At 29.4% G+C, this 57,671-nt stretch carries 55 protein-coding genes and 1 pseudogene (1 of these 56 running past the window's edge); 29 read left to right on the top strand and 27 right to left on the bottom strand.

Annotation, left to right across the window (positions count from 1 at the left end):
- From JEY78_RS13750 to clpB, 6 genes are all read right to left on the bottom strand, one after another.
- A protein-coding gene (locus JEY78_RS13750) for a Maf-like protein (RefSeq protein ID WP_291852539.1) crosses the window boundary here: on the bottom strand, positions 1-113 show its 5' end (the start). It extends 469 nt beyond the left edge of the window; the window shows 113 of its 582 coding nt (coding positions 1-113); the start codon lies at positions 111-113; its stop codon lies off the left edge, out of view.
- Positions 114-115: 2 nt separating this feature from the next.
- Positions 116-1,024: a geranylgeranylglycerol-phosphate geranylgeranyltransferase gene (locus JEY78_RS13745; RefSeq protein WP_291852535.1), complete on the bottom strand. Its 909-nt coding sequence runs from the start codon at positions 1,022-1,024 to the stop codon at positions 116-118.
- A gap of 5 nt (positions 1,025-1,029) precedes the next feature.
- Positions 1,030-1,488, bottom strand: coding sequence for an SsrA-binding protein SmpB (gene smpB / locus JEY78_RS13740; RefSeq protein WP_291852533.1), 459 nt, complete (start codon positions 1,486-1,488; stop codon positions 1,030-1,032).
- Between the two features lie 80 nt (positions 1,489-1,568).
- Positions 1,569-2,072, bottom strand: a complete 504-nt coding sequence (locus tag JEY78_RS13735; protein WP_291852529.1) for a histidine phosphatase family protein — start codon at positions 2,070-2,072, stop codon at positions 1,569-1,571.
- Between the two features lie 155 nt (positions 2,073-2,227).
- Positions 2,228-2,656: an Hsp20/alpha crystallin family protein gene (locus JEY78_RS13730; RefSeq protein ID WP_291852526.1), complete on the bottom strand. Its 429-nt coding sequence runs from the start codon at positions 2,654-2,656 to the stop codon at positions 2,228-2,230.
- A gap of 192 nt (positions 2,657-2,848) precedes the next feature.
- Entirely contained in the window at positions 2,849-5,437 is a 2,589-nt protein-coding gene (clpB, locus tag JEY78_RS13725; RefSeq protein WP_291852523.1) for an ATP-dependent chaperone ClpB, read from the bottom strand.
- Between the two features lie 132 nt (positions 5,438-5,569).
- On the opposite strand from clpB, the gene ytxJ reads away from it, so the two are divergent.
- On the top strand, positions 5,570-5,908 hold the full coding sequence (gene ytxJ, locus JEY78_RS13720; RefSeq protein WP_291852520.1) for a bacillithiol system redox-active protein YtxJ: 339 nt from the start codon (positions 5,570-5,572) through the stop codon (positions 5,906-5,908).
- A 151-nt stretch (positions 5,909-6,059) separates the two neighbouring features.
- Here the strand turns inward: ytxJ and JEY78_RS13715 are convergent, their stop codons facing one another.
- Together JEY78_RS13715 and fahA are read right to left on the bottom strand one after the other, a co-directional pair.
- Positions 6,060-7,250, bottom strand: a complete 1,191-nt coding sequence (locus JEY78_RS13715; RefSeq protein ID WP_291852517.1) for a hypothetical protein — start codon at positions 7,248-7,250, stop codon at positions 6,060-6,062.
- Between the two features lie 102 nt (positions 7,251-7,352).
- Positions 7,353-8,648 carry a fumarylacetoacetase gene (fahA, locus tag JEY78_RS13710; protein ID WP_291852514.1) on the bottom strand — a complete coding sequence of 432 codons (1,296 nt, stop codon included), beginning with the start codon at positions 8,646-8,648 and terminating at the stop codon, positions 7,353-7,355.
- A 120-nt stretch (positions 8,649-8,768) separates the two neighbouring features.
- On the opposite strand from fahA, the gene glyA reads away from it, so the two are divergent.
- Positions 8,769-10,043: a serine hydroxymethyltransferase gene (gene glyA, locus JEY78_RS13705; RefSeq protein WP_291852512.1), complete on the top strand. Its 1,275-nt coding sequence runs from the start codon at positions 8,769-8,771 to the stop codon at positions 10,041-10,043.
- Positions 10,044-10,204: 161 nt separating this feature from the next.
- Positions 10,205-10,915 carry a peroxiredoxin gene (locus tag JEY78_RS13700; RefSeq protein ID WP_291852509.1) on the top strand — a complete coding sequence of 237 codons (711 nt, stop codon included), beginning with the start codon at positions 10,205-10,207 and terminating at the stop codon, positions 10,913-10,915.
- A 38-nt stretch (positions 10,916-10,953) separates the two neighbouring features.
- On the opposite strand, the gene rmuC is transcribed toward JEY78_RS13700, so the two are convergent.
- Positions 10,954-12,276, bottom strand: a complete 1,323-nt coding sequence (rmuC, locus tag JEY78_RS13695) for a DNA recombination protein RmuC (protein ID WP_291852504.1) — start codon at positions 12,274-12,276, stop codon at positions 10,954-10,956.
- 91 nt (positions 12,277-12,367) lie between these two features.
- On the opposite strand from rmuC, the gene JEY78_RS13690 reads away from it, so the two are divergent.
- A complete protein-coding gene (locus JEY78_RS13690; protein WP_291852498.1) occupies positions 12,368-12,913 on the top strand; it encodes a 1-acyl-sn-glycerol-3-phosphate acyltransferase in 546 nt (181 codons plus the stop codon).
- A 49-nt stretch (positions 12,914-12,962) separates the two neighbouring features.
- Here JEY78_RS13690 and gcvT read toward each other — a convergent pair whose 3' ends face one another.
- Positions 12,963-14,045, bottom strand: a complete 1,083-nt coding sequence (gcvT, locus tag JEY78_RS13685) for a glycine cleavage system aminomethyltransferase GcvT (RefSeq protein WP_291852495.1) — start codon at positions 14,043-14,045, stop codon at positions 12,963-12,965.
- Positions 14,046-14,205: 160 nt separating this feature from the next.
- Between gcvT and JEY78_RS13680 the strand changes: the two genes are divergently transcribed.
- Complete coding sequence (locus JEY78_RS13680; RefSeq protein ID WP_291852492.1) at positions 14,206-15,660, top strand: aminopeptidase P N-terminal domain-containing protein; 1,455 nt, start codon at positions 14,206-14,208, stop codon at positions 15,658-15,660.
- Between the two features lie 4 nt (positions 15,661-15,664).
- Here the strand turns inward: JEY78_RS13680 and JEY78_RS13675 are convergent, their stop codons facing one another.
- The 9 genes from JEY78_RS13675 to JEY78_RS13635 form a co-directional block, all read right to left on the bottom strand.
- Positions 15,665-16,795: an aminotransferase class I/II-fold pyridoxal phosphate-dependent enzyme gene (locus JEY78_RS13675; RefSeq protein WP_291852489.1), complete on the bottom strand. Its 1,131-nt coding sequence runs from the start codon at positions 16,793-16,795 to the stop codon at positions 15,665-15,667.
- Positions 16,796-17,293 (bottom strand): DUF6265 family protein, encoded by a 498-nt coding sequence (locus JEY78_RS13670; protein ID WP_291852485.1) that lies wholly within the window; start codon positions 17,291-17,293, stop codon positions 16,796-16,798. It abuts the gene before it with no gap.
- A gap of 51 nt (positions 17,294-17,344) precedes the next feature.
- Complete coding sequence (gene thrC, locus JEY78_RS13665) at positions 17,345-18,640, bottom strand: threonine synthase (protein ID WP_291852482.1); 1,296 nt, start codon at positions 18,638-18,640, stop codon at positions 17,345-17,347.
- 109 nt (positions 18,641-18,749) lie between these two features.
- Positions 18,750-19,670, bottom strand: a complete 921-nt coding sequence (locus JEY78_RS13660) for a homoserine kinase (protein WP_291852479.1) — start codon at positions 19,668-19,670, stop codon at positions 18,750-18,752.
- A gap of 3 nt (positions 19,671-19,673) precedes the next feature.
- On the bottom strand, positions 19,674-22,118 hold the full coding sequence (gene thrA / locus JEY78_RS13655) for a bifunctional aspartate kinase/homoserine dehydrogenase I (RefSeq protein WP_291852477.1): 2,445 nt from the start codon (positions 22,116-22,118) through the stop codon (positions 19,674-19,676).
- A gap of 403 nt (positions 22,119-22,521) precedes the next feature.
- Entirely contained in the window at positions 22,522-23,730 is a 1,209-nt protein-coding gene (lysA, locus tag JEY78_RS13650; protein ID WP_291852474.1) for a diaminopimelate decarboxylase, read from the bottom strand.
- 222 nt (positions 23,731-23,952) lie between these two features.
- Positions 23,953-25,185 (bottom strand): peptidase T, encoded by a 1,233-nt coding sequence (gene pepT, locus JEY78_RS13645; RefSeq protein ID WP_291852471.1) that lies wholly within the window; start codon positions 25,183-25,185, stop codon positions 23,953-23,955.
- 63 nt (positions 25,186-25,248) lie between these two features.
- Complete coding sequence (locus JEY78_RS13640; RefSeq protein WP_291852468.1) at positions 25,249-25,806, bottom strand: hypothetical protein; 558 nt, start codon at positions 25,804-25,806, stop codon at positions 25,249-25,251.
- A gap of 12 nt (positions 25,807-25,818) precedes the next feature.
- On the bottom strand, positions 25,819-26,856 hold the full coding sequence (locus JEY78_RS13635) for an oxidoreductase (RefSeq protein WP_291852465.1): 1,038 nt from the start codon (positions 26,854-26,856) through the stop codon (positions 25,819-25,821).
- A 150-nt stretch (positions 26,857-27,006) separates the two neighbouring features.
- Between JEY78_RS13635 and JEY78_RS13630 the strand changes: the two genes are divergently transcribed.
- Complete coding sequence (locus JEY78_RS13630) at positions 27,007-28,125, top strand: DEAD/DEAH box helicase (protein ID WP_291852461.1); 1,119 nt, start codon at positions 27,007-27,009, stop codon at positions 28,123-28,125.
- Here the strand turns inward: JEY78_RS13630 and JEY78_RS13625 are convergent.
- Positions 28,122-29,768 carry a cellulase family glycosylhydrolase gene (locus tag JEY78_RS13625; RefSeq protein ID WP_291852458.1) on the bottom strand — a complete coding sequence of 549 codons (1,647 nt, stop codon included), beginning with the start codon at positions 29,766-29,768 and terminating at the stop codon, positions 28,122-28,124. The two genes, JEY78_RS13630 and JEY78_RS13625, sit on opposite strands and share 4 nt — an antisense overlap.
- Before the next feature lie 135 nt (positions 29,769-29,903).
- Between JEY78_RS13625 and JEY78_RS13620 the strand changes: the two genes are divergently transcribed.
- The 4 genes from JEY78_RS13620 (at position 29,904) to JEY78_RS13605 (ending at position 34,760) form a co-directional block, all read left to right on the top strand.
- Positions 29,904-31,457, top strand: coding sequence for a DEAD/DEAH box helicase (locus tag JEY78_RS13620; protein WP_291852457.1), 1,554 nt, complete (start codon positions 29,904-29,906; stop codon positions 31,455-31,457).
- Between the two features lie 100 nt (positions 31,458-31,557).
- Complete coding sequence (locus tag JEY78_RS13615; RefSeq protein ID WP_291852455.1) at positions 31,558-32,862, top strand: nitrate/nitrite transporter; 1,305 nt, start codon at positions 31,558-31,560, stop codon at positions 32,860-32,862.
- A 136-nt stretch (positions 32,863-32,998) separates the two neighbouring features.
- A complete protein-coding gene (locus JEY78_RS13610) occupies positions 32,999-34,534 on the top strand; it encodes an SDR family oxidoreductase (RefSeq protein WP_291852453.1) in 1,536 nt (511 codons plus the stop codon).
- A gap of 10 nt (positions 34,535-34,544) precedes the next feature.
- Positions 34,545-34,760 (top strand): VF530 family protein, encoded by a 216-nt coding sequence (locus tag JEY78_RS13605; RefSeq protein ID WP_291852451.1) that lies wholly within the window; start codon positions 34,545-34,547, stop codon positions 34,758-34,760.
- An 83-nt stretch (positions 34,761-34,843) separates the two neighbouring features.
- Here JEY78_RS13605 and JEY78_RS13600 read toward each other — a convergent pair whose 3' ends face one another.
- Positions 34,844-35,941: an ATP-dependent 6-phosphofructokinase gene (locus tag JEY78_RS13600; protein ID WP_291852448.1), complete on the bottom strand. Its 1,098-nt coding sequence runs from the start codon at positions 35,939-35,941 to the stop codon at positions 34,844-34,846.
- A 41-nt stretch (positions 35,942-35,982) separates the two neighbouring features.
- The gene (locus JEY78_RS13595) at positions 35,983-37,050 is read right to left on the bottom strand and encodes an ATP-dependent 6-phosphofructokinase (RefSeq protein WP_291852445.1); all 1,068 of its coding nucleotides are present in this window, start codon (positions 37,048-37,050) and stop codon (positions 35,983-35,985) included.
- A gap of 249 nt (positions 37,051-37,299) precedes the next feature.
- Between JEY78_RS13595 and JEY78_RS13590 the strand changes: the two genes are divergently transcribed.
- The 9 genes from JEY78_RS13590 to JEY78_RS13550 all read left to right on the top strand — a co-directional run bounded on the left by JEY78_RS13590 (position 37,300) and on the right by JEY78_RS13550 (position 43,564).
- Entirely contained in the window at positions 37,300-38,187 is an 888-nt protein-coding gene (locus JEY78_RS13590; protein ID WP_291852442.1) for a carbon-nitrogen hydrolase, read from the top strand.
- A gap of 2 nt (positions 38,188-38,189) precedes the next feature.
- Positions 38,190-39,230: an agmatine/peptidylarginine deiminase gene (locus JEY78_RS13585; RefSeq protein ID WP_291852439.1), complete on the top strand. Its 1,041-nt coding sequence runs from the start codon at positions 38,190-38,192 to the stop codon at positions 39,228-39,230.
- Between the two features lie 127 nt (positions 39,231-39,357).
- Positions 39,358-39,753, top strand: coding sequence for a hypothetical protein (locus tag JEY78_RS13580; RefSeq protein ID WP_291852437.1), 396 nt, complete (start codon positions 39,358-39,360; stop codon positions 39,751-39,753).
- Between the two features lie 42 nt (positions 39,754-39,795).
- Positions 39,796-40,152 carry a hypothetical protein gene (locus JEY78_RS13575; protein WP_291852434.1) on the top strand — a complete coding sequence of 119 codons (357 nt, stop codon included), beginning with the start codon at positions 39,796-39,798 and terminating at the stop codon, positions 40,150-40,152.
- The gene (locus JEY78_RS13570; protein ID WP_291852431.1) at positions 40,145-40,363 is read left to right on the top strand and encodes a hypothetical protein; all 219 of its coding nucleotides are present in this window, start codon (positions 40,145-40,147) and stop codon (positions 40,361-40,363) included. The genes JEY78_RS13575 and JEY78_RS13570 overlap by 8 nt, the downstream gene beginning before the upstream one ends.
- A 44-nt stretch (positions 40,364-40,407) precedes the next feature.
- A complete protein-coding gene (locus tag JEY78_RS13565) occupies positions 40,408-40,893 on the top strand; it encodes a hypothetical protein (RefSeq protein WP_291852429.1) in 486 nt (161 codons plus the stop codon).
- A 25-nt stretch (positions 40,894-40,918) separates the two neighbouring features.
- Positions 40,919-41,563 (top strand): DUF1003 domain-containing protein, encoded by a 645-nt coding sequence (locus JEY78_RS13560; RefSeq protein WP_291852426.1) that lies wholly within the window; start codon positions 40,919-40,921, stop codon positions 41,561-41,563.
- Between the two features lie 2 nt (positions 41,564-41,565).
- On the top strand, positions 41,566-42,327 hold the full coding sequence (locus JEY78_RS13555) for a patatin-like phospholipase family protein (protein WP_291852423.1): 762 nt from the start codon (positions 41,566-41,568) through the stop codon (positions 42,325-42,327).
- Between the two features lie 91 nt (positions 42,328-42,418).
- Positions 42,419-43,564 carry an MFS transporter gene (locus JEY78_RS13550; protein ID WP_291852420.1) on the top strand — a complete coding sequence of 382 codons (1,146 nt, stop codon included), beginning with the start codon at positions 42,419-42,421 and terminating at the stop codon, positions 43,562-43,564.
- Between the two features lie 80 nt (positions 43,565-43,644).
- On the opposite strand, the gene JEY78_RS13545 is transcribed toward JEY78_RS13550, so the two are convergent.
- The gene (locus JEY78_RS13545; RefSeq protein WP_291852417.1) at positions 43,645-44,208 is read right to left on the bottom strand and encodes an acetate uptake transporter; all 564 of its coding nucleotides are present in this window, start codon (positions 44,206-44,208) and stop codon (positions 43,645-43,647) included.
- A 235-nt stretch (positions 44,209-44,443) separates the two neighbouring features.
- Here JEY78_RS13545 and JEY78_RS13540 point away from each other — a divergent pair, with 235 nt between their 5' ends.
- Positions 44,444-45,985, top strand: coding sequence for an SDR family oxidoreductase (locus JEY78_RS13540; protein ID WP_291852414.1), 1,542 nt, complete (start codon positions 44,444-44,446; stop codon positions 45,983-45,985).
- Between the two features lie 286 nt (positions 45,986-46,271).
- Here JEY78_RS13540 and JEY78_RS13535 read toward each other — a convergent pair whose 3' ends face one another.
- The 3 genes and pseudogenes from JEY78_RS13535 to JEY78_RS13525 form a co-directional block, all read right to left on the bottom strand.
- Complete coding sequence (locus tag JEY78_RS13535) at positions 46,272-46,904, bottom strand: flavin reductase (RefSeq protein ID WP_291852411.1); 633 nt, start codon at positions 46,902-46,904, stop codon at positions 46,272-46,274.
- A pseudogene (locus JEY78_RS13530) lies at positions 46,901-47,789 on the bottom strand (AarF/UbiB family protein). The gene JEY78_RS13535 and the pseudogene JEY78_RS13530 overlap by 4 nt, the downstream one beginning before the upstream one ends.
- A 9-nt stretch (positions 47,790-47,798) precedes the next feature.
- Entirely contained in the window at positions 47,799-48,458 is a 660-nt protein-coding gene (locus JEY78_RS13525; RefSeq protein ID WP_291852408.1) for a TetR family transcriptional regulator C-terminal domain-containing protein, read from the bottom strand.
- Positions 48,459-48,646: 188 nt separating this feature from the next.
- Here JEY78_RS13525 and JEY78_RS13520 point away from each other — a divergent pair, with 188 nt between their 5' ends.
- From JEY78_RS13520 to JEY78_RS13495, 6 genes are all read left to right on the top strand, one after another.
- Positions 48,647-49,063, top strand: coding sequence for a 6-carboxytetrahydropterin synthase (locus JEY78_RS13520; protein WP_291852405.1), 417 nt, complete (start codon positions 48,647-48,649; stop codon positions 49,061-49,063).
- 59 nt (positions 49,064-49,122) lie between these two features.
- Positions 49,123-49,584, top strand: coding sequence for a TspO/MBR family protein (locus JEY78_RS13515; protein WP_291852401.1), 462 nt, complete (start codon positions 49,123-49,125; stop codon positions 49,582-49,584).
- Positions 49,585-49,697: 113 nt separating this feature from the next.
- On the top strand, positions 49,698-50,963 hold the full coding sequence (locus JEY78_RS13510) for a DUF2130 domain-containing protein (protein WP_291852399.1): 1,266 nt from the start codon (positions 49,698-49,700) through the stop codon (positions 50,961-50,963).
- A gap of 256 nt (positions 50,964-51,219) precedes the next feature.
- Positions 51,220-52,563 (top strand): DEAD/DEAH box helicase, encoded by a 1,344-nt coding sequence (locus JEY78_RS13505; RefSeq protein WP_291852396.1) that lies wholly within the window; start codon positions 51,220-51,222, stop codon positions 52,561-52,563.
- 1 nt (position 52,564) lies between these two features.
- Positions 52,565-53,878: a DEAD/DEAH box helicase gene (locus JEY78_RS13500; RefSeq protein WP_291852393.1), complete on the top strand. Its 1,314-nt coding sequence runs from the start codon at positions 52,565-52,567 to the stop codon at positions 53,876-53,878.
- A gap of 125 nt (positions 53,879-54,003) precedes the next feature.
- Positions 54,004-54,195, top strand: coding sequence for a cold-shock protein (locus JEY78_RS13495; RefSeq protein ID WP_111707708.1), 192 nt, complete (start codon positions 54,004-54,006; stop codon positions 54,193-54,195).
- A 91-nt stretch (positions 54,196-54,286) separates the two neighbouring features.
- Here the strand turns inward: JEY78_RS13495 and JEY78_RS13490 are convergent, their stop codons facing one another.
- On the bottom strand, positions 54,287-54,541 hold the full coding sequence (locus tag JEY78_RS13490) for a hypothetical protein (protein WP_291852387.1): 255 nt from the start codon (positions 54,539-54,541) through the stop codon (positions 54,287-54,289).
- 108 nt (positions 54,542-54,649) lie between these two features.
- Between JEY78_RS13490 and JEY78_RS13485 the strand changes: the two genes are divergently transcribed.
- From JEY78_RS13485 to JEY78_RS13475, 3 genes are read left to right on the top strand one after another with little or no spacing between them, the layout of a single operon-like run.
- Entirely contained in the window at positions 54,650-56,638 is a 1,989-nt protein-coding gene (locus JEY78_RS13485) for a hypothetical protein (protein WP_291852385.1), read from the top strand.
- 27 nt (positions 56,639-56,665) lie between these two features.
- A complete protein-coding gene (locus JEY78_RS13480; RefSeq protein WP_291852382.1) occupies positions 56,666-57,232 on the top strand; it encodes a hypothetical protein in 567 nt (188 codons plus the stop codon).
- Between the two features lie 4 nt (positions 57,233-57,236).
- The gene (locus JEY78_RS13475; RefSeq protein WP_291852379.1) at positions 57,237-57,617 is read left to right on the top strand and encodes a caspase family protein; all 381 of its coding nucleotides are present in this window, start codon (positions 57,237-57,239) and stop codon (positions 57,615-57,617) included.
- The last annotated feature ends 54 nt before the right edge of the window (positions 57,618-57,671 follow it).

The raw sequence follows: 57,671 nt of genomic DNA, 5'->3' as shown, positions 1-57,671 counted from the left end.
ACAGATTTGACATCAATTGAAAAAGGAATTTGTAATTCTTTAAATAATTCTTGTCTGCGAGGTGAAGCAGAAGCAAGAATTATGGTGTTATTTTTAAATTTTTCTGCAAGCATATTTATTTTGTAAAATATAGAATTATAAAAATATTGATTCCAAAAAACATCACTAATTTTAATAAAGAACTTATTTTATGAAGCTTTTTTTTGGATTTAATTTTGGTTATTTTTAATGTAATATAAAACATTGGAATTATTATAAAAGCGATAGTATACAAAGAAATAATTTTATATTCAGACGCGAAAATGGTACTAAAAAACACTAATAAGAGCAGTGAAAAAGCACAAAGTATTGTAATTATACTCTTTGTTCTTCTTCTACCAATTAAAATTGGTAATGTGTTCATTTTCAATTTATAATCGCCATCTATATCTTCTATGTCTTTAATTAATTCTCTAATTAAATTAATACAAAAAGCAAAAAATGCTATTATTAAAATAGTGGTAATTACAAAATTGTAATTTGGATTATATTCAGTCATATTTAAATCAAATATTACTAAAATAAGTACATTAGTTGCAACCAAAACTGCAACAATAAAATTGCCAATTAGTGGAAGTGATTTTAATTTTTTAGAATAATAATAGAGTAGTAGGGCAGTTCCAATAAATATAAAAGAAAGATATGGTTTTTGAATTTTTAAACTAATAAGTATTCCTAAACCAATGCCAAATGTGTTTAAATATAAATACCATTTTCGGGCATTTTCTTCAGTAAAAACTGTGGTAATAAATACCTTGCTTGGTTTATTAATTTTATCAGTTTCAACATCTAAAATATCATTTATAATGTAGCCTGCTACTGTAATGCATAAAATAGCCAGCAAAAATATTGAAAAATAAAAGTGGTTTAGGTTTGTAGCAATTGAAAAATTAGGAAAAAATAAATATTTAATTACAGTTTGTATATATACAATAAGCAGTAGGTTTTTCCATCTTATTAAATTTAAAAAAGCGGATAACTGCATTCTATTTAATTAAAATTCTTTTTTATTCTATCTAAATTTATTTTACTCTCACGAGTTTTAATATTTTCACGTTTATCGTAATTCTTTTTACCTCTACAAAGTGCAATTTCTAATTTAGCCCAACCTTTTTCGGTTAAAAATAAACGCAATGGAACTATTGTTAAACCAATATTTTGAACTTCTTTATAAAGTTTTTTTAATTCGTTTTTATTTAATAAAAGTTTCCGTTCGCTTTTTGGGCTGTGGTTAAAAGCATGTCCGTACAAATATTCTTCTATATACATATTTATGGCAAATAATTCCCCCTTTTCATTAAATTCACAGAAACTTTCAGTAATTCGTGCTTTACTTTCACGAATAGATTTAATTTCAGTTCCAGTTAATTGAATGCCTGCTATATATTTATCTAAAATCTCGTATTCAAAACGAGCTTTTTTATTTTTTATGTTGATATTCTTTTGCATACAGTTGCAAATGTACTACAATTTATAAAATTATTAGTATCTCTGGTTAGGTATAAACAATTTGTTTTGTACAATAATTATTAATTTTGAAATGGTATTTTTAGTAATATATTATTTGATTCTTGGTTTGAAATTGTAACAATATATAGGTTAGAATAATTTGATTCTGAGATATCTAAATATTTTTTTTTGTTGATAATTTTATTAACATACCCAGGAATTGTATTGCTATGCCCAACAATTAAAACTGTTTTGCCTTTTGTTTTTTCAAGAAAATCTTTAGATAAACCATTTTTAGGATCATATAATTGAATTTTTAAACCTTTTCTTTTAGCGTTAGGTGCTGCAGTTGCAACAGTTCTTTTAAAATTAGTTGAAAAAACCATATCAAACTTAACGTGGTCAAATACTTCACTCCAAAATATTGCTCTCTTTTTACCTTTTTTTGTTAATTCAGGATTTTGAACAGAAGCTTTCAACACTTTATCAGCATGACGAATAAAATAATAAGTAGTAGGTTTTTTTTCTTGAGAATACAAAGAAATTGAACTAAGAAGTATAATTAAAATTAGCAGTTTTTTCATTTCAAGTAAATTTTAGAATATGAAAGTAAAGCATTTTTTTATTTTTTAAATATATTTTTTAATTAAATGTACAATTGATCTATTTTTGAGAAGAATAAAAAAGCGCAGTTAAATTTAACTGCGCTTTTTTCAAATTTTATAGCTGAAAAATAAAATTAGTGAACTTCAATAAGTTTTAAAGGTTTAGGCTTTGCAATTTCTAATTTTGGAATTGTAATTTGCAACTCACCATTAATGTAGTTAGCCTCAATTTTTTCACTATCTACAACATTTTTAGGTAATGTAAAACTTCTTTTGAAGGATTGATAACTATATTCTTTTCTAGTATAATTTTCATTTTCATCATTATTTTCAACTTCTTTTTCAGATTGAATAGTTAAAATATTGTTATCAAGATTTATATTAAAATCTTTTTTATCCATTCCAGGAACTGCAACTTTTACTAAAAACTGATCATCATCTTCCTTAATGTTTACAGCTGGTAAAGTTGTATTTGTTCTTGAAAAATTAGTACTAGACCAATCTCTAAAGAAATCATCGAATATTGTTGGTATTACAGGAATACCTGATGTTTTTACTAACATAATTTTATAATTTTAAGGTTAAACAATAATTTTAATTTTAAACAAATAATTACAAAATAAATGCCAATTTAAAATTAAATGTCAATCTAACATAATAACTGAAAAAATGACATTATGCAACTGACAACCAGCTGTATAAATAAAAAAAACCGACAGCTTTACGTGTCGGTTTTATCAAAAAAATTAATTAAATTATTTATTTCTAAACACAATTTTTTCATCAAAAGCATCTAGTAAAATATGACTGGTTGCTGTTACTCTTCCTGAAAGAATTTCTTTTGATAATTCATTTAAAACTTCTTTTTGGATCACTCTTTTTACAGGACGAGCACCAAATTGTGGGTCGTATCCTTTTATAGCTAAAGCATCCACTAAATCTTCTGTATATTCAATATGAATATCTTGTGCTTTCAGCATTTTAATTAAACCATTTAACTGTAGTTTTACAATTTGCTTAATTTCTTTTTCATTTAATGGTGTAAACATTACAATTTCATCAATTCTATTTAAAAATTCTGGACGAATGGTTTGTCTTAATAATGCAACTACTTCTAATTTTGTGCTTTCTGTAATTGCATCTCTATTTTTCATGTCCATTTTTTCAAAACGCTCTTGAATAATTTGAGAACCCATATTTGAGGTCATAATTATAATAGTATTTCGGAAATCTGCCAATCTTCCTTTGTTATCTGTCAATCTACCTTCATCTAACACTTGTAATAATATATTAAAAGTATCTGGATGTGCTTTTTCAATTTCATCTAATAAAATAACAGAATAAGGCTTTCTTCTAACAGCTTCGGTTAATTGTCCGCCTTCATCGTAACCTACGTATCCAGGAGGCGCACCAACTAATCTGCTAACAGAGTGACGCTCTTGATATTCACTCATATCAATTCGTGTCAACGAATTTTCATCATCAAATAAATATTCTGCCAGAGCTTTCGCTAATTCTGTTTTACCAACTCCAGTTGTGCCTAAAAATAAAAATGTACCAATAGGTTTTTTTGAATCTTGTAAACCTGCTCTTGATCGTCTTACGGCATCAGCAACAGCTGCTATTCCTTCTTCTTGACCAACAATTCTGTTGTGTAATTCATCTTCTAATAACAGTAGTTTTTCTCGTTCACTTTGCAGCATTTTACTTACTGGAATACCTGTCCATTTTGCAACAACTTCTGCAATATCATCTCTAGTAACTTCTTCTTTTATAAGCGCTGTGCTTTGATTTTCGTTTGATTCTATTTGAAGAATATCTAGTTTTTCTTGTTCTTCTTTTATTTTACCGTATCTAATTTCAGCAACTTTTCCATAATCACCTTCGCGTTCAGCACGTTCAGCCTCTAACTTAAAGTTTTCAATTGCTTCTTTACTAGCCTGAATATTGTCTACCAGTTCTTTTTCACTGACCCATTTGGCATTAATTTCGTTTCTTTTTTCTTTTAGATTAGCCAATTCTTCTTTTAAGCTAGCTGATTTTTTCTCATCATTTTCTCGTTTTATTGCTTCAATTTCAATTTCAATTTGCATAATTCTACGATCCAAAACATCTAATTCTTCAGGTTTTGAATTAATTTCCATACGTAATTTAGCAGCTGCTTCATCCATTAAATCTATGGCTTTATCAGGTAAAAATCTATTAGAAATATAGCGTTGTGACAATTCTACTGCTGCAATAATGGCATCATCTTTAATTTGTACTTTATGATGATTTTCATACTTTTCTTTAATACCACGCAAAATAGAAATAGCACTTTCTGTATCTGGTTCATTTACCATTACTTTTTGAAATCTACGTTCTAGTGCTTTATCTTTTTCAAAATATTTTTGATATTCATCTAATGTTGTTGCACCAATGGCTCTCAATTCACCTCTTGCCAATGCGGGTTTTAAAATATTAGCCGCATCCATTGCGCCTTGTCCACCGCCAGCACCAACTAAAGTATGAATTTCATCAATAAAAAGTACAATTTCACCTTCAGCAGAAGTTACTTCTTTTATAACAGATTTTAAACGTTCTTCAAACTCCCCTTTATATTTTGCACCTGCAATAAGCGCTCCCATATCTAAAGAATAAATTTGTTTACCCTTTAAGTTTTCTGGAATATCGCCTTTTACAATTCTATGTGCTAACCCTTCTGCAATGGCAGTTTTACCTGTTCCAGGTTCACCAACTAACATCGGATTGTTTTTAGTTCTTCTAGATAAAATTTGAAGAATTCTTCTAATTTCTTCATCTCTACCTATTACAGGATCTAATTTTCCTTCTTTTGCTAATTGGTTTAAATTTTTAGCATATTTATTTAGTGAATTATAAGTTTCTTCAGCGCTTTGTGATGTAACATTAATTCCTTTTCGTAACTCATCAATAGCTATTTTTAAATTATTTTCAGTAACTCCTTGATCTTTTAAAATTTGAGATGTAGTATCTTTTGTGTTTAGAAGAGCTAATAATAAATGCTCAATAGATACAAATTCATCCTTCATTTTTGAAGCTTCATCGGTTGCAGTATTCAACATTTTTGAAGCATTTCTTGATAATGAAATATCTCCTCCAGATACTTTAGCGTAACTTTCTAAAGTTTTATCTATTAATGTTTTAAGTAATTCAATATTAATTCCTAATTTTTTAAAAATAAAATGAATTACATTTTCGTCAACTTCAAAAATTCCTTTTAAAATGTGTGAATTTTCTATTTGTTGGTGTCCGTAACTTTCTGCAAGTTGTTGTGCTTTTTGAATAGCCTCTTGCGATTTTATTGTAAATTTATTAAAGTTCATAACGTATTCTTTTTTTGTTTCTATATTTGTAATGTCAAAAAATATTCCACATTGCATAAATGCTTGAAATAAGCCATTTTGTCTTGTATTTTAGGAGTTTACAGACATTTTGACTTTAAAAAATGAACTATTATGAATTGGGTAAACCTAACAAATAACAAACAATTAGAAGCAATAAAAGCAACTGTTGAAAATGAATCTATAGCTATTTTTAAACATAGCACACGTTGTGGAATTAGTAGAATGGTTTTGAAAAATTTTGAGCGTGAATTTGATATACCCGAATCTGAAATAACTATGTATTATTTAGATTTGCTGAATTTTAGAGAAATATCAAATAATATTGCGGTCGATTTTAATGTAATGCATCAATCTCCACAATTGTTGTTATTAAAAAATGGTAAAGTAATTTATAGTTCTACTCACGGAGATATTTCTGTTGAGAGTTTAAAAATTCAGTTGAAGAAATAAAAAAACTGTTTAAAAAGAAATTAAAAACGTCATTCTGAATTTATTTCTGAATCCCAACATATTGATTGTCAATTATTATGAGAACCTGAATCAAGTTCAGGTTGACGAAATTTTACTTTTTAAACAGCCTTCTTTTTAAACGAATGTACGTTTAATGATATATTTTATTTTGACTTACAATACTTTTAATTTTATTTTTTAAGTCTTCGCTTGTATCATAAATCATTTGCTCATTACTTGGGAATGGCACAAATTTATACGTTAATAAATTTAAATATTCTTGCTCCAGCGCATTTTTATCTCCAGAATAGGTAGCGTACCTATGGTCAAAAATAAATTCACTTGCTAAAGGAAAACTTTTTACTAACTGATTGGTAATTAAATCTATATATTTGATTTGCCCAACTACTTGTACCGATTTAAACTGCGTAATTTCATCAACTTTACAAACAATGGTTTTGTATTTGTCTACTTTAATAGCTTTTCCTAAACTATCTTTTACAGTAGTACCATTTTTATCAATTAAATATTTCCAGCCATCAACAACTTGTTTTTCTTTAACAACCTGTTTTTCTTTAATTTGTTCTGGTGAAATATTGATTTCTCTAAAATTAATTTCAATTTCAAAATCGTAGATAGTTTTTGGCTGTTTGTAATTATGATAAACAGTCCATAAATCGTTTAATTTATAGGTGTCAAAATTTAATAAATCTTCTTCTAAACGGATTGGAATTACTTTGTCCGATTTATTTTGAAGACTCACATACACAAAATTAGTTCCTTTAAAATGCGCTTCTTCTATTAGATTACGAACATCTTTAAAATTCGGATTTATTTTATCTAAGTAATTTAAATCATCAAAAGCACTTCTAAAATCTTCTTTGTTTGATGATACTTTTAATAAATTTTTAGCATTTCCATATAAATAGTCAGATAGTTTTGTTTTGGTTGCTAAAATATCATTAGTATAATCTGAAAACGAAAATTTAGCATTCTTACCTTTATTGTGAATAGGCAAAGGAAGTAATGGTTTAATTAATTCTTGCCTGTTTTTTAAATTTAAATACTTGTTGTAAATAATTTCTAAATTTGAAGGATTACCATCCTTTTTTAAAAAAGTGATGTTTTCAATATCCTTAGCAGTTGCTTTTTCAAAAGCTTCTTCAAGCATTACCACATAATCTTGATTGCCTTTTTTAGTTTTATTTTCTCTTAGTTCTTTAACAGCTATTTGTATAGCTTGGTCGTAATTACCAAAGTTAATTGCTTCTTGTGTTTTTTTAATACTTGAGCAACTTGAAATGGTAATAATTAGTGCTAATAGGAGTTGTTTTTTTACCATAAATATGTTTTAAATAGGAGAATACAATTACAATGCCAAATGTAAATAAAAAAGCTCTTTTTAATTTGTAAAAAGAGCTTTTTGTAATTATTTTTTTTGAATTTAAATTGGAAATTTATATTTTACAGGTGGTAATAATTTTCCAGAGCAATTACCAAAACCAATTCTAACATTATCTTTTGCGCAATAGCCTTTTAAAGTAACAGTATCTCCATCATTAAAAAATGTTCTATTACTTCCATCTTTTAATTTTATTGGTTCTTTACCTCCCCAAGTTAATTCTAACATAGATCCTAAACTAGTTTTGTCTGGACCAGAAATTGTTCCACTACCCATTAAATCTCCAGCTCTTACATTACAACCATTCACCGTATGATGTGCTAATTGTTGAGACATAGACCAATACATGTATTTAAAATTGGTTTCGGTTAATAAATTAGCTTCACCTTTTTCAGTCTCTAAGAATGCTTGTAATTTTATATCGTAGCTAGCATCTTTTCTTTTTTGTTGTAAATAGAGAAGTGGTTTAAAATCTTTTTTAGGACCCTCGCATCTAAAAGGTTCTAAAGCATCCATAGTTACAATCCAAGGAGACATTGTTGAAGCAAAGTTTTTACCCATAAATGGACCTAATGGCACGTATTCCCATTTTTGAATATCACGCGCACTCCAATCGTTAAAAAGCACCATTCCAAAAATGTATTCACTTGCTTCATCCACAGGAACTGGTTCACCTAAGTTATTTACATCGGTTGTAATAAAAGCAGTTTCTAACTCCATATCAACTCTTTGTGAAGGTCCAAAAATTGGATTTTCTTCACCTTGCGGTAATGTTTGTCCGTAAGGTCTTCTTATAGAAGTTCCAGAAACTACAATAGAAGATGCTCTACCATGGTAACCAACTGGAACGTGTAACCAGTTTGGCATTAAAGCGTTTTCTTTTCCTCTAAACATTAAGCCAACATTTGTTGCATGTTCTTTGCTAGAGTAAAAATCGGTGTAATCACCAACATTTATTGGTAATAACATTTCTACGTCATTTATATTAAATATGATAACTTCTTTATGTTTGGCGTTGTCTCGTAAAGCAGGGTTTTTGGCATCAAATACTTCTGCAATTCTATTTCTAACCAATCTCCAAGTTTTTCTTCCGTCTGAAATAAAATCATTTAACGAATCTTGCATAAACATATCATCAGTTAAAGGAATACCTTTAAAATAACCTAATTGGTGAAAAGCCCCTAAGTCTATTACATATTCACCTATTCTTGTACCTATTGTTATAATATCATCTTTTGTTAAAAATACACCAAAAGGAATATTTTGAATTGGGAAATCATCACCTTCACTTACTGGTAGCCACGATTTTCTAGTTGGATTATTTGCTGAAATTTGCATAATTATGAACTATTTAAATAGTTATTTATATATTCTTACCAAATATAGAAGTTTCTTGTTAAATGCAAAATGAAATTAGTATTTTTGCCATTATTTTAACTTTTATAAAATTAAACAACAATGCAACGTGATCAAATTATCTTCGATTTAATTCAAGACGAAAAAGAAAGACAAATAAATGGATTGGAATTAATTGCTTCAGAAAACTTTGTAAGTGAACAAGTTATGGAAGCGATGGGTTCTGTTTTAACAAATAAATATGCTGAAGGTTATCCTAATAAACGTTATTATGGTGGTTGTGAAGTTGTAGATGTTGTTGAGCAAATTGCCATTGATAGAGCTAAAGAATTATTTGGTGCTGAATATGTAAATGTTCAACCTCACTCAGGATCTCAAGCAAACGCAGCGGTCTATCAAGCAGTTTTAAATCCTGGAGATAAAATTTTAGGATTTGATTTATCGCACGGTGGGCATTTAACGCACGGTTCTCCAGTTAACTTTTCAGGTAAATTATACAAAACTTCTTTTTATGGGGTAGATAAAGAAACAGGAGTTTTAAATTATGATAAAATTCAGGAAACTGCTAATATTGAAAAACCAAAATTAATAATAGCAGGTGCTTCAGCGTATTCTAGAGATATAGACTTTAAAAGATTTAGAGCTATTGCAGACTCAGTAGGAGCGTTATTATTAGCTGATATTTCTCATCCAGCAGGTTTAATTGCCAAAGGTATTTTAAATGATCCAATTCCTCATTGTCATTTTGTAACTACTACAACTCACAAAACTTTACGTGGACCACGTGGTGGAATTATAATGATTGGAAAAGATTTTGGCAATCCATTTGGGTTAAAATTAAAAAATGGAAATCTTAAAAAAATGTCAAGTTTAATTGATTCTGCTGTTTTTCCAGGAAATCAAGGTGGACCATTAGAGCACGTTATTGCAGCTAAAGCTGTTGCTTTTGGTGAAGCATTAACAGATAATTTTTTACATTATCAAATTCAAGTTAAGAAAAATGCAGCTGCAATGGCAGAAGCATTGGTAGGTAAAGGTTACCAAATTATTTCAGGAGGAACTGATAATCACTGTATGTTAATTGACTTAAGGAATAAAAATTTAAGCGGAAAAGATGCTGAAAATGCCTTAGTAAAAGCAGAAATTACTGTAAATAAAAATATGGTACCTTTTGATGACAAATCTCCATTTGTAACTTCAGGAATTAGAGTTGGAACTGCTGCAGTTACAACTAGAGGTTTAAAAGAAGCCGATATGGTTGCTGTTGTTGAATTAATTGATGAAGTAATTCAGAATTTTGAAAATGATGAAGTTTTAGAGGCAGTTGCTGAAAAAGTAAATGAAATGATGTCTCACAGACCATTATTTAAATTTTAATTCTTTAAAAAAAACATAAAAAAATCCTGCTTTTAGCGGGATTTTTTTTAACCTAGTTTTAACTAATGTAAGTGATTTTAGTTACAATCTTTAAATGTGTTTTGAGTAATTTTAATTGTTAATGTATGGTCTATACATTATTAAATTATAAACTTATTAAAATGGAAACACAACAAGAAATTACATCAATGCCACGAATAGGAGATAAGGCTCCTGAATTTAAAGCAGTTACTACACAAGGAAATATTCATTTCCCAAATGATTATAAAGGAGATTGGGTTATATTATTTAGTCATCCAGCAGATTTTACTCCGGTTTGTACGTCAGAATTTATGACGTTTGCAACTATGGAAGATAAATTTTTAAAAGCTAATTGCAAATTGGTTGGTTTATCTATTGATGGTTTGTATAGTCATATTGCCTGGTTGCGTTCTATAAAAGATAAAATTGAATATAAGGGAATGAAAAACGTTGAAGTTAAATTTCCTTTAATTGAAGATATTACAATGAATGTAGCTAATAAATATGGTATGGTGCAACCAAATGAGGCTGCAACACAAGCTGTAAGAGCTGTATTTTTTATTGATCCGAAAGGAATTATAAGAGCAATTATTTACTATCCTTTAAGTTTAGGTCGAAATTTTGATGAAATTTATAGAGTTGTTGTTGCATTGCAAGCTGCAGATGCTTTTGGTGTTGCAACTCCAGCGGATTGGAGACCTGGTGATGATGTAATTATTGGCCCTGCCGGTTCTTGCGGAGCTGCCGAAAATAGAATGCAAGGTAAAGAAGATATGGATTGTAAAGATTGGTATTTCTGTACCAAAAAAATGGATAAAGAATTAGTTTTAAGCAAAATACTTAAGAAGTAATCTATTAAAAGCCCACTTTTTAAGTGGGCTTTTATGTTTTAGTCATCATCTTCTTCAGCACGTTCTAGTAATTTATCGTTAAAGTTTTTCGTTCCTTTGGCGCCCAATTTTCTAATGCTTTCAACTTTTCTAATTAAATTGCCAGTACCTGTAAGTTTTTTCATTGTACCATCATAAGAACCTTGCACCGTCTTTAATTGGTTTCCCACTTTAATTAAATCATCAGTTAAGTTCACAAACTGATCATACAATCTGCCAGCTTGTAATGCAATTTCAATAGCGTTTCGTTGTTGTTTTTCATTATTCCACATACTATCAATGGTGCGTAAAGTTGCCAAAAGAGTAGTAGGAGTCACAATTACAATATTCTTTTCAAAAGCCTTGTTATATAATTGATTGTCGTTATTTAAAGCCACAGCAAACGCCGGTTCAATTGGTATAAAAAGCAACACAAAATCTGGAGAATCTATTTTGTAAATATCTTCATATTTTTTATCGCTTAATTGCTCAATATGTCTTTTTAAAGAATTAACATGTTCTTTAATAAAATGTGCTTTTTCGGTATCATTCTCTGCATTAACATATTGCTCATAAGCCGTTAATGATACTTTTGAGTCAATAATCATTTTTTTATCATCTGGTAAGTGAATTACCACATCAGGCAAAATGCGTTTTCCTTCATCATTTATAAAACTTTGCTGAACAAAATACTCGCTATCTTTTTCTAATCCAGACTTTTCTAAAACACGTTCTAAAACTAATTCACCCCAATTACCTTGCATTTTACTGTCACCTTTTAATGCTTTTGTTAGGTTAACAGTTTCTTTACTCATTTGAAGATTTAAATCTTTTAAACCAACTATTTGTTGACGCAAAGCTGCGTGATAATCAATACTTTCTTTATGAGTTTCTTCCACCTTTTTCTCAAAAGTTTGTATTTTTTCTTGAAGTGGATTTAATATGTTTTTTAAGTTTTCTTTATTTTGTTCTGTAAATTTTGATGATTTTTCCTCTAATATTTTATTTGCTAATATTTCAAAGTCTTTAGAAAATTTTTCTTGTAATTTTTCTACTTCATTTTTATTTTCTTGTAACTTTTCTTCTAAGTTTTTAAGGTCGGAAATTTTTTGATTGTACAATAAATCAATTTCGTGCTTCTCTTTATTTAATATGCTTTTTTCTTCAACTAAAGCATTGAAATTAAAATTATTAGTTTCTTTTTCTTCAAGTAAAAGTTTATTTCTTATTTCAAGTTCCGAAGTACGTTTTTCTAAGGTATTTTTAGTGAGTAATTTACCAATAATAAAGCCTATAATTAAACAAATTAGGGCAATTAAAAAGTATAAAAAAGTTGCTGACATTTTAAATTTAATTAGTTTACTAAATTAGTATTTTTATATTTGCCATATTAACTCCTATTTAAAAAATAAGAAGGGAGATATTAACAACATTATGAGATTATTTGCAAAATTTTTTCTTATTACTATTTTAGGGTGGAAAATTGATGGATATTTTCCAAAAAATTTAAAAAAATATGTAATTATTGCTGCTCCACATACGCATTGGCAAGATTTTCCTTTAGGAATTTTAACAAAATGGATTCAGCAAGCACCTATTAATTATATTGGTAAAGCATCACTATTTAAACCTCCGTTTGGATTTATTTTTAGATGGTTAGGAGGAACTCCTGTAAATAGGAGTGAAAGCACAAATAAAGTTCAAGCAATTGTAAATGTTTTTAATGAAAAAGAAAATTTTGTTTTAGCATTATCGCCAGAAGGAACGAGAAAAAGAATTGATGAATGGAAAACGGGCTTTTACTATATAGCAAAAGGAGCTAAGGTACCAATAGTTATGGCAACCTTAGATTTTGGTAAAAAGGAAGTGAAAATTGCAGAACCGTATTATTTAACGAACTCAATGGAAAATGATTTTAATCACTTTTATAAATTTTATAGCGGTGTTAAAGGTAAAATTCCTGAGAATTTTAATTTATAAACAAAAAAAGGAACAAAATTTTGTTCCTTTTTTTATTTTCAGTTATAGTTTATCCCTTGTAAAATGGTAATTTTACTACCACTGCAGGAATTGATTTATTTCTAATTTGAATAAATATTTCTGTTCCAATTTTTGAAAATTCTTTTGCAACATAACCCATACCAATACCTTTTTTAAGCGATGGACTCATAGTTCCAGAAGTAACTTCACCAATTACATCCCCATTTTCAGTTACAATTTCATAACCGTGACGAGGAATTCCTTTGTCAGAAATTTCAAAAGCAACTAATTTTTTTGTTACACCAGTTTCTTTTTGATTTTTTATATTTTCAGAATTAATAAAGTCTTTAGTAAATTTTGTTATCCAACCTAAACCTGCTTCAATAGGCGATGTTGTATCATTTATATCATTTCCATACAAACAAAATCCCATTTCTAATCTTAAAGTATCTCTTGCTGCCAAACCAATAGGCTTAATACCAAATTTCTTACCAACTTTAAAAACTTCATTCCAAATATGTTCTGCATCTTTATTTTTAATATAAATCTCAAAACCACCAGATCCAGTATAACCAGTTGCCGAAACAAGTACATTTTCAATACCAGCAAAAGTTCCAATTGCAAAATTGTAATATTTCATATTAAATAAATCCAACTTGGTTAAAGGTTGCAGCGCTTCTGCTGCATCTGGTCCTTGAATTGCCAATAAAGAATATTCATCTGATTTATTAATCATTTCAACACCAAATTCATTGTGTTTAGAAATCCAGTTCCAATCTTTTTCAATGTTTGATGCGTTCACAACTAACATATATTCTTCATTTCCAATTCTATACACCAATAAATCATCAACAATCCCACCATCCTTATTTGGCATACAACTATACTGAATTTTGCCATCGTGTAACAAAGAAGCATCATTAGATGTGACTTTTTGAATCAATTTTAAAGCATTTTCTCCTTTTAAAAAGAATTCTCCCATATGAGAAACGTCAAAAACACCTACGCCATTCCTAACAGTTTCGTGTTCAATATTAATTCCTTCGTATTGTACTGGCATGTTGTAACCAGCAAAAGGTACCATTTTAGCCCCTAAAGATTCATGAATATGTGTTAATGCTGTATTTTTCATTTAATATAAATTTGAAACAAAAATACTAATTATTCAATAATTGAAATAGTATTAACTTACCTTTTTATTATCTTATTTATAAATTAAGTTTATGTATCAACAGTTTGTTTTGTTACTATTTATTTTAATTATATTTGAAACTAAACTAAATATTTTTCTAATGAAGTTCAAATACGTACTAATATTCTTTTTTGTAGTTTCTATAAATGCACAAAATCAGTATTTACCTGAAGATTATTTAACAAAAGATTTTCATAAAGATAGAAGAGAGGAATTAAGAAAAGTGCTATCTAAAAATAGTGTTGCAGTATTTTTTGCAAATGCTGTAAGAAACAGAGCAAATGATGTTGAATATGTGTATCATCAAGATCCAAACTTCTATTATTTAACGGGATATAAAGAGCCTCACGCATTATTAATGGTATTTAAAGAAGTGCAAAATATTCAAGGAAAAACATTTAATGAAGTATTATTTGTGCAAGAGCGAAACGAATATGCCGAAATGTGGACAGGTAAAAGGCTAGGTGTAAAAGGAGCTCAAGATAATCTAGGTTTTCAGATTGTTTTTAATGGTGGAGATTTCTCTAGCTTTGATATTGATTTTTCAAAATTCGATAAAATTTTATTTGAACAGTTTAAAAATGATGTGAGAGATACCAAAGAAACAGCGGATTTATTCGATTTAATTAAAACATTTAAAACAAAAGTTTCTTTTGATTATATTTCTGTTGAAAACACTTCTAATGATAAGATTTACAATGAAACGAAAAAGCGGATTGATACTGAATCTTTAAAAGGATTTATGGCAACATTGCGTGAAGTTAAAACGAAGGAAGAATTGGTTTTATTGAAAAAAGCAATAGAAATTTCAGCAATCGGACAGTTAGAAATGATGAAAGCAATGCACCCAAATATGTCGGAAGCGGAGGCGCAGGGTGTACACGAATTTGTATATAAAAAATATGGTGCTGAATACGAAGGTTATCCATCAATTGTTGGTGCTGGAAATAATGGATGTATTTTACATTATGTTGAAAATAATAAAACTGAAATTGGTGATTCTAATTTAATTTTAATGGATTTAGGCGCTGAATATCATGGATATACTGCCGATGTTACTAGAACTATTCCATCAAATGGGAAATTTACAACTGAGCAAAAATTAATTTATGATTTAGTATATAAAGCTCAAGAGGCTGGAATTGCTGCTTATACTATTGGAAACGGAATGCAGGAACCAAATAAAATTGCCATAAAAATTATTAATAAAGGTTTGGCAGATTTAGGAATTATTAGTTCAGAAAAATCATATCATACTTATTTTCCACATGGTACTTCGCATCATATTGGGTTAGATGTTCACGATCCAGGTAACTATAATAATTTTGAAGAAAATATGGTAGTTACTATGGAACCAGGTATTTATATTCCTGAAGGAAGTCCTTGTGATGAAAAATGGTGGGGAATTGGTATTAGAATTGAAGATGATATTTTAATTACTAAAAACGGACCAGTAAATTTATCGGTATTAGCTCCACGAACTTCAGAAGAAATTGAGGCAGCTATGCAATTACCAAGTATTTTAGATAGTTTTATATTACCAAAATTAGATTAACATATTAGCTTAAAGCTTGTTCCCAATCGGCTATTAAATCATCAATATGTTCAATTCCAACAGAAATTCTTAACAAATTATCTGGCGTTGGACTTGTTTCACCTTCAACAGATTTTCTATGTTCAACCAAACTTTCTACACCACCTAAACTAGTCGCAGTTGTAAAATAGTTAAGTTTTGTGGAGATTAAAACAGTTTCTTCTTTTGATGCTTTTATTAATACAGAAAGCATGGCGCCAAAACCATTTTTCTGTTGTTTTTTAGCTAATTTATGTTGAGGAAAACTTTCCAAACCAGGATATAAAACCTGTTCAATTTTAGGATGAGTTTCTAAATATTGCGCTAATTTTAACGCATTTTCCGTTTGTTTATGAACTCTTAAAGGTAAAGTTTGAATTCCTCTGGAAATCAACCAACAATCAAAAGGAGAAGGAACAGCTCCAGATAAAGATTGTATAGCTTTTATTTTTTGAGCAATATTTTCATCATTTACAACAACACAACCACCTAAAACATCACTATGTCCACCAAAATATTTTGTGGTTGAATGAACCACAATATCAGCTCCTAATTCTAAAGGGTTTTGAAAAACAGGAGTTGCCCAGGTGTTATCAACTGCATAAAGTATGTTGTGCTTTTTTGCAATTTTTGAAATGGCTTCAATATCACTAATTTTTAATTGAGGATTAGAAGGTGATTCTACCCAAATAAGTGAAGTATTTGATTTTACAGCTTTTTCTACAGCTTGTAAATTAGTCATATCAACTAAATCATAGGTTAAATTCCAATCTTTAAAAACTTCATCTACTAATTTTCGAATCGCAAAATAAATATCATCAGGAAGTAAAATATGACTATTGGCTTTTAAACTTTGAATTGTAGCGTGCACTGCCGCCATTCCTGATGCAAATGCAAATGCAAATTTTCCATTTTCAAGCGAAGCAATACTTTTTTCTAAAATTTTTCTATTTGGATTGTCGGTTCTAGAATACACAAAATTATTATTATAAGTCCCGTCATTATTTCTTTTGTAAGTGCTAGATAAATAAATAGGAGTGCTTATTGGTTGCGCATTTAAAAACTCATTTTTTGTGCTTTCAATGGCTAAAGTTTCAAATTTTGGTTTTGATTTCATTTAACCTTTTAATTTATAATTAAATTTCATTTCAGTCTCATTTTCAGGAGTTTCTTCAAACAAAACGTAAATATTTAATTCTGTTTCACTTATTTTTTCAAAAGTAAATTTATGAAAATAGGCTTTGTTATTTTCAATTTTAACCAATGGAGCTTCAATCATTTCATCTTTTTCTTCCCATCCTTTTAAATCGTTATGAAAATGTTTTAATCTAAAGACTAACGTTTCATTTTCTTCAGAAATAGTACATAATTCATAAAATTGAATAACATTTTCAACTACTAATTTAAATGAACCCATCATAGAATTTCCAAGTGGATTTGTCCAAACTTCCTCTGTTTTACCATCAAAAGCTTCACCAAGCCAATAACCTGCAATCCAAGATACCTGTTGAATATTGGCTTTTACCGGTTGTTTTGAAACGTCAAATTTCAAGGTATTTTGCGAAAATAAATTAACTGAAACAATACAAAATAAGAAAGCTAGATAATTTTTCATAAAATGATATTTATCTAGCTAATCTACTATTTTTATTTTAAAATTTATTAATTACGGTTTCAATAAAAATTGTTTTAATTCTTCGTAATTAGAAATTTTAACAGAAACCTTTTTCTTATTGATTACTTCTTGAATTTGTGGAGGGAATTCAATAGTTGTATTTAAAACTGGCTCCACAACATCTAAAAATTTAACCGGATGCGCAGTTTCTAAAAATATGCCTTGCGCTTTTTTCTTTTTAAAATATTTTTTCAACCCTAAATAACCAACTGCTCCATGAGGATCGGCAATATAACCCGATTTTTTATTGATTTTAACCATCGCTTTTTTAGTTTCTTTATCCGTAAAAGAATACGATGTTAAATGTTGTTTTAATAAAGTATCATCATTTTTATAAATTTCCTGAATTCTTACAAAATTACTGGGATCTCCAACATCCATAGCGTTGGAAATAGTTTGTTGTGAGGGTTTTGGCGTGTAAACACCAGTTTCTAAGTAATTTGGAACAATATCATTAATATTTGTAGCTGCAATAAATTGTTTTACAGGCAAGCCTAATTGTTGCGCCATTATTCCGGCGCAAATGTTTCCAAAATTTCCACTTGGAATTGAAAAAACCACTTTTCTTCGCTTATTTTGTAATTGTTTGTAGGCAATAAAAAAGTAAAACATTTGAGGTAACCAACGAGCAACATTTATAGAATTTGCAGAAGTTAAATTTTTTACTGAAGTTATTTCAGTATCTAAAAATGCTGTTTTTACCATTGCTTGGCAATCATCAAAAGTTCCATCAACTTCTAACGCTTTAATGTTTTTCCCTAAAGATGTTAATTGTTTTTCTTGAACTTCACTTACTTTTCCGCTTGGGTATAAAATAACAACATCTATACCTTCAACACCTAAAAATCCGCTAGCTACTGCGCCTCCAGTATCACCAGAAGTTGCAACTAAAACAGTAACTTTAGCACTATTTTTATCTTTATTAAAATACCCAAAACAACGTGCCATAAAGCGCGCTCCAACATCTTTAAAAGCCATTGTTGGTCCATGAAATAATTCTAATGTTGAAATGTTTTTTTCAATTTCAACTACTGGAAAATCAAAAACCAATGTTTCAGCAATAATTTTTTTTAATTCCTTTTCAGGAATTTCATCACCAACAAATTGTTTAATAACTTCATATGCAATTTCATTATTGGTGAAATATTCAATATGATTGAAAAATTCTTTTGCTAATGGTGTAATACTTTCAGGGAAATATAATCCTTTATCCGGAGCTAAACCTTTAATTACGGCATCTTTAAAAGATACGTTTGGTGCTTTTTTATTTAAACTATAATAGTTCATTTTTATTTAATTTTATAAGTCATTCTGAATTGTTTCAGAATCTCAACGTGCTAATTTATACCATTGATGAGAACCTGAAACAAGTTCAGGCTGACGTTAATTTATATTTTTATAATATTTTTATTCCTTGTTTATTTACTTTTGATACATGAATATCATAATCAATTCCAACTTTTTCATAAACCGATTTCATTGCTTCCGCAACTTTTTTAGCGGTTGCTTCACCTTTACTTAAAGCAAAAATTGATGGGCCAGAACCAGAAATACCACATCCTAAAGCTCCTGCATTCAATGATTGTTGCTTAACAGCATCAAAAGCTGGAATTAATATAGAACGAATTGGTTCAATAATATGATCTTCTAACGATCGCCCAATTAAATCGTAATCTTCTGTATATAAGCCACTTATTAATCCACCAACATTTCCCCATTGTTTTATGGCATCTTTTAAAGAAACGGTGGTTTTGAGTATTTCACGCGCATCAGAAGTTTTTACTTCAATTTGCGGATGAATTACAGTTGCAAATAATTCATTTGGTGTATGAATGCTAATTATATCCAATGGTTGATAGCTTCTAACCAACGTAAATCCGCCAAAAAGGGCAGGAGCAACATTATCCGCGTGTGGCACGCCAGTTGCTAAACACTCACCTTCCATAGCAAAACGTACTAAATCTGTTGTATTAAAAGGTTTGCCAAGCAATTCATTAATTGCCCAAACAGCACCAGCAGAACTCGCTGCACTACTACCAATTCCACTTCCCGGTTTTATACGTTTGTTAATTTCAATTTCAAAACCAAACTCACTATTTGTTTCAGAAAGTAGCGCTAAAGCAGCAACTCCAGCAACATTTTTATGTGTTTCTAATGGTAAATTTTGTCCAATTATTTTTGTGATTGTTACTCCTTTTTTAGCAACTTTCTTAATAATCATTTCATCACCAACAGTGTCTAAAGCCAATCCTAGCACATCAAAACCACAAGAAACATTGGCAATAGTAGCGGGAGCAAATATTTTTAATTGTTCCATAGTTTAATTGTTTCCAATTCTAATAATATCTGCAAATAAACCTGACGCAGTTACATCTGCACCAGCACCAGCACCTTTAATTATTAATGGTTGTTTGCTATATCTTTCAGTAAAAAATAATACAATATTATCGCTTCCATCTAAATTATAAAACGGATGATTTGAAGGAATTTCTTGTAAACCAACATTTGCAGTTCCATTATCAAATTCAGCAACAAATTTTAATCTACAATTATTAGCAGCTGCTTTTTGTTGAATTTTATTAAAATGATCCGCTTCGGTTTTTAAAGTTTCCATAAAATCTTGTACCGATTTAGCATCTAATGAAGGTTTTGGTAAAAAGGAATTATTTTTAATATCCTCTAATTCTAATCTTGTTCCGCTTTCTCTAGCTAAAATTAAAATTTTTCGCATTACATCAACTCCGCTTAAATCTATTCGTGGATCTGGTTCTGTATAACCTTCAACTCCAGCTTGTTTTACAACATCGTAAAATGCAGAATCTTCATTAAAATTATTAAATATAAAGTTTAAGCTACCAGACAGAACTGCTTGTATTTTAGTTACTTTATCTCCAGAGGCAATTAAATTTTTAAGAGTGTCTATTATTGGCAATCCAGCTCCAACATTTGTTTCAAATAAGAATGGAGCGTTGTACTCACGCGCCAATTGTTTTAACTTTTGATAATTAGAGTAATTAGAAGAACAAGCAATTTTATTACAAGTTACAACCGCAACACTTTGCTTTAAATAGTTAGCATATAATTTAGATATATTTTCATTGGCAGTATTATCAACAAAAATGCTGTTTCTTAAATTTAGTTCAGTAACTTTATTATGAAAACCTTCCATATTTAAAGGTTCACCTTTATCTAAAGCACTTTTCCATTTTTCTAAATCGATTCCATCTTCATTAAAAACCATTTTTTTAGAATTAGTTAAAGCAATCACCCGTACGTGAACTTTTAAGTTCTCTAATAAATAATTCTGTTGTTTTCTAATTTGTTCAATTAATTTACCTCCAACATTACCAACACCAACCACAAATAAGTTTAATTGTTTAGTTTGATCTTCAAAAAATGCTGCGTGCAACGCGTTTAAAGCTTTTTTTATGTCTTTATGAGAAATAACAGCAGATATGTTTTTTTCTGAAGCGCCTTGAGCGATTGCTCTAATATTTACATTGTTTCTACCTAAAGTGCTAAACATTTTCCCACTAATTCCTTGGTGACTTTTCATATTGTCTCCAACCAATGCAATAATAGCATTATTCTTTTCAATTACTAATTCATCAACTTTATGATGTTCCATTTCGTAGCTAAATTCATCATCTATAGCTTCTTTCGCTTTTTCAACATCATTATTACTTATGGCAATACAAATAGAATGTTCTGATGAAGCTTGCGTAATTAAAGAAACATTAATTTTATGTTCAGAAAGCGCTCCAAATAGTCGTTTTGAGAAACCAGGAATTCCAACCATTCCGCTACCTTCTAAAGTTATTAATGCCATATTTTCTATATGACTTATTCCTTTAATTGGGTTGTTATTACTAGAAACTTTTGTAATTAAAGTACCTTCTGCATTGGCATCAAATGTATTTTTAATACACACTGGAATTTCCTTTTTTAAAACAGGTTGAATTGTAGGCGGATATAATACTTTTGCTCCAAAATGCGACAATTCCATAGCTTCTTGATATGAAATGTTTTTTATAGGAAATGCCTCTTTCACTATTTTCGGATTTGCTGTAAACATACCGCTAACATCTGTCCAAATTTCTAATATAGTGGCGTTTACAGCTGCCGCAAAAATAGCAGCAGTATAATCCGATCCACCACGACCTAACGTTGAATTTTCTCCATTTTCTGTGGAAGCTACAAAACCAGGCAAAACAACTATTTTATGTTTATTGTTTTTAAAGAACTCTGTTATAGCAGAATTTGTTTTATCAAATTTTACAACCGCATTTGAGAAATTTTCATTTGTAATAATTAATTCTTGTGAATTTTTTAAAACAGTATCTAAACCGTTGTTTTTTAGAGCTTCGGAAATAATATATGAAGATAATAATTCTCCAAAACTCACAATTTTATCGGATGTTTTTGACGATAATTCATTAATTAAAAATACACCTTCTAGGGTATTTTCTAATTTATTCAGCATTTTTTTTACAGTTCCTAAAACACCACTTTGATTATTTACAGGAATTAATTCTCTAGTAACTTGTAGGTGCTTATCTTCAATTAGTTTAAAGGTTTCAATGTAGTTTACATCGTTTTTACAAGCTAAATTTCCGGCTTCTAACAATAAATCTGTAACGCCACCTAAAGCAGAGACTACTAATGCAATGTTATTTTTATACGAACTATCTTTAACTATATTTATTACTTTATTGATATTTTCAGAAGAAGCAACCGATGAGCCTCCAAATTTTAATACTTTCATCTTATTTTATTTATGAATAGAAATTTATTGATTGCAATTAAATCGTATAAATTTCGTGATTTTAAACTGATTATTTTTTAATAATATTCCTTGCTTCATTTTTTAATGAAAACGAATATATAAACGGTGATATAAATAGATAGAACCCCTAAAGGGTTGTTGTAGTTGTAGTTGTAGTAGTAGCAATAATAAAATCACACACAATTTGTGTGTTTAATAAATTAATATTTGATTTTTTGTTTTGCATATTACAAATTTACTTGTTTTTTTAAAACAGCAATCTTTTACTTTAATTTTTATTGAAATTTTATTTTTATAACAATACAACTAAATTCTAACCAATATTTTACTGTACTTTTTGCGAATAATAAAAAACTCCGAAATAAATTCCGGAGTTGTTGTATTAATCTATATCTATAATCACTTGATTTTTTAATAAATCCTCAAATGTCTCTACTTTTCTTATTAAATAGTCTTTTCCATTATAAACCAAAACTTCTGCCGGTTTATAGCGCGAGTTGTAATTAGACGACATGGAGAAACAATACGCTCCTGCATTATTAAAACATAAAACATCACCTTCTCTTATTTCGCTAATTCTTCTGTTGCTTCCAAAAGTATCTGTTTCACAAATATAACCAACAACGGAATAATATCGCTCTCTACCTTCTGGGTTTGAAATATTGTGAATATGATGATGACTATCATACATCATTGGACGAATTAAATGGTTAAAACCACTATCAATACTTGCAAATACTGTGGATGTTGTTTGTTTTACAACGTTTACATGGGCTAAAAATGAACCTGCTTCACTCACTAAAAATTTTCCTGGTTCAAACATTAAGGTCAAATCTCTCCCGTATTCTTTGCAAAATTTATTGAATCTTTTTGATAAACGCTCTCCTAATTCTTCAATATTGGTTGAAATATCTCCTTCTTTATAAGGCACTTTAAAACCACTTCCTAAGTCAATAAATTCAAGATCTTTAAAATCTTTAGCAGTGTTTAAAATTATTTCAGTTGCTGCTAAAAACACATCAATATCTAAAATATCAGAACCTGTGTGTGTATGAATTCCATTAATAATCATTCCCGTATTATCAACAACTCTATTTATTAAAGGTAATTGATGAATAGAAATTCCAAATTTAGAATCTATATGACCCACTGAAATTTTATGATTTCCACCAGCCATAATATGTGGATTTATACGAATACAAACCGGAATGTTAGGGTAGTGGTTTCCAAATTGCTCTAAAATTGAAATATTATCTATATTAATTTGAACACCAAATTTAGCTACTTCCTCAATTTCCTGTAACGAAACTCCGTTTGGAGTAAAAATTATATTTTCTGGAGCAAATCCTGCTTCTAAGCCTAATTTTACTTCTTGAATAGAAACTGTATCAATCCCTGAATTTAGCTTTTTAAAAAACTTTAGAACACTAACATTTGAGTTTGCTTTAACTGCATAATTTAGTTTTAAACTTTTTACACTTGCAAATGCATTTGTAATTCTGTTGTATTGCAATGCAATTTTATCTGCATCATATACATACAAAGGGCTTCCGTATTTTTCCGAAAGAGCTAATAATAATTGATTATCCATTCATTCTATAATTTGAGAATTCAAAAGTATGAAACCAATTGAATATTAAAAATATAATTTTTAAAAATAACAATATTTAACAAGTTGTTAAATAATTTAAGTATACGAATCTAATTTTAAAAGAATTGAGTCGTCCTAAAATAGGTTGACGATTATAAAAAAAATTAAAAAGCCCCAAAACTTTATGAATTGGAGCTTTTTTTAAGTTAAAAACTAAATTACTTATTTTACATTTTTAGCAGTAAGTTCAGCAATTTTTACAACTACATCAGTAGCTAATTGTAAAGATTCTGCCGCTACATATTCATATCTTCCGTGGAAATTATGACCACCTGCAAAAATATTTGGACAAGGCAACCCTTTATAGGAAAGTTGAGAACCATCTGTACCACCACGAATTGCTTTAATTAACGGTTTAATATTTAACTGTTTCATTGCTTCTTCAGCAATATCAACAATATGCATTACTGGTTCAATTTTTTCACGCATATTAAAGTATTGATCTTTAATTTCAACTTCAACTATGTTTGAACCTAGTTTCTTATTTAAATCATCAGCAACTTTTTGAAAAGTTACTTTTCTTTCTTCAAATAATTTTAAATCGTGATCTCTAATAATGTATTCTAAGGTAGTTTTTTCAACTTCACCTTCCATAGTATGTAAGTGAAAAAATCCTTCATAACCTTCTGTTTCTTGAGGAATTTCATTTTTTGGTAAACCAGCAATAAAATCATTTGCAATTAACATGGAGTTAATCATTTTACCTTTTGCATAACCAGGATGTACAATTTTTCCGTTAATTGTAACTTTAGCTCCGGCTGCATTAAAATTTTCATATTCTAACTCACCAACCTGACTTCCGTCCATTGTATATGCCCATTCTGCACCAAATTTTTCAACATCAAACATATGCGCTCCTTTACCAACTTCTTCATCTGGAGTAAAACCAATTCTTATTTTACCATGTTTAATTTCAGGATGTTGAATTAAATATTCCATTGCAGAAATAATTTCCGTAACACCAGCTTTGTCATCAGCACCTAATAGGGTTGTACCATCGGTTGTAATTAAGGTTTGACCTTTATATAACAATAAATCATCAAAATAACTTGGTGATAAAACAATATTTTGTTCCTTATTTAAAACAATATCTTTTCCGTCATAATTAGGGTGAAATTGTGGATTTACATTTGTTCCGGTATAATCTGGACTCGTATCAATATGAGCGATAAAACCAATTACAGGAACTTTAAAATCTACATTAGATGGTAAAGTTGCCATAATGTAGCAGTTATCATCCAACGTAATATCTTGCATTCCAATTTCTTTTAAATCTTCTACCAAAATTTTGGCTAAATCCCATTGTTTTTCGGTACTTGGAAAAGCAGGATTTTCTGGATCTGATTGTGTATCAACTTTAATATATTTTACGAAGCGATCTATTATTTTTTGCATTATTTATATTTTTTTATCAAAAGTAAGTATTCAAATATGTATTTACAATGTATATTTCTTAAATTATTGTAAAAATTCAATTTTTTCTAATATCGATATTGATTCGCAAATACGTTCATCAACTTTTAAATCGCCATAAATTTCTACAGATGCTGAAAAATATGCCATTTCAGATTTTTTTGCAATAATATTAAATTGATGATATGGGAATCCATTTTTTTCACCTTCTACTATATACCAAAAGGTTGGTAATTTCATAAAAGTAGTGGTTCCATATTTAGTTTTTTTGAAATTATTTTGAATAATAATTGAATCTGTTTTTTGATAGAAATCGCTATCAAAATTTACAGTTCCTAAAGCGTAGGAAGTATTTAAAATATAGGTTTCTGTAAGTTGTTTTGTGGTATCTGCAGTAAATATTTCCGATTGAGTCTCGGAATAGTATTTATTTGTTTTCCAATTAGTTGGAATATGCAACTTAAAGTTGTTTTTAAAATCTAAATATGTCTTTAAATTCTTTAATTCTACAGAATTACAATTAAACTCTTTACTTAATTCCGATTGTTTTTTACAACTTACAATAACAATAATCAATAAAAAAAGCAGGTAAAATTTCTTCATTTTTTTGTGAAATTATTTGATAGTCATTTTAGCAATAACTTCTTCGCCAGAGAGCCAAGCAGTATTTTTATTTACAATTCTAATAGTATAAAAACCTTCATCACTTACTTTTTCCCAATTTTCACCAGCATTATTTGAATAAAATATTCCGTTAGTTGAGACTGCAAAAAGTTCCTTTCCATCAGTCTCAGGAACGTATTGTACACAACTAATATATTGAGGCTCTTTGTTTTCAGCAACAACTTTCCAAGTTCTTCCACCATCTTTTGTAATTGCTTTATTTGCGGAATTTCCAAATTTATTGGTGTAATCTCCACCGCAAATAATTCCTTCGTATTCATTAGCAAAAGCTACAGAATAAATACCTGTAGTTGGTTGTCCCTGAATTATTGGAGTGTCATAAACTTTCCAAGTTAAACCCATATCTGAACTATGAAAAACACGTGCTTTTAAACCTCCTGTTACAATCCATGCATTTTCTCCAACAATTGCAATATTTGTATTGCTGGCAGCAAATGCTGCTTCACCTTCTTCAATTTTTGGCAAATCTTCACAATTTATTTTCCCCCAAGTGTTTCCGCCATCACGGGTTATTAAAATAGAAAGGCAATTATCAGTTGGATCTCCCATTGCAATACCATTTAATTCATCAAAAAACTGCATAGAATCGTAAAAAACTTTTTCATTTTGTTCTTTATAAACAATTTCAATTTTATTGTTTTTATATTGATATAACAATGCCGGATTTCCAACATTTAAAGCATACACAGCTTCTTTGGTATAAGCCAATGCTCTAAAATGTGGGATAATTGTGTCGGTTATAATTTTTTGAGTTCCTTTTAATTTTCCCGAACCGGAAATAACTCCTAAATCTCCTATAGAACTCGCATAAACTACTGTTGAATCGTTCACAATTTCAATGGCTCGTATACTTGTGCTATCCATTTTAAATTTTTCTATTGTAACGGTAACAGTTTCTCTAGAGATATAGGATTTTTCGCAAGAAATTAATAAAATTAAGGCTAAAAATAGAATGGCTTTTAGTTTCATTTTTTAATGTTTGGTATACAAAAGTAATTAAAAATATGTGGATGCTTTAGACTTTTACTTTTTTGTTTTTCATCTGAAAATGAGGTATAAAAAATGGTTAATAAGATAATTTAATAAAGTGTACATTTGCAGCCTTATAAATTACAAAGTATGTCAACATTTTTAGAATTAGGAGTAAAAAAGGAGTTTGTAACAGCGTTAAAAGAGCTTGGTATTAAAAAACCAACAGAAATTCAGGAAAAAACCATTCCAATTTTGTTAAAATCTAAAACCGATTTTATTGGTTTAGCACAAACTGGAACAGGAAAAACGGCAGCGTTTGGAATTCCATTGTTACAAGCAATCAATCCTGATTCTCCTTATATTCAAGGACTTATTTTAGCGCCAACGAGAGAATTAGTACAACAAATTAAAAAACAGCTTTTTAAATTTACAAAATTTGCTGATAAGAAAATTTTTGTTGAAGGTGTTTATGGTGGTGAAAAAATAGAAAAACAGTTAAGTTCATTAAAAAGAACTACACATATTATTGTAGCAACTCCAGGCCGATTAATAGATTTAATAGAAAGGGGAGAAGTTGATTTAAAAAAAATAAATACTTTAATTTTAGATGAAGCCGATGAAATGTTAAATATGGGCTTTAAACTAGATTTAAATAGAATTTTGAAATACACTAGTGGCTCCAGAAATACTTGGTTATTTTCAGCAACAATGCCAGATGAAATTCAACGTATTATTAAAACATATATAGATGCTGATGCTCCAAAAATAGCTGTTAATAAAAATTCCATTGTAAATGCGAAAATTACGCATCAATTTATTCAAACAGATATTAAAGATAAAGCAGATTTAATTATAAAACTTTTAGAACGAAGACAATCTGATAGAGGGATTATTTTTTGTCGTACAAAAGCAGGAACCCAAAGTTTAACGGCTTCATTAAAAGAAGAAGGTTTTTCTGTAGAAGCTTTAGAGGGTGATATGCAACAAAAAGAACGCGATAAAGTAATGCGTGCTTTTAAAAATGGTAGTTTACAAGTTTTAATTTCAACAGATGTTTCTGCTAGAGGAATTGATGTGAATAACCTTGCTTTTATTATTCATCATCAATTACCAGAGCAAATAGAATATTATACACATAGAAGTGGAAGAACTGCCAGAGCTGGAAAAACTGGGTTTTCAATTGCACTTATTTTACCAAATGAAATAAATAGAATTCAAGAAATTCAAAAGGAGTTAGGTATTAAATTTATGCAAATTACTATTTAATTTAGTATTTGGGTGAATAAATTTATTAATGGTTGATTTACATTATTGGGATCAGGTAAAGTTCCATAGCCCTTGTAAATTCCAAATGAATCTTCGTGATATGCATGATATGTAAAGTGAATATTATATTCTTTTGCCAAATCAACCATATCTTTTACAAACTGTAAACCTCCTTTATCATTTTCAAAACAAGGTGCTCCAGCTCCAAATTCTCCCATAAATAATATCGTTTTATTTTCTGCAGCCCAATCAACATTTTTCTTTAAAATTGAAGCTAAATATGCTTTGTTTCTCACTAAAATTGGAGACTCTGTTGTGCTAAAATCAATTCTAAGTTTGCACGCTGCGTTTGTTGCAACGTTGTTTCCTTTCATCCAACCTGAAATTTGATAATAGTAATTCTTTTTTGGAATAAAGTGATGCTTTGAACTGCTTAAATTACAATCATCAGTAGCATTTGAAATAAACAAACATTTTAAATCATTATGTCCTTCACTTTCTTTTAAACCTACTGTTCCTGAATCATTTGCACTCCAATAATACCAGCCATCAATAGTATTTAAATTGATGTCAAAAACATTTTTTGTAAAAGTGCCATTTTCATCATATTCTTTAATATTAATATCATCAAAGAATACAGTACCATTAACAGAAGCTCCAATTAATGCGGGTTGTGCAATTTTAATTTTATCATCGGTTATTTTATATTTAATGCCTTCAAAATAATTCCAGCCAGAGTTTCCATATGAAATTGTTGGGTTGTTGAATGTTGCTGTATACCATTGAGAGCCAGAAGTCTCTATGGTATTTTCATCAGGATATTTTCCACCATCACCTAATTTAGCAAATTCAAGTAATTGATGTGTATATGAAAGCGGATCGTATCCATGAAATTCATAAATTATATTTCCTCCTGTTACATTTGGAAAATTTAAATTTTCATTGGGTACAAAATTTCCTTTTACATAAATTGCTTTTTCAATAAAAATTAAATGATTTTTATTAACTGTTCTTATTTCAGTAATAATTTTTTGAGCTAAATTGCTCCATTGTTCAATAGAACTTGTTGGTACAGGCTCATTTACAAGTCCAAATCCAGCAATTGTAGGTTCGTATTTATATTTATTTGCAATTTCCTTCCATAAAGCTGCCAATCTGTTTTGATTTTCAACAATATTCCAAAGCGCATCTCCAGTTCCTTGAGATTGATACCCGCCTTGTGGAGCGTGCATATTTAAAATTAAATAAATGTTATTTTGTTTGGCCCATTGTATATTTTTATCCAACCAATCCCAACCAGATTGTTTATAGATGTATGGACTTGTATCATCTTCAAAAAATCGGTAATTTAAATAAAACCTAACAGCATTCATTCCCATTGCTTTTACACGTTGATAATCAATTTCACTGTGGTGAGTTTCAGGTGGGATAGGCGCATTAGACCAAATTTCATTTCCAAAGGCAACACCTTGTAAATAAACAGGTTGTTTGTTAAAATCTACAAGTTTATTATTTGATATTTGAAGTAAATTGTTGTTCACTTCTTCTTGAGTTGATGAAATAGAATTTTCATTGTCATTTTTAGTGCACGAGCTAAAAATTAGCAGAATAAAAATCCAATATTTTAAAGATAAAAACTTCATTGATTATAAATTTCAATAAAATTATTTAAAATTTAGTTACGATTTAATATATACCAAGAAAATATTTTTTAGTAAATATTAGGTAAAAGCCTATAATTCGTCGTATTTTTACACGCTACAATTAAAATCAAAAATGTGTCTGTAAGAACAACTGAATTAGAAGAAAGAAAAACGGGAAAAGATTTATATAGCTACCAAAAAGAAGCTATTGATAAAATTTTTAAACGTTTTGATGAAGCCAGAGAAGATTATCACCTATTATTTCAATTACCAACTGGAGGAGGAAAAACTGTAATTTTCTCTGAAATTGTTAGGCAATATCTTAAAAATCATAATAAAAAAGTTTTAATACTAACTCACAGAATTGAATTATGTAAGCAAACTTCAAAAATGCTTACTGAATTTGAGGTTGAAAATAAAGTGATTCATAGTAAAGCTAATTTAGATGATCAACATTTATACAAGTGTTTTGTAGCTATGGTTGAAACGCTAAATAATAGATTAAATGATAATAAATTAGATATTTCTGATGTTGGTTTGGTAATTATTGATGAGGCACATTATAATTCGTTTACCAAAATTTTTAAATTCTTTTCAAAAGCATTCTTTTTAGGTGTTACAGCAACTCCATTGAGTTCTAACATTCAACTTCCAATGAATGATAATTATGAAGAATTAATTGTTGGAGAATCTATAGAATCATTAATTGAAAATAATTTTTTATCACGAGCAATACCTTATTCTTATAACGTAGGACTAACTTCGTTGGTTGTTGGTGCAAATGGAGATTATACGGTAAAATCCTCGGACGATTTATATACCAATAATGAAATGTTGGGAAAACTTGTTGAAGCTTATGAAGAGCGTTCTAAAGGTAAAAAAACCTTAATTTTTAATAATGGAATTAACACTTCGCTTAATGTGTATCACACCTTTAGAGCTGCAGGATATGAAATTGCACATTTAGATAATACTTCGCCTAGAAAAGAAAGAGAGCTTATATTACGTTGGTTTAAAAAAACACCGAATGCTATTTTAACATCCGTTAGTATTTTAACAACTGGTTTTGATGAACCAACTGTTGATACTATTATTTTAAACAGAGCAACACGATCTTTAACACTATATTACCAAATGATTGGTAGAGGATCGCGTATTTTAAAAGAAAAAACAACCTTTAATGTGATAGATTTAGGTAACAATTTTCACAGATTTGGAATGTGGGGATCTAATTTAAATTGGCAAAAAATATTTAAATCGCCTAATTATTATTTAGATAATTTAATAAATGATGAAGAATTAGAAAATAATTTTAGATATGAAATGCCTCCAGAACTTAGAGTGCAATTTTCTAAGTCTAAAGATGTTTATTTTGATATTAAAAGCACGTATGTTGAAGCTATTCAAGGAGGAGAATCCTCAAAGGAAGTACTAAAACTCTCCATTGAACAGCACGCAAAAATTTGTGTAGAAAATAGTGAAGATGTGTACGATGCTTTAATTTTAATGAATCAATTAGGAGATGACATTGAATATAGAATTCAACAATATATTAGATGTATATGTAAAAGTACTAAAAGTTTTATTGATTGGCTAAATGAAGATTATAGAAAAAAATTAAGAGCTTATCTTCTAGAAAATTTTGATACCGTTTTTGAAGAAATTAATGGATATCCTCCGGAAGATTAAAAATATTTAATTTGATAAATGAACCAATTGTTTTAATAAAAAAATAATTGGTTTTTTTATTTTTTAAACAAATAAAATACAATTTAATAGAACTCGTTTAATGTCCAATCAAAATAAGTTTTCAGTTATAAATCCAAGTAAGGTTCCGTTTTTTTATGGATATATAGTTTTAATTTTTGGAACCATAGGAGTTTGGTTTAGTATGCCTGGGCAAACAGTTGGAGTTTCAGTATTTACAGACCCCGTAAAAGATGCTTTAGGCCTTTCAAGAAATCAGTTTAGTAATGCCTATATGATTGGCACCTTTTTAAGTTCATTAGTTTTAGGAAATGCTGGAAAATGGTTTGATAAATATGGAGCAAGGTATGTAGCATTTTTTGCTGCAATTTTATTAGGATTTTCATTATTGCTTTGTTCAGTTTCAGTACAAATAAGTGCTTTTATACAAGAAACCTTAGCTATTAGATCTTGGATAATTCCTTTTAGTGTAATAACAGTTCTTTTCTTTTTTATACGTTTTAGTGGGCAAGGAGTGTTAACAATGGCCTCTAGAAATATGATAATGATGTGGTTTCATAAAAATAGGGGGAAGGTAAATTCTATTACAAGTATCGCTGTTTCATTAGGGTTTTCATCATCTCCTTTATTTTTAAATGTATTAATAAATGATAATGGATGGGAAGTTACTTGGCAAATTTTGGCATTTAGCTTGCTTATTTTTAGTGTATTTATAGTACAGTTTTATAGAAATAAACCTGAAAACTTCAACTTATTACCAGATGGAATTTCTAATTTAAATGAGGACAATGATCTACATGTTGAAATTGAAAAACAATTTACACTAAAAGAAGCAAAAGGAATAAGAGCCTTTTGGATGTATGGTTTAATTTTAAGTTTTAACAGTTTTTTTATTACGGGTTTTACATTTCACATTGTGTCCATTTTTGGAGTACATAATTACACGCAAAACCAAGCCATTGCTATATTTATTCCAATTTCAATAATTTCAATAATTGTTTCAACTATATTTAATATTTTAAGTGATTATTTAAAACATCAATTATATTTGTTTATAATGATTTTGAGTGGGATAATTGCAGCCTTCGGATTACTTTTTTTATCATTACCATTTGGTGTTTATTTTCTTATAATTGGTTTAGGATTTATGGGAGGAATGTTTGCTGTGTTAAATGCTGTAACTTGGCCTCGTTTTTTTGGAAGAAACAATTTAGGAGCAATAACTGGTAAAATTATGAGCATGTTAGTTTTAGCAAGTGCCATTGCTCCAAGCATATTTAGCTTTAGCTTTAGTAATTTAGGATCTTACAAATATGTAGGATATATTTCTATAGCTTTTTTAATGTTTTTATTAGTTGGTTCTGTAAAAGCAAAAAACCCACAATAATAAAACCATTATACAATTAATTTAAATACTGACATGTTTATTTTTAAAGCATGTTTTTTAATAAATAACACTCAACATAAAAAGTCATGAATTGATATTTTTTTTGAGTTATATTTGCAGCTTGAAGCATAGGCTTATGATGAAAAACAATACCAATAAGGTAAGTGAAGAGCAATTAGAAAGTTGTATTGCTATATTGGAAAAATTAGTAGGAGATACCAATCAACTTTTCGAACTTTCTGATGAAAAACGTGTAGCATTATTAAAAGCTGCAGGTTTATTAACACGTCCAGATCGTGATGAGTTTTCACGAAGAAAGAAAGATGCTAAAAAAGCTGAAAAAAGAAAAATGATTGCTCGCGATAGACACGCAAGGAAAGAAACAGGGATTAGAAGCGCAAGAGAAGCAAGTGTTTTTGTTGCTCCATTAATGATAGATTTAACTGGAACTAAAGAAGAAAAAGAGTTAGAATCACCAAGAAATTGTTATGTGTGTAAGGCTGAATTCACAAAATTGCACCATTTTTATGATACCATGTGTAAAGATTGTGGTGATTTCAATTACGCTAAACGTTTCCAAACAGCCGATTTAACTGATCAAGTTGCAATAATTACAGGTTCTCGTTTAAAAATTGGTTACCATATTACATTAATGTTATTGCGAGCAGGAGCAACCGTTGTGGCAACAACACGTTTTCCTGTAGATTCCGCTTTACGATTTTCACAAGAAGATGATTATAGTAAATGGAAAGATCGTTTAAAAATTCACGGCCTAGATTTACGACATATTCCAAGTGTTGAAATTTTCTGTAACTACATTGAACAACAATACGATAGATTAGATATTTTAATTAATAATGCGGCTCAAACTGTGAGAAGACCTGCTGGATTTTTTCATCATTTAATGGGAAAGGAAGAAATGCCTTATAAAAGTTTGCCAAAATCTGCACAACACTTATTATCAAACCATTTTGAATGTTTAAATGAACTGAAAACGTTAACAAGTGGTGCTTCTGCAAATAAAAACATGCCGGTAACTTGGCACGGAGTTGAACCCGGAATTGGCTTAAGAGCTTCGGCTAAATTATCTCAAATTCCTTATAGTTTTGATAATTCGTTGGCTACAAATGAAGTTTTTCCAGAAGGTCAGTTAGATGCTGATTTACAACAAGTTGATTTGCGAAAAACCAACAGTTGGCGCTTAAAGATAGGAGAAATTGAAACTACCGAAATGGTTGAAGTTCAATTAGTTAATTCTATTGCGCCATTTGTGCTATGCAACAGGTTGGCAGAATTAATGAAAAAGGAAAATACGGGTGTTAAACACATAATAAATGTTTCTGCAATGGAAGGAAAATTTCATAGATTTAGAAAACAAGACCGTCATCCGCATACCAATATGGCAAAAGCTGCTCTAAATATGTTAACACATACTTCCGCATCTACTTTGGCAAATTTTGGAATTTATATGAACGCTGTTGATACTGGTTGGGTTACAGATGAAGATCCTGTAGATTTATCGAAACATAAAGTTGAAGTACACGATTTTCAACCTCCGTTAGATATTGTTGACGGAGCTGCGCGCGTTATGGATCCGTTAATTGATGGAATTAATACAGGAAAACATTGGTGTGGAAAATTTTTAAAAGACTATAAACCAATAGATTGGTAAAATTATAATTATGAGTGAACAACATCCAAATGATCCATTGCATGGAGTGAAACTTGCTGAAATAGTTCAGTATTTGGTTTCCATGTATGGTTGGGAAGAATTAAGCAATAGAATTAATATTAATTGTTTTAAATCAAATCCAAGTATTAAATCAAGCTTAACTTTTTTAAGAAAAACACCTTGGGCACGTGAAAAAGTTGAAAATTTATATTTAAAATCAATTTAAATTGAAACAATCTTTTCTGGAAATTAATAAACTGCCCAGTTTTAAAGCTAAGCAGTTTATTTATAATTAATTATCTATTTTTTTTAATCACCTAAGCTCATTCCAATTCCTCTAGCTGTTTTAACCAAAGATGAATCTGGGTTAATAAAATTATACTTACTAATTGCTTCTAAAAATGAAACTGCCACAATTTCAGGATGACGGAAAGCTACCATTTTACCAAAATCACCTTCTAAGGCTAATTCCATAGCTTTTACACCAAACTGAGTTGCTAAAATTCTATCAAAAGCAATTGGAACACCACCACGTTGCAAATGTCCAAGTACTGTTTCTCTCATATCTGCCTCGCAACCAGCATCTTTTAAGTCTTTCAATAATTTACTTGCAATTCCTCCAAGTTTTAAATTTTCATTTCCAATTTCATCACTTTTTTGAGCTAAAACATTTCCGTTAACAGATTTTGCTCCTTCAGAAACTACAATTATTACGTGACCTTTTCCTTGTTTAAAGCGATTGTTTATAACTTTCAAAATTTTGTTTAGATCATAGGTTATTTCTGGAATTAAACAAATTTCAGCTCCACCAGCTATTGCAGCACTTAATGCAATCCAGCCGGCATCTCTACCCATAACTTCAAGAATAATGACACGGTTATGCGAAGTTGCGGTTGTCACCAATCTATCTACTGCTTCAGTTGCAATTTGAACAGCAGTTTGATAACCAAATGTATAATCTGTTGCAGATAAATCATTATCTATTGTTTTAGGAACGCCTATAATATTTAATCCTTTTTCATAAAGTTTTTGTGAAATTCGTTGAGATCCATCTCCGCCAATACTTATAACGGCTTCTATTCCCATATCTTTTAATTTTTGGATCATTTCATCTGAACGATCTATAAAATTCCAAGTTCCATCTTCTTGTTTTACTGGCCAAGCGAATGGCCCTCCTTTGGTTGTGGTTCCTAATATTGTTCCACCTTGATAATGAATTCCTGCAACACTTTTTTCTGTTAATTCAATGGTTTCCATTGGCTCACGTAAAATACCATCAAATGATTGAATACTTCCAACAACTTCCCAATCTTCTGTTTGGGCCGCACGTTTTACAATTCCTCTAATTACAGCATTTAAACCTGGGCAATCACCTCCACCTGTTAACACTAATACTTTTTTCTTCATTTTTGCCTTTAAATTTTCTATTTTATTTTATTTTTATGAAGCTAATCTCCAAAACTTATTCCAATTCCTTTTGCAGTTTGAATTAAATTATGAGTTGTTTCAATTTTATTATTTTTATCAATTACTTTTTCTAATGGAATATTTGTCAACTCACCATTTTTATGAATTGTCATTGTGCCAAATTTCTTTTCAAGGATAGTTTCAAATGCTTTAACACCTAATTCTGTTGCTAAAATTCTATCAAAAGCCATTGGCACACCACCACGTTGTAAATGTCCTAAAATGGTTTCTCTAATATCATGATTGAAGTTTTTTTCCTTTAATCTGGCAGTAATTTCTCTCGCAATTAATCCAGGACTTAAAGCAAGGTTTTCACCCTTAAAACGAGCTCCTTCAGCTACAACAATATTTGCAAATCCTCTTCCATCAATTGAATATCTAGATTCTAATTTCTCTATTATTTTTTCAATTGTAAAAGGAATTTCAGGAATTAAACAAACATCTGCACCGCCAGCTATAGCAGCATGTAGCGCAATCCATCCGGTATTTCGCCCCATTACTTCTAAAATTAAAACCCTATTATGAGAATTGGCAGTAGTAACTAATTTATCTACCGCTTCAGTTGCAATTTGTACTGCAGATTGAAAGCCAAATGAATAATCTGTTATAGATAAATCATTATTAATTGTTTTTGGAACTCCAACAATATTAACTCCTTTTTTTGAAAGTTGGTAGGATATTTTATGAGATTCATTTCCTCCAATATGAATAATTGAACTAATATTTAAATCTTTCAGGTTTTTAATAAGTTGGTCAGTAACATCCGTGTATTTAATTGAGTTGTCAGATTGCTTTACAGGATAATTGAAAGGGTTCCGTTTATTATTAGTCATTAAAAAAGTTCCGCCTTTTACTATAATTCCAGAGACACTTTTTTCATCTAAAAACTTTAATTCATATGGTGACGATAAAATTCCGTCGAAACCATCTATACTTCCAATAATCTCCCAATTAGATTCTAAAGCAGCACGTTTTACAACAGCTCTAATTACAGCATTCATTCCTGGACAATCACCTCCGCTATTAACAATTAAAATTCTTTGTTTCATTATTTTTTGTTAAATATTAGCTTACTTTTTTTAATAATAATAATTCTGTAAACAACTAGCTAAATTATGAAAGGACTTGACATTTTGTTATGATTTTAATCATATTAATTTTTAATTTTTTAGCTATAACAGTTTTTTTAATTTTAATGGATACTATTAGTGAAATTTGGATTTCTATTTATTTTATAAAATTGTTGTTGCATTCTATATTTTAATTTAACTATTTTTACACCCTAAAAAGCAGGAAACATGCCAAAAAAAACCTACAAAATAGCAGTTATTCAATTAAACTTAAATGATGTTGCAGAAAACAACTTAAAAAAATGTATTAGTTGGGTAAAGAATGCTGCAGCGAAAGGAGCTGAAGTTATTTCGTTACCAGAATTATATAGTAGTCATTATTTCTGTCAAAGTGAAGATACAGATAATTTTTCTATAGCAGAAGAATTATACAGCACTTCATTTATAGCTTTTAGTGCTTTGGCAAAAGAATTAGGTGTGGTTATTATTGTTCCATTTTTTGAAAAAAGAATGGCTGGAATTTACCATAATAGTGCTTATATTATTGATACTGATGGAAGTGAAGCAGGTTTATACCGTAAAATGCACATTCCAGACGATCCTCATTTTTACGAAAAATTTTATTTTACACCTGGCGATATCGGTTTTAAAACATTTCCAACCAAAAAAGGAAAAATAGGAACCTTAATTTGCTGGGATCAATGGTATCCGGAAGCGGCACGTTTAACGGCATTACAAGGCGCTGAAGTGTTATTTTATCCAACAGCAATAGGTTGGCATCCGCTTGAGAAGGAACAATATGGTGAAAATCAGCACGGTGCGTGGATGAATGTAATGAAAGGACACGCTGTTGCAAACGGTGTTTATGTTGCTGCAGCAAACAGAGTTGGTTTAGAAAAATACATTCCAGGAACAGAAGGAATTCAGTTTTGGGGATCTTCATTTATTGCTGGTCCACAAGGTGAAATTTTAGCACAAGCATCACACGATAAAGAAGAAATTTTAATTGCTGAAGTCGATTTAGATTTACAAGAAAATGTGCGTCAGAATTGGCCATTTTTTAGAGATAGACGTATTGATGCTTATGGTGATATTACAAAAAGAGCAATAGATTAATTATGGCAAATTCAACAAGAAGATTTCCTGCTGAATGGGAAAAACAACAAGGAATATTATTGTGCTTTCCTCATAACGGTAATGATTGGCCTGGAAAATACGAAGCAATTCAATGGGCTTTTGTAGAATTTATTAAAAAAGTTACTTCGGTTGAAGAAGTTATTTTGGTGGTTGCTTCTGAAAAATTAAAACAAAAAGTGATTGGAATGTTAGAAACGGCTTCTGTGGAAATTTCTAACGTTTCATTTATCATTCACAAAACAAATAGAAGTTGGATGCGCGACTCTGGTCCAATTGTAGTGTATAATAATGGGAGGAGAGAAGCATTAAACTTTAACTTTAATGGTTGGGCAAAATACACTAATTACCAACTAGATAAGCACGTTCCAAAACAAGTTTCTGAACATTTAAATATTCCTTTAACACAAGTAATGCATAAAGGAAAACCAGTTATTGTTGAAGGAGGTGCAATTGATGTTAACGGAAAAGGAACATTGCTAACTTCAGAAGAATGTTTACTACATCCAACCGTTCAGGTTCGAAATAAAAATTTCAAAAAAGAAGATTACGAAACAGTTTTTAAAGAATATTTAGGAGTTACCAATGTTATTTGGTTGGGTGATGGAATTGTTGGTGATGACACACACGGACATATTGATGACTTGTGTAGATTTGTAAATGAAGACACTATTATTACAGTTATTGAAGATAATATAAATGATGCAAATTATGCGCCGCTTCAAGATAATTTAAAGCGGTTACAAAAAGCAAAGTTAGAAACCGGAAAATCACCAAAAATTGTAACATTGCCAATGCCTAAGCCTTTAATTTTTGATGGAATTCAAATTCCGGCAAGTTATGCAAACTTTTTAATTTTGAATAAAACCGTTTTAGTTCCTACATTCAACGATTCTAAAGATAGAATAGCTTTAAATATTATTGCAAAATGTTTTCCAGATAAAGAAATTATAGGCATAAACGCTATAGACTTAATTTGGGGTTTTGGTACGTTGCATTGTTTAAGTCAACAGATTCCAAATTAAATAATAGTTATATTTTTTAAGGATGAAATATATTAAGATACTATTTATCAGTGTGTTAAATTGTTGAATGTTTTGTTTGTATCATGTTTTTTGTTATCTTTATAAAGCTATGCAAAAAGCTTCCTAAATGAGTTTGAAATATAAAATATATCCTGAAAAATCATTACTTATTGATGAATTAAGTGAATCAATTACATTAGAAGAATTATTGGATTTTCATTCTACCTATAGAAATGATGAGAATATTATTTCTGTTCATAAAGTTTTAACAAATCTTATTGGTGCAAACTTTAAAATGTCGCTTGATGAAATGCTTACCTATATTGACGAATTAAAAAAAGAAGCCCTTCCTCCTAATTTTAAATGGGCTATTTTAACGGAAACACCAAATTCTACCATGTTTTCAATTTTAATAAAAGAAGAAGCCTGTTTTAAAAATAAAGTTGGTGTTTTTTCAACATTAAAATCATGTTTAGAATTTTTAAATATTGATCTTCCAGAAAATGATTTTAACAGTGATTAATAGAAAATAATAGATTAATTTTATTTTTTTAAAAATTAAATCATGTTAAAATCTAGATTAGAAAATAAAAGAAAACCGCTATTACCATTTAATAAATTTATTGAAAGAGTTTTCATTTACTTTTTATTTTCTATTCTGTTAATTACATTTTCTTTAGGGATTGGAACTTTCGGGTATCATTATTTTGCTGAAATTTCTTGGATTGATTCTTTCTACAATGCCTCTATGATATTAACAGGAATGGGACCTGTAAATGAAATGATTACTATAAAAGCTAAATTATTTTCTTCATTTTATGCACTTTTTAGTGGTATTGCTTTTTTAAGTACCGTAGCTGTTATATTTGCACCAATAGCTCATAGATTATTGCATATTTTACATGTGAATGAAAATGAATAAAACAACTATGAGAAAAGTAGCTGAAGTAAACCTTATTTTTTGGATTATGAAAATATGTGCAACCACGCTTGGTGAAACAGCTGGTGATATGCTTTCAATGACATTTAATATTGGTTATGGTTTAAGTTCAATAATTTTAATTAGCTTATTTATTATTTCCTTAATAAGTCAATTAGTTTCAAAAAATACAATCCAATTTTATATTGGTTAGTAATTTTAACTACAAGTACCGCAGGAACCACAATGTCCGATTATATGGATAGAACACTTGGTTTTGGATATGCAAAAGGATCTTTAATATTGATATTTCTATTACTTTCAATACTTTTTGTATGGTGGAAAAGTGAAAAATCGCTATCGGTAACTAATATTAGCTCATTTAGGCCAGAATTGTATTATTGGATAACCATTTTATTTTCAAATACATTAGGAACTGCCTTGGGAGATTATTTAGCTGATGATTCTGGATTAGGTTTTGGAGGAGGAGCGCTATTAATTGGATGTTTAATTTTGTTGGTAGTTTTAGCAAAATATTTTACCAAAATTTCAGTCGTATTATTGTTTTGGATTGCTTTTGTGTTAACTAGACCTTTTGGCGCAACATTTGGAGATTTACTCACAAAATCTGCTGATAAAGGAGGATTTGATTTAGGAACAATTGGTTCATCTGCAGTGTTGTTTACTATTTTAATTATTTTAGTAATAACTTCTGTAATACATCAAAACAAAATACATCAATAAACACATTAAAATATAAAGCCATCAAATGAAAACATTTATAAGTGCTATTTCCAATAAAGAATTTCCTGAAAGCGAAAAAGTTTCGGCAAAAACAATTCGAAAATCTATCTTTGAATTAAATCAATATAGACAAAAATATTTAGCTTCTTATTTAATTAATGAAGTTGGCGAGTTATCTGCTTTGGAAGAAGATGTATTAAAAACCTTACAAAACCACGAAACACTAACAACAAAGATTGGGTCTGAAACTGAAGCCATAAAGTTTACTTTTGGCCAACGATTAGCAGATAAAATTGCTTCCTTTGGTGGAAGTTGGAAATTCATTATTATTTTTGGTGTTTTTATTTTAATATGGATTTTTTCAAACATTATATTTTTATTAAATAAAGGTTTTGATCCCTATCCGTTTATATTATTAAACCTAATACTATCTTGTTTAGCAGCCTTGCAAGCTCCAGTTATTATGATGAGTCAAAATAGGCAAGAGGAAAAGGATAGAGAACGTTTTAAACAAGATTATATGGTAAATTTAAAGTCGGAATTAGAAATTAGAATGCTGCACGAAAAATTAGATCATTTAATTATGCATCAACAACAAGAGCTTTTAAATATTCAACAAGTTCAAGTGGAAATGATGGAAGATATTATGAAACAACTAAGCACCAAATAATTATGAATAATAACATTGGACTAGTTCTTTCAGGAGGAGGCGCTAGAGGAGCAGCGCATATTGGAGTGTTACAAGCATTAAATGAAAACGGTATATTTCCTTCACATATTTCTGGAGCAAGTGCAGGCGCTTTAATTGGAGCATTATATTGCGCAGGTTATTCTCCATTAGAAATGTTAGAACTTTCAAAAAATCATACTTTTTTAAAAATATTTAAATTAGGTTTTATTAATAAAAGTTTAACTGAAATGACTCATTTAAAAGAGTTTTTGCATCATGTTATAAAAAATGATTCGTTTGAAAATCTAAAAACCCCCTTATTTGTTTCAGTTACAAATTTAAATTCAGGAGCTAACGAAATTATTTCAAAAGGAAAATTAATTGAATCCATTATAGCTTCTTGTGCAATTCCTTTATTATTTAAACCCGTTACAATAAATGAAAATTTGTATGTTGATGGTGGCGTTTTAAATAATTTACCAATTGAACCTTTACTTAAATCGTGTGAAAAAACAATTGGAATAAGTGTTTGTACACACTTGTTTAAACCTGAAATAAAAGGCTTAAAAGCAATTTCAGAACGTTGTATTCAATTGGCTATTTGGAATACTATGCAAGAGCGTTTTAAAAAATGTGATATTTCTATTGAAATTGATAAATCCTTTTCCTATAGTATGTTTTCTCTTAAAAATACCGATGAACTTTTTAAAATTGGGTATGAGACAACAATGAAGCATATGAATGAAATTTTAGAAAAGATTTAATTTTAGATATTTCTTTTATAAAATTAACTCCATTAAATTTTTATTTTTTAAAAATAACGATGCACTTTTGCAATCTTATTTAAAGTGAAAAATGGAATTAAAAATAAAACAACGAATTTCACTAAGTGCTTATTTCTTTTTATCTGGAATTTGTTTTGCAACTTGGGCTTCAAGAATACCAACTATAAAAACTTTTTATGATCTTAACGAAGCAGAACTTGGGAATTTGCTTTTTATTATGCCTATTAGTTCATTAATAGGGTTGCCTTTTTCGGGTTGGTTAGTTTCTAAATTCAACAGTAGAAATCCACTTATAATTGCATTTATTTTATATAGTTTATCGCTAATTTTTATTGGATACTCATCCAGTATATTCTTTTTATCTGTGTCATTATTTTTATTTTCATTTAGTATGAGAATTATAAATATTGCCATAAATACGCAGTCTATAGCACTTCAAAATACTTTTGAAAAGAAAATTATTGGATCATTTCACGGATTATGGAGTTTGGGTGGATTAATTGGTGTAGGTTATTCAACCTTATTATTAAAATTTGATGTTGCAATGAAAGACCACTTATTATCAATTGCCGTTTTTTCTTTTTTAGTGGCGCTTATTGCTTATCAATTTTTAATGAAAAACGACAAGCCTACTTCAGGCAATAAATTAATTATTGGCAAACCAGATACTTTTATTTTATTATTAGGAATAATGGTATTTTTAGCAGCAGTTTGTGAAGGTGGAATGTTTGATTGGAGCGGAGTTTACTTTAAAGAAGTAATTAAAGAAGATGTATTTACTTTAGGGTACTTTATTTTTATGGTTTTTATGGCCTTTTCTCGTTTTATTTCTGATAAAATAATTGATAGTATAGGAATGAAAAAAGCGTACATAATAAGTTCCTTATTTATATCATCAGGTATAAGTATGGTGATTATTTTCCCATATTTTTGGCCTGCAATTGTAGGTTTTAGTTTTGTTGGAATTGGTGTAGCTGCAATTATTCCAATGACGTATGCGTTGGCTGGAAAATCAAAAAAATATTCGGCCGGAATGGTGGTTTCAATAATAACTACATATGGTATTGTAGGAATGCTTTTGGGTCCACCTTTAGTAGGTTATTTAGCACATTTATTTAACTTAAAAACGGCATTTATATTATTTTTAATTTCAGGATTGTTGTTAATTCCAATTTCACAATTGTTTTTTAAAACACAAAAAGATATGATGAAATAAATGAATATATTATTTATAAAAAAGAGGGTTTAAAACTTAGTTTTAAACCCTCTTTTTTTATTTGTAACTATAAGTTTAAATTATTTTACCCAAGGCTTTCCAGATTTTAAAAGTTGTTTTCCTGAAACATCATTAATTATTACTGAAGCCATCATATACCAAGCAGCTAAAGCACAAATAATTAATACATAAGCGGCAACTACTGTCATTCCTGGAAATCCAAAATGAGCTAAATCTAATAATATAAAGCCTATTAAAAGCGTTGTAAACGTAATAGCCATTGCAGTATGAATAAACATTGAGCCAATCCAAAAAATAAATGTAAGCAATGTCCAACCAACTAAATAATAACCAACATCCGTATGTGATGATGTATAAATTTCTGAATGATTCAGCATCCAAATAATTCCTAGTCCAATCCAAAATGCTCCATAACTTGTAAAAGCTGCAAATCCAAAATTGTTCCCCATTTTATGTTCTAAAAATCCGGCAATCATTTGTGCTAATCCACCAAAAATAAATCCCATTGCAACCACTGGTCCTAATCCAATTAATCCTAAATTATGAAATTGAAGTAAAAGTGTTGTCATCCCAAATCCTGCTAATCCTACAACTGCTGGATTTCCTAATTTTGTAGTACTCATATTATGAAGTTTTCTTATTTAAATTTTTGTGCAAACTTCAACTATTTAAAAATTTAGTGTACTGATTTTTGTCATTAAAAAAAAATAAATACGATAGCGTTTTCGTTGAATAAGATGCGATTAAAAACTAATTTCAATAGAAATATTATTGAAGTTTAAAAAATAAATTTTTAGAACTATTAAAAAATCTTAAATAACCATTTAAAACTATATTTGCACTTTATAACTTAATTTAATGAAGAAGGGAAACGATTGTAAAATTTCATCAGAAGAAATAGCAAAATGTATTGCTATTTTAGAACATTTGGTTGTTGACACTAATCAAATATTCGAAATAGAAAAGGAGCAGAGAACAGCACTTATTAAAGCTGCTGGTCAGTTTTCAAGACCTAATCGTGAAGAATTTTCACGAAGAAAGAAAGATGGTAAAAAGTTGGCTCAACGCAAGTTAGAGGCTAAAGATAAAAATGCACGTAAAGAAACCGGAATTAGAAGTGCTCGTGAATCTATAGTATTTGTTGCTCCAAAACTACTTCCAGTGGCAGATTTAGAGTTAAAAAAACAATTAGAATTAGAAACACCAAAAAAATGCTACATCTGTAAAACTGACTTTACAGTAATGCATCATTTTTATGACACAATGTGCACAGATTGTGGTGATTTTAATTACGCCAAACGTTTTCAAACTGCCGATGTAAAAGGGCAAGTGGCTGTAATAACAGGTTCACGATTAAAAATCGGTTACCATATAACATTAATGTTGTTGAGAGGTGGAGCAACCGTAATTGCAACTACTCGTTTCCCGGTAGATTCTGCTTTACGTTTTTCAAAAGAAAGTGATTTTACGGAATGGGGACATCGCTTAAAAATCCACGGATTAGATTTACGTCATATTCCAAGTGTAGAAATATTTTGCAATTTTATTGAACATAAGTACCATAAATTAGATATTCTAATTAATAATGCTGCGCAAACTGTTCGTCGTCCATCTGGATTTTATCATCATTTAATGGAAAATGAGGAGCGACCAATTGCTACATTGCCAAAATTTGCAAAAGACTTATTGACTGATCATTACGATTGCTTACTTGAATTAAAAGAATTAACATCTGGCGCTTCTTCAACTCAAAATATGCCAGTAACTTGGCACGGTCCAGAACCGGGAATTGGCTTACGAGCTTCCGCAAAATTATCTCAAATTCCATATAGTTTTGACAACTCGTTGGTTGCAAAAGAAGTATTCCCTGAAGGGGAATTAGATGCTGATTTGCAGCAAGTGGATTTAAGAAACATAAATAGTTGGCGTTTAAAATTGGGTGAAATTGAAACTACTGAAATGATTGAAGTACAATTAGTTAATTCCGTAGCGCCTTTTGTATTATGCAATCGCCTTTCCGAACATATGAAAAACCATCCAACAGGTCAAAAACATATTATTAATGTTTCTGCAATGGAAGGTAAATTTTATGGTTCATTTAAAGAAGATCGTCATCCACATACAAATATGGCAAAAGCTGCTTTAAATATGCTAACACACACTTCATCAGGTACTTTAGCAAAGGACGGAATTTTTATGAATGCCGTAGATACGGGTTGGGTTACCGATGAAGATCCGGCTGTGCTGGCAAAGAAAAAACAAGAATTATTTGATTTTCAACCGCCTTTAGATATTGTTGATGGTGCTGCACGTGTTTTAGATCCACTTTTTGATGGTATTAATACAGGGAAACATTGGTGTGGTAAATTTTTAAAAGACTACAAACCAGTTGGTTGGTAGTTTAATGATTTTTCATATTTATAAAAATACAGCTTTTAAATAATTTTAAGCAAAACATGAGTTTCTTTTCAACAACACATATTCACCATTATTTTTAAAATCTCGAATACTAAACCCTACATGTTTTTTGAAGGATTTAGCCTTTGGATATAGAAACGCAGATCCAGAAAATGGAAAATCCAGAAGGAAATTAGAAGATATAGTAAATTGGAGATAAAAATACAATAAAAAGCCGCAATTTGCGGCTTTTTATTGTATAACCAAACATAAATTAATAATAAACACCTTAATTAAAAGGTGTTATTGCTTTTGTACGTTGATAATTTAATCTATCTATTAAATTAGTTTTAACATATCCATCCAGTCCATTAATTGCGACAACTTTTCCTGTGGAAAGGTCAATAAAACCATCATCTAACAATAACTTATCATCAATATATAAGGCTTGAATTTCTCCAACCACCAAAATTGTGTCATTTACTTTAATATAATACTCTTCCAAATATTTTAATCCAATTTGTATCGGACAATATTTTACAAATGGGGCGTTAAATTTATTTTTAAATTCCTTTTCAAGCGTTGTAACATCAAATTCTGATTGTTCTTTTGAATATTTTGCAGATGTATGATGAGCATCTTCAATAATAGCTTCATAAATATGATTAATAGTATAAAATCCGGTTTGTTTTATTTTTTCATAAGTGTTTCTTGGAACCGATGTAGGCCTAAATAAAACACCAAAAACGGGTGGTTCAGATCCCATATGAATTACAGAACTAAATATAGCTACATTGGTTTTTCCTAAATTATCTTGAGTTCCAATAAGATTTGCAGATTTAAAACCGGAACAACTGTCTATTAAGTTTATTTTAAACAAATGATTTAACTCTTTGATGTTTTGTTTGCTGAAATATTTCATGATAAAGTGGTGAAATTCTGAATTTTTATCTGATCAGATTTTAAATCGAACATTAAATTATACAAGCCAAAAAAGGTTCTGTTTATGTAAATAAAATGCTTAGAACCTCTGTTGCCATTCATTTTTCTAAGCTCTGTATTTTTTGAATAGCGTTCGCCTAATTCAGCAATTTCACCAAAGAAATCGGGATTAGAAAAATCAAAATATTCCTGATGAAAAGGTTGTGTAAATAAACTAAGCATGTCGTGAAACATTTCAGTAAAAAAAGCTATTTCAGCAGGAGAATCTTCTTCTTTTAATATTTCAAGTTCGAATAGTTTTTCTTGAAAATAGGTTGCGTTCTCTAAGTTCCTTTTTTCTGCCAATTCAAAATACGGAATGTAAAATGAGTCTGGAATTGTTTTCATACAACCAAAATCTAATGCAATTAAATCGCCTTCTTTTGATACTAAAAAGTTTCCTGGATGCGGATCGGCATGTACTTTTTTAAGCACATGAATTTGAAACATATAAAAATCCCACAAGGCTTGCCCTAATTTGTTTCCTAGGGTTTTATTGGTGTTGTAAGCTGTAAATTCAGATAAATGTTCACCTTGCATCCAATCCATTGTTATAATTCTCTCTGAAGATAATTCTTCATAATAAGCAGGGAATTTTAAATTAGGAATGTGCTCGCAAGCTGCAACAACGGCCTTTTAGCTGTTTTAAGCCATCATAAATATCTTCCGCATTATTTTGGTTTAGCCGTTCTTTTGCTTCAACTTCTGAACTTACCAATTTATCACCGTAGTATTTAATGTAATTTACACCAACTTTAGCGCCTGTTTGCACTAGTTTTGATGCTCTTTGAATTTTAGAAACAGGAATTTTATTTATTGTTTTCATAAACTAGTCTTAAATGTTAAAATTCATTTTCTCTTTCAATAAAAATTTACCAAAATCAATAGCACTTTTAAATGGTTTAATGTCCATTAAATCAAAACTTGTATTTACTGATTTTTCTATAAAAATATCCGTCTTTTCAAACCCAGTAGAACTATCATCTAACCAAAATTTAAGTGTCATTAATAGTTGAATCCAATACGATTCCTTTATTCCTTTATCTTGAATTTTAGCGATTTTCTCATGTTCAATTTCAAAAGTTTCAATATTTAAAGTGGTGATATAGGCCGTAAATGAGTTTTTTAATGCTGTTAAGGTTGTTAAATTTTTTAAACTATTTTTATGTTTGTTTAATGCATATACCACATAACTTCTATTCGCTGTTAAATTCTCGAAAAAAGTATAGTAAAAACTTAATAATTTAGCTCTTGCATCGTAGGTTTCATAATCGGTGCTTTGCATTAATACGTTCATTGTATTTTCAAAAAAGGCATTGAAAATCGATTTTTCAACTGCTTCAAAATTTGCATAAAACGTATAAAAAAGCGCTTCATCAAAGTTATTTGCTTTTGCAAAAGCGTAAACTGATGCTGGCTGTTTTTGATGCTCTAACACATAATCCATATAAAAATTGATAATACGTGCTGCTGTAATTGTTGTTTTTTTGGCCATTTTATAGGTATTCAAATTAATTGATATTATGTTTAACTTAATTAATTGTAAATTAAACAATAATAATTAACGCAGAACTTATATATTCATTACTATTATTTATTATGTTATAATTAAAAGTGATGTTGTTCGCAAAAACATGAACAATTATTGTTTAACTTTGATTAAATAAAAATAAACAATAAAGTATGAATTATAAAACAGCTGTGATACGAAAAGAGCATTTTAATGCAGCACATAGGTTGCACAATTCGCATTGGAGTATTGAAAAGAATCAGGAAGTTTTCGGCAAATGCAATAACCCAAATTACCATGGGCACAATTATGAATTGGAAGTCAAGGTAATTGGTTTTATTAATAAAGATACGGGTTATGTAATTGACACTAAAATACTATCTGATTTAATTAAAACTGAAATACTAGACCGATTTGATCATAAAAATTTAAATTTAGATGTGTTAGAATTTAAACGGTTAAATCCAACCGCCGAGCATATTGCGGTGGTTATTTACAATATACTAAGAGCGCATTTGAGCGAAGAGTTAGAGCTTAAAATAAAATTATATGAAACTTCAAGAAATTTTGTGGAGTATCCTATTTATTAGTAAATTTATATTCTTGCTACATTAGCAAACTCTTTTATTCATTTTAAAATTAATGGACTATGTATAATTATAAATTGTTAGTGCTTTTTTTAATCCTCAATTTTGGAGCATTGGCTGTAGGTAGCTGGTTAATGGATAAAGGACCTACAACTAGTTGGTATTTAAATTTAAACCGAGCTCCTTGGAGTCCTCCAGGATGGGCTTTTGGAGTAGCTTGGACAACAATTATGTTATGTTTTTCCTTTTATATGACTTCGTTAATTGGTGTTAAGCCGGTTACATTTGTTTGGGTGTTGTTTTTTATTCAGTTTGTTTTGAATATTTCGTGGAATTACTTCTTTTTTAACTTACATATGATGGGTGTTGGTCTCTTAATTTTAGTATCATTAACAATAGTAGTCGGTTATTTCTTATTCAATTATTATTCTGTGATGGGTAAAAAAGTGTGGTTAATTGCCCCTTATTTTGTTTGGTTACTTATTGCCAATTCTTTAAATGCATATGCTTTTTTCAAAAATTAGCAATATATAAAATAGCATTTAATTGAGGTTTTCCATAAATAGATTCTTTATAAAATCTGTATCTTTGAGTTGTTCTTAATTTTAATTATAAATTACACTCGTAACTACACGATATGAAAAATGAAACCCAAGTAAAATGTCCTAATTGTGGTACGTCTATTGATGTGCAAGATATTTTATCACATCAATTAGAAGATGAAATTAAAAAGAAATATCAATCACAAATTGCTGAAGAAAAGAAAAAATATGAGGTAGAGCAAGAAAAATTAAAGCAAGAAAAACAATTATTTGAGCAAAAAAAGAAACAAGAAAATGAATTGTTTCAACAACGTTTAGAAAACCAATTAACAGAAGAGCGTAAACAAATAGAGTTAAAAATAAGAACAAAATTAACCGATGAACAATCGGAACAGTTTAAAGCTTTGCAAACCGAGTTGAATGAGAAATCGGAACAAGTAAAAGAGCTAAACAGATCTAAAGCTGAAATTGAAAAATTAAAACGGGAAAAAAGCGAATTAAAAGAAGCTGCAGAGGCTGAAGCTCAAAAAAAACTGAACGAAGTTTTATTAACTGAAAGAGAGAAGATTAGAAGAGCTGAAGAGGAAAAGAACGAATTGCGTTTTAAAGAAATGCAAAAGCAGTTAGAAGATCAAAAAAAGCTAACGGAAGAAATGAAACGTAAGCAAGAACAAGGATCTATGCAATTGCAAGGTGAAGTACAAGAGCTGGCAATAGAGGAGTGGTTGGCTTCTAAATTTCCACTTGATACTATTGAAGAAATTAAAAAAGGCGCACGTGGTGGTGATTGTATTCAAATAGTACACACTAGAACTGAGCAAAATTGCGGAACTATTTACTATGAAAGCAAACGAACCAAAGATTTTCAGCCAAGTTGGATTGAAAAATTCAAAGCAGATATTCGTGATAAAGGTGCTAATATTGGAGTGTTAGTCACTGAGGTAATGCCATCAGATATGGATAGAATGGGTTTAAGAGATGGTATTTGGATTTGTAATTACGAAGAATTTAAAGGACTTTGTACTGTTTTGCGTGAAGGAATTTTACAAGTAAATAATGCTTTAATTACTCAAGAAAATAAAGGCGACAAAATGGATTTGCTTTACGATTATTTAACAAGTAGTACCTTTAGAATGCAAATTGAAGCCATTGTTGAAGGTTTTACCCAAATGAAATTGGATTTAGAAAGTGAAAAACGATCGATGCAACGTATTTGGAAACAACGCGAAAAGCAAATTGAAAAAGTAGTGACTAATACTATTGATATGTATGGGTCTATTAAAGGAATTGCGGGAAACGCTATTCAATCCGTACGAGCTTTAGAATTACCCGGATTTGACGAAGAAGAGGAAGACCTTTAAGATTTTTGTAAGAAAATCATTTTACTCATCTTTAACTTTTGTTAAGTTAATACAAAGGCGTTTTAAAAATATCATATTCATACATTGCAATGAAAAGTACGTAGTAATTAATTAACCTAGCTATTACTAGTTTTAAAATATTAAATTCTTTTTTTGATTGTACTATTTGAACTTCAAATTGTTGCACCTAACATTAAAATAGCTATTTGTCCAATTACCAAAAAGGATATAGCTATCTTTGCCAAAATTATTTTTTATGTTAAAACGTTTTTCCGATTTAGGAATTAATGAACAGCTGCAACAAGGGTTAGCAGATTTAAATATATCGGTACCTACTGATATTCAAGAAAAAACGATTCCAGTAATTCTAGATCAAAAAGAAGATGTAGTTGCTTTGGCAAAAACTGGAACAGGAAAAACAGCCGCATTCGGACTGCCAATACTTCAATTAATCAATATTGAAAAAACAACTGTACAAGCAATAATATTAGCGCCAACGCGTGAACTTGGACAACAAATTTATGCCGATTTAGTTTCTTACGCGGGGCATATGTCTTCAATCTCTATCGCTTCAGTATGTGGTGGTATTCCAATTAAACCTCAAATAGAACGTTTACAAAGCAACACACATATAGTAGTTGCTACACCGGGGCGTTTGGCAGATTTAATAGAGCGTAAGGCAATTGACATCAAAAATATAGATTACTTTATATTGGATGAGGCGGATGAAATGGTAGTTGCTTTAAAAGAAGGATTGGATAGTATTATTAAAGAAATTCCAAAAAAAAGACGTACATTTTTGTTTACAGCAACAATGTCTGGAGCTATTAAACAACTGGTTCAGAATTACATGGCTAAACAAGTGATTCATATTGAAGCAGATATGGAAACGATAGGTCATCAAGGAATTGACCATCAATATGTTGTGGTAGAACCCATTGAAAAGTTAGATGTGTTACTTCACTTTTTAAATTCGAAAGAAGGACAGCGTGGCATTATTTTTTGTAAAACCAAAGCAGCTGTGAATAAATTAGCAAAAAATTTAGCCATTAATAAATTTTCATCTGGAGCTATTCATGGGAGTTTAACTCAAGGAATCCGAGACCGGATTATGGGTCAATTTAGAGAAGGTTTTATTGATATTTTAGTAGCTACAGATTTGGCAGCTCGTGGTTTAGATATTAAAGAAATTTCATATGTTGTAAACTATCATTTACCTGATACACATGACACGTATGTACACAGAAGTGGACGTACAGCAAGAGCAGGAGCAACCGGACTTTCATTAACAATACTTCAACAAGAAGAGGTTGCTGGCATTGCTAATTTTGAAAAGGTTTTAGGAATTAATTTTAAACAATTCAAAAAAGCAGATGCACAAAGCATTGAAGAAAACAATGGCTTATTATGGGCTAAAAAAATATTTAAAACCAAACCAAATCGTACTATTTCTGAAGAGTTTAGGAAAGAAATAAGAACAATTTTTCATCATTTAACCAAAGAAGAATTGATTGAAAAAGTTTTGGCACATCATTTGGCTCAAACAAGTTTAGGGTCTACAAAACAAGACGACTCAAAACTTAAAAATAATAAAAAGTAGAATGGCAAATAGCATTAAAGAGCAACAAGAAATTCTTGAAAAATTAAATATTTATGCCTTAAATCCAATGCAAGAAGAAGCTTTGGAGGCAATTAAAAACAATGCAAACACCATATTATTATCTCCTACAGGAACTGGTAAAACGTTGGCTTTTTTATTACCATTATTAGAGCAATTAGAGCCGGAATGTACTGAAGTCCAGGCGTTAATTATTGTACCTTCAAGAGAATTAGCTATACAAATTGAGCAAGTAATTCGCAATATGGGTTCTGGTTATAAAGCCAATGCCATTTATGGAGGAAGAGCAATATCAAAAGATAAAATAGAGCTAAAACATACACCTGCAATTTTAATTGGAACACCAGGAAGATTATCGGATCATTTTGAACAGGGGAGATTTACTACAGAGTATATTAAAACTTTAGTTATTGATGAATTTGATATTTCAATTGAAGTTGGAGCAGGAGGAGAAATGGAAACTATTATGACTTATTTGCCTAATATTTCTAAACGTATTTTAACTTCTGCAACTCAAGGAACTTCCATTCCAAGTTACTTAAAGATGAATAAGGCAATTACTTTAAATTGGTTAAAAGATAAACCGAGTTCCAAATTAACCTTAAAAACAGTGCTTTCTCCTTCAAAAAATAAACATAATACCTTGGTTGATTTATTAAACCACTTGGGAAATGATCCTGGGATTGTTTTTTGTAATAAAAAGGATAGTATTGACGATTTAAGCGAGTTTTTAGAGAAAAAGAACATTGCACATACGTGTTTTCATGCAGGAATGGAGCAAAGAGATAGAGATAGAGCTTTAATAAAATTAAGAAATGGAAGTGTTTCTATTTTAGTAGCAAGTGATTTAGTTTCAAGAGGAATTGATATTCCTGAAATGAAATTTATTATTCATTATGAAATCCCAGATTCTTATGAATTATATACGCATAGAAATGGTAGAACTGCCAGAGTAGATGCGAAAGGAACTGCATATTTAATAAAAGGAGATAGAGAGGTTTTTCCAGAGTTTATAGAGAAATCTAAAGTAGAAACGCTTTCAAACAATGAAAATAGAAAACCACCATTTTGGACCACCTTATTTATTTCTGGAGGTAGAAAGGATAAAATATCAAAAGGAGATGTTGCCGGATTATTTTTTAAACTAGGTGAACTAAATACAGATCAATTGGGTGTTATAGAATTGAAGCAAGATTGTGCTTTTGTGGCTGTACCTGCTAGTATGGCTGATGAATTGGCGAAAAAATTAAATAATACAAAATTAAAAAAGAAAAATGTTAGAGTAACTTTAATATAAATACAATTTGTAGTTTAACTGCGAGATTTATAATAATTTGAAAATAAGTTGATTAATATGTTGTAAGTCGAAAAAATGGCACCATATTTGCAATTCAAAAATATATTAAATTAAATTACATTACAATGAGTAAAGGAACAGTAAAATTTTTCAACGAGACTAAAGGATTTGGATTTATCACTGAAGAAGGTGTAGATAAAGATCATTTTGTGCACATTTCAGGATTAATAGATGAAATTCGTGAAGGTGACGAAGTTGAATTTGATCTTCAAGAAGGAAACAAAGGATTAAACGCGGTTAACGTAAAAGTTATCTAAGATATATATTTCAAGTTTTAATAAAAAGCTCATCAATTAATTGATGGGCTTTTTTTATACAATTTAAACACCTCTTTAAATAAATTCAAAATTACTTTGGCTCAATGGTAATACCCGTTTTTGGTTCAATAGTAATGCCCGTTTTTGGCTCAATAGTTATTCCGGTTTTAGGCTCTATGGTAATGCCCGTTTTTGGTTCAATAGTAATACCAGTTTTAGGCTCAATGGTAATACCCGTTTTTGGTTCAATAGTAATACCAGTTTTAGGTTCAATGGTAATGCCTGTTTTAGGCTCAATAGTAATACCAGTTTTTGGTTCAATATTTTCATTTTTTTGTTTAGACATCTGATATTTTTTTTAGTTAATATTTTACTATATTAGTAAAAATATTTTAATTTTCCTACTAATAAGAAATTGATATAGAGGGAACAACGCAATTATGAAAGCAAAAAAATGAATTTAAAGAACTTTGTAGAAGAATGCCATGATAAAGAAGTTTTTAAAAAACTTTCTATATATATTGTATCTTGTTGGGTATTTCTTCAAGTATTAGCTGTTACCTGGGAACCTTTGGGTTTGCCGCAAAAAACGGTTACTTTTTTTATTATTTTGGCATTAATTGGATTTCCTGTTAACGGCTTTTTAGTTTGGAAATATCATTTAATTCATTTGGATTATAAGGCAATGACCTTAAATGAAGAAGGTAACTTAGTTAATAGCACATTAAAAAATAGTCCCTTTCAAAAAATGTATTTTTCAGTATTAATTATTGTAAGTATTATATCACTTTCAATAGTGGCCTTAATTATTAATAATAACTTTAATGATACCATTGAATCTCAAGATATTGAAACTAGTGATAAAATTGCTGTTTTGAAGTTTGGTAATAATACTGGTGATAAAAAATATGATATAGTTGGCAAAATGACTGCCGATTGGATAGTGCATAGAATAACAGAAAATAATGTTGGTCAAGTAGTTTCTCCTGAAATTTTAGATGATTATGTTGGACTCATTAATACTTCAGCAAATCTTACACCATTAGATAATGATAGAATTATTAAAGAATATTTTAGTGCAGGTAAATTAATTTCAGGAAATTTTTATTTAAAAAACAACAAATTATTATTTCAAGGATCTATTACAGATGGCGCAAAAAATATTCAATTAATATCATTTAAATTAGTTGAATGCGATTCAGAAATGCCTCTTGAATGTATAGAAAAACTAACACAACTTATATTAGGGTATCTTATTTCTGAAGATAATAAAATTTCAAATTTACAAGAAGATTCTCCTCCAAAATTTGAAGCCTATAAATATTTAATAGATGCAAAAGAGAATATTGCAAATAATGAATTATATATTGAACTTATAAATAAATCAATAGAGATTGATGAAAATTATTTTGAACCAAAAGTATTAAAAGTTGCTTACTACTATAATATTGGTGATTTTAAAAAATCAGATTCACTATTAAAACAAATTTCGCCCACTTCTTACACCAATCAAAGACAATTAAACTTACTTAATTTATATGAATCTTTATTAAAAGGAGATAATAAAAAGGTATATAATTTTTCGCAAAAAGAGTATGAAATAACGCCTTTTGATTTATTATCAAATTCAAGTCAAATGACAATAGCACTTCAATTTGTAAATAAACCAGCCGATGTGAACACCATTTTTGAAGTAATTTCTACAAAAGGTATGGATGTTGAAAATTGTGCCTATTGTGAATATAGAATTTATGTGAAAGCTTTATCTGAAATTGAATTAGGAAATTATCAAACTGCAATAGATTTATTGGTAGATATAAATGAGAAAATTAATAAAACTAGATTAAAAAGGACATTGCTTACTGCATATATTCGTTCTAAAAATGATACAAAAGTTGACGAATTTATTTCAAAAGCAGAGATTTCAAGTTCTATAAGCGATATTCAAAATTTATATTTACATATAGGAAAGGAATATTTGCTATTAAATTTAAAAGGAAAAGCTGATTTATATTTTAATAAATTAATTTCATCTTGCAAAGAAAATGACGAAGATGGAAATTTAGCCTTAGCTTATTTTTATACACAAAATTACAGTAAAGCAGAAAAGCTATTTCAACAAAAATTAAATAAAGATCCCAATGATATAAACGCACTTTCAAAACTAGCAAGTTGCGAATATAAATTAGGAAATATTGAACAATCTAAAGCATCTATAGAAAAATTGAAACAATTAGAAATCCCCTATCAATTTGGGAAAATTGATTATGCTTTTGCTCAATACTATGCAATTGCTGAAAATAATGATTTAGTAATGAAACATTTATTAAAGGCGGTTTCTCAAGGCACTTTATATACTCCAACATCCTATTTAAACGATCCAATTTTTGTGTCATATTTTGAAAATCCTAAATTTAAAGAGATTCTAACTTTTTGGCACTAACTAACTAACTAACTAACTAACTAACCTATGACTTTTCAAGATTCTCCCCGGGCAATAAAAGAGGGATTAACAAATCTAGATTTTATTAGTAAAATAATTGAGCACCTTATTTGGCCTTTAACATTGCTCATTATATTTATTGTTTTTAGAAAACATTTATCAAATATAATGCAGAAATTAAGTGGTATTGATGCTAGTGCAACTGGAATTTCATTAAAATTTGATCAACAAATTGATAATGCAATTGAAAATTTTTTACCAACTCAAGATGAAGATCCTTTGATTGCTAAAACAGGAATTAAATTTGGAGAGCAAAAGGAACCTGAATTACCTAAAACGCCTTTTCAGCAAATCCTGAGTCTACGAGATAAATTAAACCATCAAATTATTTTAAAATCTCAAAAAAATAATATTTCCACAATATACAAATCAAGTATTGATCTTAAAAATGAGTTGCTTAATTCTGGAGCTATTTCTTTACAAGAAGCTAAATTATTTCAGACTTTAATAGATTTAACAAATGCTTGTGATAAAACAATTACGCAATCGCAAGTAAATAAAGTTAAACTACTATCTAATACTTTAAAATTATAATACTATGGAAAAATTAAACAATGCCTATGCACTTTTAATTGGTGTTAAAGATGATAAATTAGATACTTTAATAGATGCAAAGGGAATTTATGATATGTTAGTAGATGAGAATCTTTCAGCTTATCATCCAGACAATATTATTTTTTTAAGTGGTGAAGAAACTACCAGAAAACATATACTTGAGGCTTTTGATAAACTACAACAAATGACCAATGAAGAGTCTTCCGTATTTTTATATTATACTGGACACGGAGGATATGGTTTGGGTGAATATTTTATTCAACCATATGGAATAGTTGCCTCACCAGTTGAAGCAGTTAAAAATTCATGGGTAAGTGCTTCTGAATTAAAAGAGAAGTTAATGTACTTTCCTGAAATAGGTTGACTAAAAATTAGACAACTTAAACAACGAAAGTATGAAAGAACAAAAAGTACCCTG

This window comes from Lutibacter sp. (genome assembly GCF_016342705.1).
Taxonomy (GTDB): domain Bacteria; phylum Bacteroidota; class Bacteroidia; order Flavobacteriales; family Flavobacteriaceae; genus Lutibacter.
Note: the sequence above shows the minus strand (reverse complement) of the source record. Positions and strands in the feature narration are given on the sequence as shown.

Coding starts and splice junctions, on each gene's coding strand:
- glyA (WP_291852512.1), top strand. CDS start 8,769: ATGCAACGTGATCAAATTATCTTCGATTTAATTCAAGACGAAAAAGAA.
- JEY78_RS13675 (WP_291852489.1), bottom strand. CDS start 16,795: ATGAAATCAAAACCAAAATTTGAAACTTTAGCCATTGAAAGCACAAAA.
- JEY78_RS13545 (WP_291852417.1), bottom strand. CDS start 44,208: ATGAGTACTACAAAATTAGGAAATCCAGCAGTTGTAGGATTAGCAGGA.
- JEY78_RS13585 (WP_291852439.1), top strand. CDS start 38,190: ATGGCAAATTCAACAAGAAGATTTCCTGCTGAATGGGAAAAACAACAA.
- JEY78_RS13540 (WP_291852414.1), top strand. CDS start 44,444: ATGAAGAAGGGAAACGATTGTAAAATTTCATCAGAAGAAATAGCAAAA.
- JEY78_RS13630 (WP_291852461.1), top strand. CDS start 27,007: ATGTCAACATTTTTAGAATTAGGAGTAAAAAAGGAGTTTGTAACAGCG.
- JEY78_RS13575 (WP_291852434.1), top strand. CDS start 39,796: ATGTTAAAATCTAGATTAGAAAATAAAAGAAAACCGCTATTACCATTT.
- JEY78_RS13600 (WP_291852448.1), bottom strand. CDS start 35,941: ATGAAGAAAAAAGTATTAGTGTTAACAGGTGGAGGTGATTGCCCAGGT.
- smpB (WP_291852533.1), bottom strand. CDS start 1,488: ATGCAAAAGAATATCAACATAAAAAATAAAAAAGCTCGTTTTGAATAC.
- JEY78_RS13525 (WP_291852408.1), bottom strand. CDS start 48,458: ATGGCCAAAAAAACAACAATTACAGCAGCACGTATTATCAATTTTTAT.
- JEY78_RS13480 (WP_291852382.1), top strand. CDS start 56,666: ATGACTTTTCAAGATTCTCCCCGGGCAATAAAAGAGGGATTAACAAAT.
- fahA (WP_291852514.1), bottom strand. CDS start 8,648: ATGCAAATTTCAGCAAATAATCCAACTAGAAAATCGTGGCTACCAGTA.
- JEY78_RS13580 (WP_291852437.1), top strand. CDS start 39,358: ATGAGTTTGAAATATAAAATATATCCTGAAAAATCATTACTTATTGAT.
- JEY78_RS13680 (WP_291852492.1), top strand. CDS start 14,206: ATGAAGTTCAAATACGTACTAATATTCTTTTTTGTAGTTTCTATAAAT.
- JEY78_RS13595 (WP_291852445.1), bottom strand. CDS start 37,050: ATGAAACAAAGAATTTTAATTGTTAATAGCGGAGGTGATTGTCCAGGA.
- clpB (WP_291852523.1), bottom strand. CDS start 5,437: ATGAACTTTAATAAATTTACAATAAAATCGCAAGAGGCTATTCAAAAA.
- JEY78_RS13570 (WP_291852431.1), top strand. CDS start 40,145: ATGAATAAAACAACTATGAGAAAAGTAGCTGAAGTAAACCTTATTTTT.
- JEY78_RS13505 (WP_291852396.1), top strand. CDS start 51,220: ATGTTAAAACGTTTTTCCGATTTAGGAATTAATGAACAGCTGCAACAA.
- JEY78_RS13700 (WP_291852509.1), top strand. CDS start 10,205: ATGGAAACACAACAAGAAATTACATCAATGCCACGAATAGGAGATAAG.
- JEY78_RS13475 (WP_291852379.1), top strand. CDS start 57,237: ATGGAAAAATTAAACAATGCCTATGCACTTTTAATTGGTGTTAAAGAT.
- JEY78_RS13510 (WP_291852399.1), top strand. CDS start 49,698: ATGAAAAATGAAACCCAAGTAAAATGTCCTAATTGTGGTACGTCTATT.
- JEY78_RS13640 (WP_291852468.1), bottom strand. CDS start 25,806: ATGAAGAAATTTTACCTGCTTTTTTTATTGATTATTGTTATTGTAAGT.
- JEY78_RS13635 (WP_291852465.1), bottom strand. CDS start 26,856: ATGAAACTAAAAGCCATTCTATTTTTAGCCTTAATTTTATTAATTTCT.
- JEY78_RS13565 (WP_291852429.1), top strand. CDS start 40,408: ATGGATAGAACACTTGGTTTTGGATATGCAAAAGGATCTTTAATATTG.
- JEY78_RS13520 (WP_291852405.1), top strand. CDS start 48,647: ATGAATTATAAAACAGCTGTGATACGAAAAGAGCATTTTAATGCAGCA.
- JEY78_RS13715 (WP_291852517.1), bottom strand. CDS start 7,250: ATGGTAAAAAAACAACTCCTATTAGCACTAATTATTACCATTTCAAGT.
- ytxJ (WP_291852520.1), top strand. CDS start 5,570: ATGAATTGGGTAAACCTAACAAATAACAAACAATTAGAAGCAATAAAA.
- JEY78_RS13550 (WP_291852420.1), top strand. CDS start 42,419: ATGGAATTAAAAATAAAACAACGAATTTCACTAAGTGCTTATTTCTTT.
- thrC (WP_291852482.1), bottom strand. CDS start 18,640: ATGAACTATTATAGTTTAAATAAAAAAGCACCAAACGTATCTTTTAAA.
- JEY78_RS13555 (WP_291852423.1), top strand. CDS start 41,566: ATGAATAATAACATTGGACTAGTTCTTTCAGGAGGAGGCGCTAGAGGA.
- JEY78_RS13670 (WP_291852485.1), bottom strand. CDS start 17,293: ATGAAAAATTATCTAGCTTTCTTATTTTGTATTGTTTCAGTTAATTTA.
- lysA (WP_291852474.1), bottom strand. CDS start 23,730: ATGGATAATCAATTATTATTAGCTCTTTCGGAAAAATACGGAAGCCCT.
- pepT (WP_291852471.1), bottom strand. CDS start 25,185: ATGCAAAAAATAATAGATCGCTTCGTAAAATATATTAAAGTTGATACA.
- gcvT (WP_291852495.1), bottom strand. CDS start 14,045: ATGAAAAATACAGCATTAACACATATTCATGAATCTTTAGGGGCTAAA.
- JEY78_RS13610 (WP_291852453.1), top strand. CDS start 32,999: ATGATGAAAAACAATACCAATAAGGTAAGTGAAGAGCAATTAGAAAGT.
- JEY78_RS13660 (WP_291852479.1), bottom strand. CDS start 19,670: ATGGAACAATTAAAAATATTTGCTCCCGCTACTATTGCCAATGTTTCT.
- JEY78_RS13745 (WP_291852535.1), bottom strand. CDS start 1,024: ATGCAGTTATCCGCTTTTTTAAATTTAATAAGATGGAAAAACCTACTG.
- JEY78_RS13515 (WP_291852401.1), top strand. CDS start 49,123: ATGTATAATTATAAATTGTTAGTGCTTTTTTTAATCCTCAATTTTGGA.
- JEY78_RS13590 (WP_291852442.1), top strand. CDS start 37,300: ATGCCAAAAAAAACCTACAAAATAGCAGTTATTCAATTAAACTTAAAT.
- rmuC (WP_291852504.1), bottom strand. CDS start 12,276: ATGTCAGCAACTTTTTTATACTTTTTAATTGCCCTAATTTGTTTAATT.
- thrA (WP_291852477.1), bottom strand. CDS start 22,118: ATGAAAGTATTAAAATTTGGAGGCTCATCGGTTGCTTCTTCTGAAAAT.
- JEY78_RS13560 (WP_291852426.1), top strand. CDS start 40,919: ATGAAAACATTTATAAGTGCTATTTCCAATAAAGAATTTCCTGAAAGC.
- JEY78_RS13730 (WP_291852526.1), bottom strand. CDS start 2,656: ATGTTAGTAAAAACATCAGGTATTCCTGTAATACCAACAATATTCGAT.
- JEY78_RS13500 (WP_291852393.1), top strand. CDS start 52,565: ATGGCAAATAGCATTAAAGAGCAACAAGAAATTCTTGAAAAATTAAAT.
- JEY78_RS13605 (WP_291852451.1), top strand. CDS start 34,545: ATGAGTGAACAACATCCAAATGATCCATTGCATGGAGTGAAACTTGCT.
- JEY78_RS13490 (WP_291852387.1), bottom strand. CDS start 54,541: ATGTCTAAACAAAAAAATGAAAATATTGAACCAAAAACTGGTATTACT.
- JEY78_RS13485 (WP_291852385.1), top strand. CDS start 54,650: ATGAATTTAAAGAACTTTGTAGAAGAATGCCATGATAAAGAAGTTTTT.
- JEY78_RS13495 (WP_111707708.1), top strand. CDS start 54,004: ATGAGTAAAGGAACAGTAAAATTTTTCAACGAGACTAAAGGATTTGGA.
- JEY78_RS13535 (WP_291852411.1), bottom strand. CDS start 46,904: ATGAAATATTTCAGCAAACAAAACATCAAAGAGTTAAATCATTTGTTT.
- JEY78_RS13690 (WP_291852498.1), top strand. CDS start 12,368: ATGAGATTATTTGCAAAATTTTTTCTTATTACTATTTTAGGGTGGAAA.
- JEY78_RS13615 (WP_291852455.1), top strand. CDS start 31,558: ATGTCCAATCAAAATAAGTTTTCAGTTATAAATCCAAGTAAGGTTCCG.
- JEY78_RS13735 (WP_291852529.1), bottom strand. CDS start 2,072: ATGAAAAAACTGCTAATTTTAATTATACTTCTTAGTTCAATTTCTTTG.
- JEY78_RS13625 (WP_291852458.1), bottom strand. CDS start 29,768: ATGAAGTTTTTATCTTTAAAATATTGGATTTTTATTCTGCTAATTTTT.